Below are 57,671 nucleotides of genomic sequence, written 5' to 3' on the forward strand. Positions count from 1 at the left end.
GCCGAGCGTCTCGTCGCCGCCGGTCTCGCCGTACCCGAGACCGCCAGGTCGCACGTCGCATCGGCCGTGCGCGGCGTACAGGGAGCCACCGTGCTCATCCTGGTGCTGGCGACCGCCGCCGTGCTGACGCTCCCCCAGGAGCAGGGAGCGGGCAGCGGGCTGGTCCTCGCCTGGTTCGCGCTTCCTCTCATGCTGACCGGCGGCTCTCTCGTCGTCGCGCGGATCGAGGTCCATCCGTCCGCCCGCTGGGCCTCGCCCGACGGTCAGCGCCTGCTCAGTTCGTTCTCCCCCGACGACTCGCTCACCGCCGTCGCCCTGAGCGGGGTCTGGGCCATCGACGACCCGGACCTGCGAGCGGCGCTGAGCCACAGCCGTACCCACAGCCGTACCGCGCATCGGAGTGATTGAGCCCGACACGGCCCGTCGGTGCTTTACACCGCCCGACGATCTGTTGACCCTGTCCCGGATGAGAGCAGCTGCGAGATACCGGGCCGTGGCAGGCGTCAGTTCCTTGGTCTCCCTGGCCCTGTCCGCGCTCGTCGTCGCCCCGGCCGACGGCGCGACGACCACCACCGTCGAGTCCTACGGCACAGCCATCGCCGCCGAGCGCGCCGCCGCCACGGGCATCGCCTTCGGCAGCTGCCCCGAGTCCGAGAGACTGCCCGCGCCGGTCCAGTGCGGCACGGTCACCGTCCCGCTCGACTACGCCAGGCCCTCGGGCCCGCTGATCGAACTCACCGTCAGCCGGATCAAGGCGAGCGGCGCACCGGCCGAGCACCAGGGCGCGTTCGTCTACAACCCCGGCGGCCCCGGCAGCTCCAGCATGATCTTCCCGCTGGCCGCCCAGCTCCCCGAGTGGCAGCGGATCTCCCGGGCGTACGACATCGTCGGCTACTCCCCGCGCGGCGTCGGCCGCTCCGCCCCGCTCTCCTGCCAGGAACCGGCCGACTTCGGCAAGGCCCCGACCCTCGCCCCGGTCCACCCCTCCGAGTCGTACAAGCAGGAGCGGATCGCCGAGGCGAAGGCGTACGCGGACGGCTGTGCGCGCAGGGCGGGGCCCGCGCTGCGCCACTACACCTCGCTCAACAACGCCCGCGACCTGGATGTGCTGCGGGCGGCGCTCCGCCAGGAGAAGCTGACCTTCATGGGCGCCTCGTACGGCACGTACCTCGGAGCGCTGTACGCGACCCTCTTCCCCTCGCATGTGCGCCGTATGGTCTTCGACTCGGCGGTCGATCCGGACCGGCACAAGATCTGGTACCGCAGCAACCTTGAGCAGTCGTTCGCCTTCGAGAGCCGCTGGGCGGACTTCCGTGCCTGGGTCGCCAGGCACGACAAGACGTTCCAGCTGGGCGCGACACCCGAGGCGGTGGCACACAGCTACGAGAAGATCCGCACGCGCCTCGCGCGCGAGCCCGCGGGCGGCAAGGTCGGCCCCGGCCAGCTGCACGCGGCGTTCCTGGGCGCGGCCTACTACGACGACTTCTGGCAGCCGCGCGCCACCGCCCTGTCCGAGTATCTGAAGGGCAACGCGCAGCCGCTGATCGACCAGGCCGCACCGGACCCGGCGGGGGCGCGGGAGGCGGAGAACGGCAAGGCCGTGTACACCGCCGTCGAGTGCAACGACGCCCCGTGGCCGACGGACTGGGAGGAGTGGGACCGCGACAACAGCCGCCTCGCGCGCAGCGCCCCGTTCGAGACCTGGGACAACGCCTGGATGAACCTGCCGTGCGCCTTCTGGTCCGCGCACCGGCAGGAGCCGCTGAGGGTCCGTACGAAGCGCGGCGAACTGCCCCCGACGCTGATCCTGGCCGCCGAGCGGGACGCGGCGACGCCGTACGAGGGGGCTCGCGAGCTGGCGCGGCGGCTGAAGGGCGCGGTGCTGATCACCGAGCGGGACTCCGGTTCGCACGGCATCGGCGGCGGCAAGAACGCCTGCGTCAACGGATACCTGGCGGACTATCTGCTGACCGGACAGACGCCGGTGCGGCGCGCTGAATGCGCGCCGCACCAGGAGCCGGACCCGGTGTCGCTGGACCGGCGCGCCACTGCCAAGAGGCTGCCGCGCGCGGCCTGATCTTCCGGGTCGGGATAGCCGGGGCCGCCACGAGGCGGCCCGGCTACCGGGTTTCAGGGGATCCGCTACGCGAGCCCCGCCACCAGTTCGGCGACGGACTTGCGGCGGCCCGTGTAGAACGGGACCTCTTCGCGTACGTGCATCCGGGCCTCGGACGCGCGCAGGTGACGCATCAGATCGACGATCCGGTACAGCTCGTCGGCCTCGAAGGCCAGCAGCCACTCGTAGTCGCCGAGCGAGAACGACGCGACCGTGTTGGCGCGCACATCGGGGAAGCCGCGCGCCATCTTGCCGTGGTCGGCGAGCATCCGGCGGCGGTCCTCGTCCGGCAGCAGGTACCAGTCGTAGGAGCGTACGAAGGGGTAGACGCTGACATAGTTGCGCGGCGTCTCGTCGGCCAGGAAGGCCGGGACGTGCGACTTGTTGAACTCGGCGGGCCGGTGCAGCGCCATGTTCGACCAGACCGGCACGAGGGCGCGGCCCAGCTTCGTACGCCGGAAGAGGTTGTACGCCTCCTGGAGCTCGTCCGCGGTCTCCGCGTGCCACCAGATCAGCACGTCCGCGTCGGCGCGCAGCCCGGAGACGTCGTACGTGCCGCGGACGGTGATGTCCTTGGCGGCGAGCTGGTCGAACAGCTCCTGGACCTCGTCGGCGTAGCCGGTGCGGTCGGTGGCGTCGGGCAGCACATCGCGCAGCTTGAAGACGGACCACAGGGTGTAGCGGATGACCTCGTTGAGGTCCTTCGCCTTCTTCCCCGCGTTGGGAGCCTTTTCCGGTGCAGTCATGAGGCTATTCTCCCGCGTCGTCCCCAGTGACCCGCACCAGGGTCGACGTGGCGATGATCTCGTCGGCCGCGCGGCGCGCGCTCGCGATGCAGGCGGGGATGCCGACGCCGTCGTACGCCGCGCCGCAGACCCGCAGGCCGGGCAGTTTGGCGACCTCGTCGCGGATGCGGGCGACGCGCGTGAGGTGCCCGACGGGGTACTGGGGCAGTCCGCCGATCCAGCGGGTCACTTCGGTGGCCACAGGCTTGGCCGCGGGTCCGGCGCCGGCCCCGGACCCGGACCCGAATCCGGCGCCGAGCCCGACCGCCTCGCCGAGATCCCGCAGGGATACGTCGACCAGCTCGCCGTCCTCGCGGTCCAGCTGCTCCTCCTCGCCGTACCGGCCGATCGAGGTCCGCAGCAGGAAGAGCTCGGAGGAACCCTCGTCCACCCATCCCCACTTCCGGGTCGAGAAGGTGGACGCCTTGATGGTGCGGCCGTCCACCGGCGGCACCAGAAAGCCGCTGCCTTCCGGCATCCGGCCCAGGTCGGCGCGGCGGAAAGCCATGGTCACCAGGGCCATGGAGGCGTACTCGATCCTGCCGAGCTCGGCGGCCGCTGCCGGTGACTCGTCGGCGAGCAGCGCGGAGGCGGACCAGGCGGGCGTGGCGAGCACCACGCCGTCGGCGGCGATGACGCGCCGGCCGGCGCGGATCTGCCAGCCCCGGTCGGTACGGGTGAGCTCGTGGACCGGCGTCTCGGTGAGGATCTCGCCGCCCCCCGCGCGTACGGCCTCGGCCACCGCGCCCGGCAGGGTTCCGATGCCGCCCGCGATGCCCATGAAGACGGGTTGGTCCTGCTGCACGGCAGCAGCGGCGGTCCGCGCCTGGAGGTCCCGTACGGCCGCGAGCAGCGAACCCTGGGTCTTCACGGCCTCGAACAGCTGCGGCACGGCGGCACGCATCGAGATCTTGTACGCGTCGCCCGCGTACACCCCGCCCAGCAGCGGCTCCACCAGCCGGTCCACGACCTCGCGGCCGAGGCGCTCGGCGACGTACGCGCCGACCGCGACATCGTCGCCGAGCTCGGCGGGCGGCAGATCCCGCTCCCGCTCGATGCGGGCGATGCCTTCCGGGGAGAGCAGCCCGGAGAGCGCCGCCGGGTCGCCCGGCACGCCCATCACATGGCCCTTGGGCATCGGGCGCAGCGCGTCGCGGGTCCAGACCGTCGCGGAGGCGGTGGCGGGCGGCTGGAGCCGGTCGGCGAGGCCGACGGCGCGGGCCAGTTCGACCGCTTCGGGACGGCGGGCGAGCATCGACTCGGCGCCCAGGTCGACGGAGACGCCCGCGATCTCGCCCGCGCGCAGCTTGCCGCCGAGGCGGTCGGAGGCCTCGATGAGGGTGACGCGGGCCCCGGAGCCGAGCAGCCGGTGCGCGGCGGCGAGACCGGCGATGCCTCCTCCGATGACGACGATATGACTCGTACGTGCGTTCACATCTTCTGGGCTGGACAGCATGGGGCCACTCTCTCAGACCCGTAACGAGTCCCGACCGTGACCGCTTCGGAACCGGGAAAGGGCAACCCGGGCCCCTGCCTCCCACGTCGAACCGGCGACACTCAACTACCTGTCCCTGGGGGGGCCGATATGCGTGCTCGGCGTACATGCGCGGCACTGTTGCTCACCGTCTCACTCGGCGTCGCCGGGTGCAGCGGAGCCAACGACAGTGGGTCCACCGCAGACGAGAAGGCAGCGCAGAGCGGAGCGCAACCCGCGGCGGAGGACGCGGCACGGGCCGAAGGGAGCGGGTCGCTCGCGGACGCCGGAGCCCCTTCCGCTCCTTCCGGCCGACAGCAGGCGGAGCCGAAGAACCCGGTCGCGCTGCCGACGACCCACATCATCCGCACCGCCACGATCAGCGTGGAGGTCGAGGACGCCCCGAAGGCCCTGGCGAAGGCGCGCACGGCGGCCGAGGACGCCGGCGGGCATGTCTCCAACGAGTCCACCGAGCGGCTCGACGACACGCATGTGACCTCGCACGTCGTGCTGCGCGTCCCGCAGGAGAAGTACGACGCGGTGCTGACCGAGCTGGCAGGCGCCGGGAAACTGCTCTCCCGCAAGGCGGACGCCAAGGACGTCACCGGGCAGGTGGTCGATGTGGACAGCCGCATCGCCACGCAACGGGCGAGCGTCGCCCGCGTACGGGCACTGATGGACCGGGCCACGCAGCTCAGCGATGTGGTCACCCTGGAGGGGCAGCTGAGCAGCCGTCAGGCCGAGCTGGAGTCGCTGCTGGCTCAGCAGGCCTCGCTCAAGGACCGTACGACGCTGGCGACGATCACGGTGGACCTCACCGAGAAGGAGGGCCCGGAGCCGAAGAAGGACGAAGACGAGGACCCGGGCTTCCTGGACGCGCTCAACGGCGGCTGGGACGCGCTGGTGACGGCGGTGAAGTGGATTGGGATCGTGATCGCGGCGATCGCTCCGTGGGTCGCGGCGTTCGGGCTGCTGTTCGCGCTGTGGTGGTGGGTGATCCGGCCGCGGCTGGCGAGGCGCACGGCGGCGGCTCCTGCCCAGTGGCCTGTTCCCGCTCCGGCTCCGGCTCCGGCTCCCGGCAGCGGTACCGACCCCGGCCAGGACTGAACGGCCGCTTCGCCGTAGCGTGTTCCCCATGGCAACGGAGCGGCTGGTAGTCATCGGGGGCGATGCGGCGGGCATGTCCGCCGCATCGCAGGCACGTCGGCTGAAGGGCCCGGACGAGCTGGAGATCGTGGCCTTCGAGCGCGGTCACTTCAGCTCGTACTCGGCCTGCGGGATCCCGTACTGGATCAGCGGTGACGTGGCCGAGCGCGACGCGCTGATCGCCCGTACGCCGGCCGCGCACCGCGAGCGCGGGATCGATCTGCGGATGCGTACGGAGGTGACGGAGATCGACGTCGCCGGCCAGCGCGTCCGCGCCCGCGACCTCGAAGCGGGCACCGAGTCCTGGACCGGCTTCGACAAACTGGTCGTCGCGACGGGGGCGCGGCCGACGCGCCCGCCGCTGCCGGGCATCGACGCCCCCGGCGTCCACGGCGTACAGACGCTGGACGACGGCCAGGCGCTGCTGGACGGCCTCACCACCCCCGGCGGGCGCGCGGTCGTCGTGGGCGCGGGCTATATCGGCGTCGAGATGGCGGAGGCGATGCTCAAGCGCGGCTACGAGGTGACCGTCCTCAACCGAGGCGAGCAGCCCATGGCCACCCTCGACCCGGACATGGGCCGCCTGGTCCGCGAAGCGATGGAGGGCATGGGCATCACCACGGTGGCCGGCGCCGAGGTCGCCAAGATCCTCACGGGCGAGGACGGCCGGGTGTCGGCGGTCGCCACCGAGTCCGCGTCGTACCCGGCGGATGTCGTGGTCCTCGGCATGGGCGTCGAGCCGGAGACGACGCTCGCGCGCGCCGCGGGTCTGCCGCTGGGCGCGTACGGCGGTCTGCTCACCGATCCGGCGATGCGGGTCCGCGGCCACGAGAACATCTGGGCGGGCGGCGACTGTGTGGAGGTCCTCCACCTGGTCTCGGGCCGCGACCGCCATATCGCGCTGGGCACGCACGCCAACAAGCACGGCCAGGTCATCGGAACGAACGCGGGCGGCGGCTACGCCACGTTCCCGGGGGTCGTCGGCACGGCGGTCAGCAAGGTGTGCGACCTGGAGATCGCCCGTACCGGGCTGCGCGAGAAGGACGCCCGCGAGGTGGGGCTCCAGTACGTCACGGCCACCATCGAGTCGACGAACAGCGCGGGCTACTACCCCGGCGCCACGCTGATGACGGTGAAGATGCTCGCGGAGCGCCGTACGGGCCGCCTGCTCGGCGTCCAGATCGTGGGCCGCGAGGGCGCGGCCAAGCGGGTGGACATCGCCGCGGTCGCTCTGACGTCGGGAATGACGGTGGAACAGCTGACGGCCCTGGACCTGGGCTACGCCCCGCCGTTCTCGCCGGTCTGGGACCCGGTCCTGGTGGCGGCTCGGAAAGCGGTCCGGGCGGTACGGGCGGCGGGCTGAACCGTGCGTGGACGCGGGGGAAGCAGTGCGCCCGGCAGGGTGACCGGTCCGATCCGGAGGCAATCGGGCGATTCCGAGCGGACGTCATCCGGGTCAACTTCAACGGGGGCCTCGTCGACGGCGGCCCCAACTGGGACTCCTGCCAGCTCAACGCCGGCAACCCGCCGATCAACTGCGAGTCCTCCTTCTGACCGGCGCGGGTGCTCACCACGGGCCCCGACCCACCGGCGGGCACCCGCACAGGTCAACGGCTCAATGGGTCAACGGGTCAACGCGCGGTCTGCGTGTGGACGTACTCCACCAGCCGCGTCAGCGCGTCCGGGTCCGTCGTCGGCAGCACCCCGTGGCCCAGGTTGAACACATGGCCCTCAAGACCGGCCGCCGCCTCCAGCACCTCGCGGGTCTTCGTCTCGACCGCTTCCGTCGGGGCGAAGAGCACGGCCGGGTCCAGGTTCCCCTGCAGCGCCTTGCCCGGACCGACCCGACGCGCGGCCTCGTCCATCGGGACCCGCCAGTCGACGCCGACGACATCCGCGCCGGCCTCGCCCATCAGACCCAGCAGTTCGCCGGTGCCGACACCGAAGTGGATGCGCGGGACGCCGTACGAGGCCACCGCCTCGAAGACCTTGGCCGAGGCGGGCATCACCGAGCGCCGGTAGTCCGCGGGGGCCAGCGCGCCCACCCAGGAGTCGAAGAGCTGCACGGCCGACGCCCCGGCCTCGATCTGGACCTTGAGGAAGGCGGAGGTGATCTCCGCGAGCCGGTCCAGCAGATCCGCCCACAGCTCCGGGTCGCCGTACATCAGCGCCTTGGTGTGCTCGTGGTTGCGCGAGGGGCCGCCCTCGACCAGATAGCTCGCGAGGGTGAAGGGCGCGCCGGCGAAACCGATGAGCGGCGTGGACCCCAGCTCGGCGGTGAGCAGGCCCATCGCCTCGGTGACGTACCAGACGTCCTCGGGTGTGAGGTCGCGCAGCCGCGCCAGGTCCGCGCGGGTGCGGATCGGCTCGGCGACGACCGGGCCGATACCCGGCTTGATGTCGAGGTCGATGCCGATCGCCTTGAGCGGTACGACGATGTCGCTGAAGTAGATCGCCGCGTCGACCTTGTGGCGGCGCACGGGCTGGAGGGTGATCTCGGTGACCAGCTCGGGCCGCATGCACGATTCGAGCATCGGGATGCCCTCGCGCAGCTTGAGGTACTCGGGCAGCGAACGGCCCGCCTGCCGCATGAACCAGACCGGCGTGTGCGACACGGGTTCACGCCTGCACGCCTTCAGAAACGTGGAGTCGTGGGTCGCGGTCTGCTGCGTCGTGGTCTGCCGGCCCGTGACAGGGGTCTCCCCTGTTCGAGCGGAGCCGAGAACTTGGGGAAGGTCATTGGCGCTCACGCCAGAATCTTCGCACGTACACAGGAAGTGGCTGCCCCGGGCCGGGTGTCTCTCCCTGCGCGAAGCCCCCGTTCCGCCTACTCTTCCCCGCATGGCTGCGGCTCAGGGACAGTTTTCCGATCATCCGACGGATCATCCGGATCATTCAGGTCACTCCGATCAATCCAACAGCGCCGGCGAACCGGACAGCGCGGAGGGGAATGCCGTCCCGCGCGCGTTCCGGCAGGCGGTCGAGGCACTGCGGGCGGCCCGGCTGCGCCCCGAGATCGAGGCGGACCCGACGCCCCCGCCCAAACGCCTCGCGCCGTTCGCGTACGCCCTGGAGGCCGCGGTCGTCGAGGGCGACGAGGATCTGGCGGACGGCCGGCTCGTCCTGCTGCACGATCCGGCGGGCCATGACGCCTGGCAGGGCACGTTCCGGCTGGTGACGCTGGTACGCGCCGAACTGGAGCCGGAGATGGCGGCCGACCCGCTGCTGCCCGAGGTCTGCTGGTCGTGGCTGACGGGCGCGCTGGAGGCGCGCGGTCTCTCGTACGGGGAGGCGAGCGGCACCGTCACCCGTGCGGGGTCTCACTATTTCGGTGGACTCTCCGACCGCCGTCCGGTGACGCAGATCGAGATCCGGGCCTCGTGGACGCCGCGGGAGGGCGCCGGCGGGGTCCCGGACGCGGGGGCTCACTTCGCGGCCTGGTGTGATCTGCTCTGTCAGATCGCGGGGCTGCCGCCGTCACCGTCCGGTGTGGCGGAGACCGCGACGGGCGTGGTGTCGCTGCCGCAACGGCGCGGTCCACAGCAGCCGTAAGGCGTTCGGGCGTACGGGCATTCAGGCATACGGGTTGGCCTACGGCCTGGCATACAGGCGTACGGGCTCGATCGTAGGATGATCGATCGCGCGTCCGAATTGCACCAATTGTTACTCACTAAATCGTGATCATTCCCTAAAGCCGGACGGCTTTGCTGCCGAAGAGGTTCGTGACCCGTCAAGCACAGTTCACCCGGCTTCTTCCCCGAGCCGGGCCCCGTCCCGCACCTTCCCAGGAGGCCTGGTGTCCGTTCTACTCGAGCAGCCCGCAAGCCTGGTCGCCTACCGCCCGAACAAGCCGACGGCCATGGTCGTCGTGGCCGACCCGCGCGTCCGCTCCACCGTCACCCGCCACCTGTGGGCCCTCGGAGTACGTGATGTGATCGAGGCGTCGTCCATCGCGGAGGCCCGCCCCCGCGTCGGCAACCCGCGCGACATCTGCGTGGCCGACGTCCACCTGCCCGATGGCTCCGGGCTGACCCTGCTGTCCGAGACCAGAGCCGCCGGCTGGCCCAATGGCCTGGCCCTGTCCGCAGCCGACGACATCGGCGCCGTGCGCAACGCCCTCGCGGGCGGCGTCAAGGGCTACGTCGTCACCGGTACGCGTACGAACATCGGACACCCGAGCCGCCCCGGCGCGCCCCCCATCGGCGCCGCGGCGAGCCGGATGCACCGCCGCCCCCCGGGCGCCCCGAGCCACCCGGGCGGCTACCGCGAGCTCTCCGGCCGCGAAGTGGAAGTACTCCGCCTGGTCGCCGAAGGCCAGTCCAACAAGGCGATCGGCGTCTCGATGGGCTTGTCCGCATTGACCGTGAAGAGTCACCTCGCCCGTATCGCACGCAAACTCGGCACGGGCGACCGGGCCGGAATGGTGGCGGTAGCGCTGCGAACCGGAATCATCCACTGACCCCTTCCACTACCTTTTAATCCCTTTACACATCCTTTCCGTATTTCTTCGCGCCCGCCGACGGAACGTTCCGTCGGCGGGCGCTGTCCGTTCACAGATACCCTTGACAGGTGACCGACGCCCAAGAGACCGCAGCAGAGACAGCACTGCGAACCACCGGGGGCGCTCCCCCGGACGACGATGGATCGGTCGATGGGCTGCCGATTCCCTTGCTGGAGCCCCGGGAAGGCATTCCACCCGTGGTGGCCACCGACGACGCCCTCGCCGAAGTGATCGCCGCCTTCACCCGTGGCACCGGCCCGGTGGCCGTCGACGCCGAGCGCGCGTCCGGCTACCGGTACGGCCAGCGCGCCTATCTCGTACAACTGCGCCGCGAAGGCGCGGGCACCGCACTGATCGACCCGGTCGGCTGCCCGGACCTCTCCGGGCTCGGCGAAGCCCTCTCCGGTACGGAGTGGATCCTGCACGCCGCCACCCAGGACCTGCCGTGCCTGCGCGAAATAGGCATGGTCCCCACCCGGCTCTTCGACACCGAGCTGGCCGGACGGCTCGCGGGCTTCCCCCGGGTCGGGCTCGGCGCGATGGTCGAGAGCGTGCTCGGCTACGCGCTGGAGAAGGGCCACTCGGCCGTCGACTGGTCCACCCGCCCACTGCCCGAGCCGTGGCTGCGGTACGCCGCGCTCGATGTGGAACTGCTGGTGGACCTGCGCGACGCGCTGGAGAAGGAACTGGACCGCCAGGGCAAGCTGGAGTGGGCGCGCCAGGAGTTCGAGGCGATCGCCTCGGCCCCGCCGGCGCCGCCGCGCAAGGACCCCTGGCGTCGTACGTCCGGGATGCACAAGGTGCGTCGCCGGCGTCAGCTGGCGGTCGTACGGGAGCTGTGGACGGCCCGCGACAAGATCGCGCAGCGGCGTGACGTGTCACCGGGCAAGGTGCTGAGCGACGCCGCGATCGTGGAGGCGGCACTGGCGGTACCGGCGAACCTGCACGCCCTGACCGAGCTGCCCGGGTTCGGCCACCGGATGGGGCGGCGCCAGCTGGAGCAGTGGCAGGCGGCGGTGGAGCGGGCCAAGGCCCTGACCGACGTGGAGCTGCCCCAGCCCGGCCAGCAGCTGAACGGCCCGCCGCCGCCGCGCTCCTGGGTGGACAAGGACCCCGAGGCCGCGGCCCGCCTCTCCGCGGCGCGCGCGGCGGTCTCGGCGCTGGCGGAGGAGCTGGGCCTGCCCCAGGAGAACCTGATCACTCCGGACACGGTCCGCCGGGTCTGCTGGGAGCCGCCGCTGGAGCCGACGGAGGAGGCGGTGGCGGGGGCGCTGTCGTCCCACGGCGCCCGCGCCTGGCAAATCGCCCAGGTGACGCCGCTGCTGACGCACGCGCTGACGGCCACGTCCTGACGAGCGCGGGGCGCGGACCCTGGTCGGGGGCGCTGCGGGGCTGGTTTTGCCTCGGGCCCTTGTCGGGGCTCCGCCCCGAACCCCGCGCCTCAATCGCCGGCGGGGCTTGGGTTGCCGGTGGCCCGGCAATTCAAGCCCGTCCGGCGTTTGAGGAGCTGGGGGTCCCCCCATGCCCGCCAGGGCGTAGGGGGAGTAGGGGGAGGGCGGGTAGGGGACAAGCCCGCCGCAGGCGCAACCCGCGCCACCGCAACCCGTACGCGCACCGCACCGCCCCACCCCCCACCCCCCTGTGACCTTCGCCGCTCCCCCCATAGGTACTGTTCCCCCCGGTTACCCGCAAGTAGCATGACCGTGGAAGCGCGCCGCAGGCGTGCCGCACCCGCACCCTGGAGGAGAGCCAACGTGCCTCGTACCGTCAGGGATGTCGTCTTCGTCGACGGCGTCCGCACCCCGTTCGGCAAGGCGGGCCCGAAGGGCATTTACCACGAGACCCGGGCCGACGATCTCGTCGTGAAGGCCATCCGCGAGCTCCTGCGCCGCAACCCGGACCTCGACCCCGCCAAGATCGACGAGGTCGCCATCGCCGCGACCACCCAGATCGGCGACCAGGGCCTCACCATCGGCCGCACCGCGGGCATCCTCGCGGGTCTGCCGCAGTCCGTCCCGGGCTACTCCATCGACCGCATGTGCGCGGGCGCGATGACCGCCGTGACAACGACCGCCGGGTCGATCGCTTTCGGCGCGTACGACATCGTCGTCGCCGGCGGCGTCGAGCACATGGGCCGCCACCCCATGGGCGAGGGCGTGGACCCCAACCCCCGCTTCGTCTCCGAGAAGCTCGTCGACGAGTCCGCTCTCTTCATGGGCATGACGGCCGAGAACCTGCACGACCGCTTCCCGCACATCACCAAGCGACGCGCCGACGAGTACGCCGTGCGCTCCCAGGAGAAGGCCGCCAAGGCCTACGCCAACGGCAAGATCCAGCAGGACCTGGTCCCCGTCTCCGTACGCCGTACGAACGCGGAGGCGGGCGAGACCGGCTGGGGCCTGGTCACCGCCGACGAGCCGATGCGACCCGGCACGAGCCTCGAATCGCTCGCCGGGCTGAAGACCCCCTTCCGCCCGCACGGCCGCGTCACCGCGGGCAACGCCGCCGGCCTCAACGACGGCGCCACCGCCTCCCTCATCGCCTCCGAGGACTTCGCCCGCGCCAACGGCCTGCCGGTCAAGATGCGGCTCATCTCGTACGCGTACGTCGGCGTCGAGCCCGAGGTCATGGGCTACGGCCCGATCCCCTCGACCGACAAGGCGCTCGCCAAGGCCGGTCTGTCCATCAGCGACATCGGCCTGTTCGAGATCAACGAGGCCTTCGCCGTCCAGGTGATCGCCTTCCTCGACCACTACGGCATCGCCGACGACGACCCGCGCGTCAACCAGTACGGCGGCGCGATCGCGTACGGCCACCCGCTGGCCTCCTCCGGAGTCCGGCTGATGACACAGCTGGCCCGGCAGTTCGAGGAGCAGCCGCACGTCCGCTACGGCCTGACGACCATGTGCGTCGGCTTCGGCATGGGCGCGACGGTCGTCTGGGAGAACCCGCACTTCGATGGAGGCACCAAGTGAGCGAGCGCAGCGAGCGAACAAATGGAAGGTGCACCACGTGCGCATGCCCGACCGAGCGAAGCGAGGGAGTGGCATGAGCACGACCACTGAGCTCCTGAAGGGCGCGGCCGAGCTGTTCCCGGACGAGGTCGTCACGCAGGCGCACGTACGCCACCTCGACCTCCCCTCCGGGGCGGGGCGCTTCGCGCTGATCACGCTGGACAACGGCCTGGACCACACCAAGCCGACCACCTTCGGCCCTCAGTCGCTGGCGAATCTGAACACCGCCGTCGACCAGGTCGAGCGGGAGGCGGCCGAGGGCGCGATCATCGGCGTCGGCATCACCGGCAAGCCGTTCATCTTCGCGGTCGGCGCCGACCTCAAGGGCGTCGAGCTGCTGAAGCGGCACGAGGACGCTCTCGCGATCGGCAAAGGCGGTCACGACGTCTTCAAGCGGCTGTCCGGCCTCGCGGTCCCGACCTTCGCGTACTACAACGGCGCGGCCATGGGCGGCGGTGTCGAGGTCGGTCTGCACTGCACGTACCGCACGGTGTCCGCCGCGCTGCCGGCCTTCTCTCTCCCCGAGGTCTTCCTCGGTCTGGTCCCGGGCTGGGGCGGCTGCGCGCTGCTGCCGAACCTGATCGGCGCCGACCGCGCGGTCACGGTGATCATCGAGAACTCGCTCAACCAGAACAGGCAGCTCAAGGGCGCGCAGGTCTTTGAGCTCGGCATCGCCGACGCGCTCTTCGAGGGCGCGGACTTCCTGGAGCAGTCGCTGATCTGGACGGCGTCGGTCCTCAAGGGCGACCTGACCGTCGAGCGTCCCGAGCCCGACCGCGGCGAGGCCTGGGACCAGGCTGTGGCGCGCGGCCGGTCCATCGCCGACTCCAAGGTGCACGGCGCGGCCCCGGCCGCGTACCGCGCCCTGGACATCATCGAGACCGCGAAGAGCGGCGACCTCCAGGCCGGCTTCGACGCCGAGGACGTCGCCCTCGCGGACCTGATCATGGGCGACGAGCTGCGCAGCGGCATCTACGCCTTCAACCTCGTCCAGAAGCGCGCCAAGCGCCCGGCCGGCGCGCCGGACAAGCAGCTGGCCCGCCCGGTCACCAAGGTCGGCGTCGTGGGCGCGGGTCTGATGGCCTCGCAGCTGGCGCTGCTCTTCCTGCGCCGCCTGGAGGTGCCGGTCGTGCTGACCGACATCGACCAGGAGCGCGTCGACAAGGGTGTGGGCTACGTCCACGGCGAGATCGAGAAGCTGCTCGCCAAGGGCCGCATCAACCAGGACAAGGCCAACCGTTACAAGGGCCTGGTCAGCGGTGTGCTGGACAAGGCCGAGGGCTTCGCCGACGCGGACTTCATCATCGAGGCCGTGTTCGAGGAGATCGGCGTCAAGCAGCAGGTGTTCGCGGAGGTCGAGGCGGTCGCTCCGGCGCACGCGATCCTCGCCACCAACACCTCCTCGCTGTCGGTGACGGAGATGGCGTCCAAGCTCCAGCACCCGGAGCGCGTGGTCGGCTTCCACTTCTTCAACCCGGTCGCGATCCTTCCGCTGCTGGAGATCGTCCGCGGTGAGCGCACGGACGACGCCGCGCTCGCCACCGCCTTCGGCGTCGCGAAGAAGCTGAAGAAGACCGCCGTGCTGGTCAAGGACGCGCCCGCCTTCGTGGTCAACCGCATCCTGACCCGCTTCATGGGCGAGATCCAGAACGTCATCGACGAGGGCACTCCGGTCGAGGTGGCCGAGAAGGCCGTCGAGCCGCTGGGGCTGCCGATGTCGCCGCTGGTGCTTCTGGAGCTGGTGGGCCCCGCGATCGGGCTGCATGTGTCCGAGACCCTCCACAGTGCCTTCCCGGACCGCTTCACGGTCTCCGAGAACCTGGCGGCGGTCGTCAAGGCCGGCAAGCGCGGCTTCTACGTCTACGATTCCGGGCGGCCGGAGCTGGACCCGGAGGTCGCGGCGCTCCTCAAGCAGGGCGACACGGTCCTGACCGAGGAGCAGACCCGCGCCCGCGTCCTGGAGGCGGTGGCGCAGGAGATCGGCCTGATGCTGGAGGAGGGTGTCGTGGCCGAGGCCCAGGACATCGACCTCTGCCTGCTCACGGGCGCGGGCTGGCCCTTCCACCTGGGCGGCATCACGCCGTACCTGGACCGCGAGGGTGTCTCGGAGCGCGTGAACGGGAAGCCGTTCCTGGCGCGGGGTGTGGCGAGCGTCCCGGCGTAACCCGTAAGAACCCGCCTGAAAGCAGCGGCCCCGGCACCGAGGAACGGTGCCGGGGCCGCTGCTTTCTCTGCTCTACACGCTGGTCCAGGCCTCCATGGCCAGTCCGGGTTCGTTCGTCTTCTGGCGGGTGATCCGCAGGCTGCCGTCCGGCGCGAAGGCGGCCAGTACGACGCGTCCGTGGGCGTCGAGGGCCAGCGCCGGGGCGCCCACGCACACCTCTCCGGTGCCGGTCCAGACCGCGCCGACCGACTCGTTCTCCGTCGGGTAGGCGGCCAGGGCGGGCCGCCCGTCGCCGTCGCGGTGTGCCATGAGGGTGCAGTCGTGGCCGTCCACAGCGGCCCGGAGCAGGGCCACCGGACCGGTGCCGGTGGCACCGCCCAGCGGCTCCGGCGCGCTGTCCGGCCGCCAGGCGTAGACCTCGCCGGACTTGTCGTCGCGCCAGTAGAACGTGAGCCGGTCCTCACCGGTCCGTACGGCGGCGACGGAACCGTTGATGACCTGCGAGGGGATGTCCGCCTCCCGGTTGAACTTGGGCTTGTCGCCGTCGTCCTGCACCCAGCGCATGATGCTCTTGGCCGTGGGGGCGAGGATCTCGATCCGGCCGCTCTCGGCCACCCCCGCGGCCAGCAGGCCCTGGGCCGCACTGCCCTTGAGGTCGGCCCACTTGCTGAACAGGCCGGACGGGATCTGGCTGCGCACGCACACGCCGCCGCCTGCGTTGCGGATGAAGACATGGGCGTTGCCCTTGGCGTCCACGACCGCCGTAGGACGGCCTATCTGCGCGGCGTGGACCCAGTCCTGCGCATAGGGCGTACCGAGCGAGTGCCAGTCCCTGACCGGGCGGCCCGACTGGTACTGGACCGCCATGACAATTTCTGTCCGGACCTGGCCGTCGTCTCCCTCGGTGCGCCGGATGGCGAACAGATGCACATAGCCGTCGGCGCCCTGGGCGATGGCGAGATGCGGATCAAGACCGGCGCTCTCGACGATCAGCTCGGGACCGGTCCACTCGGGCCCGGCGGGCCGCGTCTCCGTCCAGCGGAGCACGCCTTCGTCCGTGGGCGCGTACGCCGTGAGCCGGCCGTCCTTGCCGCGCAGCAGCCAGCCGGTGGCAGTCGGACGGCCGTCCTCCGTTGTGCTGACCGGAGCGGTACGCCGCGGTGCCGCGGTCTCCTCGCGAGTCCGGCCCGCCTGCCGTCTCGAAGTCCGCGCAGACCCCAACGCCATGGCTTACCGGCCACCTTTCCTGATGATGAGAACCGAGAACCGCACTGAGCGGCCATATACAAGACTCCATGAAGGTGCTGCGACAATAACACCCAGCCGGGCGGCGAAATTTTGGGGATTTCTGATGCGTACGCTGGTGATCGTCGATGCGGCGAATGTGGTCGGTTCTGTGCCTGACGGGTGGTGGCGCGACCGCCGCGGAGCAGCCGAGCGACTGCGGGACCGACTGGCCGGCTCGGCCGCGAGCGGGGTGGCGGGGCATCCCGGCCCCATCGAACTCGTACTGGTCGTGGAGGGCGCGGCGCGCGGCGTGGAGCCGGTCCCGGGCGTACGGGTGGAGTCCGCGTCCGGCAGCGGCGACGACCGGATCGTGGAGCTGGCGTCGTCCGGCCGCGCGGCGGGGAGGCCGTGCGTCGTGGTGACGGCCGACCGGGAGCTGCGACGGCGGGTGGAGGCGTACGGAGCGGAGTGCGTGGGCCCGCGAACGGTTCGCGGCAACTCAAGCCCGTCTGGGGGCACCACCCATGCCGAAGGCTATGGGGAAGATTGAGGACACTCCCCCTACGCCCCAAGGGGCGTGGGGGGACCCCCACCCGAAGGGCGGTACAGGCAGTCCAGCGGGGCACGCGCGGACGGCGCTCAAACCTAGCGGGTTGACCGGGGCGCCCCGGACCGCGGCTCGGCGTGGAGTCGGCTGTGCCGGCGGCCGTACGCCGCGTACACGACGACACCCAGCGCCATCCAGATGGCGAACCGCAGCCACGTCTCCGCGGGCAGATTGAGCATCAGCCACAGCGACGCGGCCACGGACGCCACCGGCAGCCACGGCATCAGCGGCGTGCGGAACGAGCGCGGCAGGTCGGGGCGGGTGCGGCGGAGGATGACGACGCCGATCGCGACGACGACGAACGCGAAGAGCGTGCCGATGTTCACCAGCGTCGCGAGTTCGGCGATGCTGGTGAACCCCGCGATGACGGCGATGAGCACACCGAGCAGCACCGTCGCCCGGTACGGCGTGCCGAACTTCCAGTGCACCCGGGAGAAGAACCGGGGCAGCAGGCCGTCCCTGCTCATCGCGAAGAACACCCGCGTCTGGCCGAGCAGCAGAATCATGCACACCGTGGTCAGCCCGACGGCGGCGCCGAAGCTGATGAACCCCGCGTACCAGGGGTGGCCGGTGGCTTTGAAGGCGTCCGCGAGCGGCGCGTCCACCGACAGCCGGGTGTAGTGCTGCATGCCGGTGACGACGACGGACACGAGGACGTACAGCACGGTGCAGATGATGAGGGAGCCGAGGATCCCTCGCGGCATGTCCCGCTGCGGCAGCCTCGTCTCCTCGGCCGCCGTGGCCACGATGTCGAAGCCGATGAAGGCGAAGAACACCACGGACGCCGCCGTGAAGATGCCCATGACGCCGAAGTTCGTGGGCTGGTAGTCGAAGATCAGCTGGACGAGCGGGGCGTCAAGACCCGAGCCGGGGGGCTGGTTCACGGGCTCGGGGATGAAGGGCTCGTAGTTCGCGCCGTTGATGAAGAAGGCACCGGCCACGATGACGACCAGGACCACGGTCACCTTGATCAGGACAACGACCGCGGTGACCCGGGCGGAGAGCTTCATGCCGAGGACGAGAATCCCGGTGAGCAGCAGCACCAGCAGGAAGGCCAGCAGATCGAAGCCGAAGCCCTCGGTCTCGCTCGTCCCCGCCAGGCCCTGGGGCAGATGCCAGCCGACGTTGTCCATCAGCGACCTGACATAGCCGGACCAGCCGACGGCCACCACCGCCGTGCCGAGCGCGAATTCGAGGACCAGGTCCCAGCCGATGATCCAGGCGGGCAGCTCGCCCAGCGACGCGTACGAGAAGGTGTACGCCGACCCGGCCACCGGGACCGTGGAGGCGAACTCCGCGTAGCAGATCGCCGCCAGCGCGCAGACGATACCGGCGGCGACGAAGGCGAAGGCGGTGGCGGGGCCCGCCGTCTCCTTGGCGACCTTGCCCGTGAGAACGAAGATGCCGGTGCCGATGATGACGCCGACGCCGAAGACCGTCAGATCCAGCGCGGAGAGGGACTTCTTGAGCGCGTGTTCCGGCTCTTCCGTGTCGAGGATCGACTGCTCGACAGTTTTTGTACGAAAGACGCCCCATCGGCCTGTGGGGTCTGTCTCTGTGCTCACGGGGGCACCTCCACGCTTGTCGTCCTCGACATGATCGTGACGAAGCGGGGCCCACCGGCGGCTGTTCGGATGGAGTTGAGCGGAGTTCACGCGAATGGGCCGGTAGGACCACCCTTACTGGGTGACCCACCGGCCCGGGTTTATGCAGGGGTGCGTGAACGACGCACCTGACCGCCCGTCAGTCGCGTCAGTCGCGGGCGGGCTCCACCGCTTCGCTCTCGTACCGGCCGTCCATCCTGGCGACGATCCCCGTGACCTGGCGGGCGATGTCCGGGGCCGTCAGGCCGATCTCCGCCATGACCTCCTTGCGGGAGGCGTGGTCGAGGAAGCGCGGCGGGATGCCGAAGTCGCGCAGCGGGATGTCGACGCCGGCGTCGCGCAGCGCCTGGGCGATCGCCGATCCGACGCCGCCCGCCCGGCTGTTGTCCTCGACGGTGACGACCATGCGGTGCTGCTCGGCGAGCGGCGCGAGGGCCTCGTCGACCGGCTTGACCCAGCGGGGGTCCACGACAGTGGTGGTGATGCCCTGTTTGTTGAGCAGTTCGGCGATCTCCAGGCACATGGGGGCGAGCGCGCCGACGGAGACGAGGAGCACATCGGGCTGCACGCCCACGTCCGTGCCCGCGTGGCGCAGTACGTCCATCCCGCCGACCCTGCCGAGGGACTGTACGGCCGGGCCGACCGCGCCCTTGGAGAAGCGGACCACGGTGGGCGCGTCCTCGACCGCGACGGCCTCGCGCAGCTGGGCGCGGACCTGGTCGGCGTCGCGCGGCGCGGCGATCCGCAGGGTCGGCACGCACTGGAGGATCGACATGTCCCACATGCCGTTGTGCGAGGCGCCGTCCGTGCCGGTGACGCCCGCCCGGTCGAGTACGAACGTCACTCCGCACTTGTGCAGGGCCACGTCCATCAGGACCTGGTCGAAGGCGCGGTTGAGGAAGGTGGCGTACACGGCGAAGACGGGGTGCAGTCCGCCGGTCGCGAGCCCGGCGGCGGAGACCGCGGCGTGCTGCTCGGCGATGCCGACGTCGTAGACCCGGTCGGGGAAGGCCTTGGCGAATTTGTCCAGGCCGACGGGCTGGAGCATCGCGGCGGTGATCGCGACGATGTCAGGGCGCTCCTTGCCGAGCTTGACCATCTCCTCGCCGAAGACCGAGGTCCAGTCGACGCCGGAGGAGGCGATCGGCAGGCCGGTGTCGGGGTGGATCTTGCCGACGGCGTGGAAGCGGTCGGCCTCGTCCTGGAGGGCGGGCTGGTAGCCGCGGCCCTTCTCGGTGAGGCAGTGGACGATGACGGGGCCGCCGAACCGCTTGGCGCGGGCGAGGGCGGACTCCAGGGCCTCGATGTCGTGGCCGTCGATCGGGCCGACGTACTTCAGGCCGAGGTCCTCGAACATGCCCTGCGGGGCGATGAAGTCCTTGAGGCCCTTCTTGGCGCCGTGCAGGGTCTCGTAGAGGGGCTTCCCGACGACGGGTGTGCGCTCCAGGATGTCCTTGCCGCGGGCCAGGAAGCGCTCGTAGCCGTCGGTGGTGCGCAGGGTCGCCAGGTGGTTGGCGAGGCCGCCGATGGTGGGCGCGTACGAGCGCTCGTTGTCGTTGACGACGATCACCAGCGGGCGGTCCTTGGCGGCGGCGATGTTGTTCAGCGCCTCCCAGGCCATGCCGCCCGTGAGGGCTCCGTCGCCGATGACGGCGACGACGTGGTCGTCCTTCTTCAGCACCTCATTGGCCTTGGCGAGGCCGTCGGCCCAGCCCAGCACCGTCGAGGCGTGGGAGTTCTCGATGATGTCGTGCTCGGACTCGGCCCGGGCCGGGTAGCCGGAGAGGCCGCCCTTCATCTTGAGCCGGGAGAAGTCCTGGCGGCCGGTGAGCAGCTTGTGCACATAGCTCTGGTGGCCGGTGTCGAAGAGGACCTTGTCCTTCGGCGACTCGAAGACACGGTGCAGCGCGATGGTCAGCTCGACCACGCCGAGGTTGGGACCGAGGTGTCCGCCCGTCTTGGAGACGGCGTCGACGAGGAAGGTCCGGATCTCCGCGGCCAGCTCGTCCAGCTGCTCGGGGCTGAGCCGATCCAGATCGCGTGGTCCCGTGATGCGGGTCAGCAGCGCCACCCGTGCCTCCTAAGCGATTGAACTGGTCGAGCTTGCCGGTCCGCCGAGTCTAAGTGTTCCCCCCGCGGCACCAGTCACCGTCCCGTGCGATCTACAACACCCATACGGGCGGAGAGACTGATCAACAGCACAACAGATGAACGGCACACATGCCAGTGCCCGGCACCGTGAACGGGGCCGGGCACTGGCACAGTACTGCGGTCACGCGGTCACGCGGTCAGGCGCGGCCCGCGGTCTTCTGGGTCTTGCGGGTGATCGAGTCGATGACCACGGTCGCCAGCAGCACACCACCGGTGATCATGTACACGACCGGGGTACGGATGCCTTCCAGCGCGAGACCGTACTGGATGGAGACGATCACCATGACGCCGAGCAGCGCGTTCCAGGTCCGGCCACGGCCGCCGAAGAGGCTGGTGCCACCGATGACGGCCGCCGCGATGACGTTCATCAGCAGGTCGCCGGTACCGGCGCTCTGGTTGGCGGCGGCGATCTTGGACGCCCAGAACAGGCCGCCGACGGCGGCGAAGGTGCCCGCGATCGCGAAGACCGAGACACGGATCGCGGTGACGTTGATGCCCGCACGGCGGGAGGCCTCGACGCTGCCGCCGAGGGCGAAGATCTTCCGGCCGTACGTGGTGCGGCGGAGCACGAAGTCCGACGCCACCAGGACGACCACGAAGAGCAGCAGCGCCAGCGGCAGTCCCTTGTACTGGTTGAACATGACCGCGGCGGCGAAGGCCCCCACGGCCAGCACAACCGTACGCATAATGATGTCAGCGAGCGGCCGGGACGGGATCCCGGCGGCCTCACGGCGACGGCTGTCGAAGAAGGCCGAGAGGAAGAACCCGATGACCGCCACCGCCGCCAGGCCGTAGGCAGCCGCCACATCCGTGAAGTAGTACGTGGTCAGCTTGGCGACCATGCTGTCGCTGTCCAGGTTGATGGTGCCCGAGTCGCCGAGCAGCTGGAGCATGAAGCCCTGCCAGAACAGCAGGCCGGCCAGCGTGACGGCGAACGCGGGCGCGCCGATCTTGGCGAAGAAGAAGCCGTGGAGGGCGCCGATGGCCGCGCCGCTCACGAGCGCGACGACTATCGAGAGCCACTCGTTCATGCCGTGCGTGACGCTCAGTACCGCGATGATGGCGCCGGAGACACCGCTGACCGCGCCGACCGACAGGTCGATCTCGCCGAGCAGCAGCACGAAGATGATGCCGACGGCCATCATGCCGGTGGCGACCATCGTGACGGAGATGTTGCTGAGGTTCCCGGCGGTGAGGAAGTTCGAGTTCATGCTCTGGAAAATCACGCAGATGAGGATCAGGCCGATGACCACGGGGATCGAGCCCAGGTCGCCGGCGCGTATCTTGCGCTTGAACTCGGTGACGTACCCGCCGAGGCCCTGCTCGCGCACCAGCAGCCGAGGGTCGACCGCGGTGACCGCCGCCTGGGCCGCCTCCGGGTTCACCACGGGCGCGTCGGCGGGCGGGGGCGTGGAGGTCTTGTCGGTGGTCACTTCTGAACCTCCGTGGTGCGCGCCGCACGGCGGGTCACGGCGTTGTCCGTGGCACCGGTGATGGCGGAGATGATCTCTTCCTGCGAGGTGGACTTGACGTCGAACACGCCGTTGTTGCGGCCGAGCCTGAGCACCAGCACCTTGTCCGCGACGGCCTTGACGTCCGCCATGTTGTGGCTGATCAGGATCACGGCGTGGCCGCGCTCACGGAGCCGCTCGACGAGGTCGAGGACCTGGGCGGTCTGCTCGACACCGAGGGCCGCGGTGGGCTCGTCGAGGATGACGAGCTTGGGCTCGCCGAGCATCGAACGGGCGATGGCCACGGTCTGGCGCTGACCGCCGGAGAGCGAGGCGATCGGGATGCGCACACTGGGGATCCGGATCGAGAGCGTGTCGAGCAGCTCACGCGCGCGGCGCTCCATCTCCACCTCGTTCAGGACGAACCGCTTGCGGATCTCCCGGCCGAGGTAGAGATTGCCGACGACGTCGATGTTGTCGCACAGCGCGAGGTCCTGGTAGACGGTCGCGATGCCGAGGTTCTGAGCGTCGTGCGGCCTGTTGATCGATACGGCCTTTCCCTCCCATTCGATGACGCCCTCATCGATGGGATGCACGCCGGCGATCGTCTTGACCAGCGTGGACTTTCCGGCGCCGTTATCGCCTACAAGGGCGATCACCTCGCCGCCGTGGACCTCAAGCTCTACGTCGGTGAGCGCCTGGACGGCACCGAATCGCTTGGAGACCCCGCGCAACGCCAGCACGGGCGTAGCGGACACGTTAACCATCTCCTTCGCCGCCTGACCGGCGGAGTTGCCGCGCCGTGGGAACGGACGCGGCGGTTGAGCAGAAGCGAACAGATCAAAGGCAGAAGCGTTTCTGTCCGGCGCCCCGCCCCGGTAGCGGGGACTGAAGAGGGACGGGACACCGGACAGGCTTCTGGTGGTGCGGCTTGCTCAAGCGTGCCGTGCGGCCGGCTTTCCGGCTCGCTCAAGCGTGCCTGGCGGCGTGCCGTGCGGCGCGCGCTTGCGGCTTACTTCAGGCCGAGCGCGTCGCAGGCGGCCTTGTACTTCGGGGTGCAGATCTCGGCCACCGTGTAGATGCCGTCCTTGAGGACGGTGTCCTTGATGTTGTCCTTGGTCAGCGAGACGACCGGGACGAGCACCGTGGGGATGCCCTTGGCGGAACCGCTGTCCACCTTCGTCTTGGCGATGGCGTCCAGCTTCTCGCCCTTGGCCAGCGCCACAGCGAAGTCGGCGGCGATGGTGGCTTCCTGCGGGTACGGCTTGTAGACGCTCATGAACTGCTCACCCGCGATGATGTTCTGCACACCGGCGAGCTCGGCGTCCTGGCCGGTGACCGGCGGGAGCTTGGCGAAGCCGCCGGCCTTGAGGGCGGTGATGATGCCGCCCGCCATGCCGTCGTTGGCGGAGTAGACGCCGGTGATCTTGTCCTTGCCCAGCGCGGAGATCGCCGCCTCCATGTTGGCGTTGGCGTTGGTCGCCTTCCACTCCTTGGTGTCGTACTCCTTGCCGATGTTCACCTTGCCGTCGAGAACGGAGTGCGCGCCCTTCTTGAAGAGAGCGGCGTTCGGGTCGGTGGCCGCGCCGTTCATCATGACGATCTGGCCGCTCTTGGGGTTCGCGCCAAGGGCTTCGAGGAGCGCCTTGCCCTGGACACGGCCGACCTCTTCGTTGTCGAAGGAGGTGTACGCGTCGATCGGGCCCTCGGCGAGGCGGTCGAAGGCGACGATCGGGATGCCCGCGTCCTTGGCCTTCTTGACGCCGCCGGCGATGGCCTTGTAGTCCACCGCGTCCACGATCAGGACGTCGACCTTGTTCGTGATCATGGTGTCGACCTGCTGCGTCTGCAAGGTGGCGTCCTGCTTGGCGTTCGCGTAGACGACCTTGCCCTTGCCGTTCGTCAGCTCGCTGACGCGCTTCTCGATCAGCGGCTTGTCGAACTTCTCGTACCGCGCGGTCTCGTTCTCCGGAAGGAGCAGACCGACCGTGATGGCGTCACCCTTGGCGGCGGCACCGGTTTCCTTCTTCTTCTCGCCGCCGGACTCCTTGGCGCTGCCACAAGCGGCGAGAGAAACGGCCATGGTGGTAGCGGCCACGGCTACAGCGGCACGACGCATGCGCATGTTCATCCTTCGAAACCTCCCTGACGAGGCCGCGACGTTGCGGCCGAGGTGGCTGGAAGTCAACTCGGCCTCGCTGCCAGCGTCAAGGAGTAAATCCTTAACGAGATGACAACGGTGCCATTCGTTATCTAAGTGAAGGCAGGAGCCCCAGCGGGGAGTGAGCTGTCCAGCAGGGATGAATCGCCCATTTCGCTCTGAACCAGGGCCAGCGCGCCCAGCACCTCGGCGCGTCCGCCGAGCGCCCCCGGAAGGACGGACAACTGCCGCGCCGCACTGGGAATCGCGTAACGGGAGACCGAATCCCTGATGGGGCCGAGGACCAATTCTCCCGCCTCGGCGAGGTTACCGCCCAGCACCACCCTGCTCGGGTTCAAGAGGTTGCAGAGGTTGGCCACACCGCTGCCGATATGGCGCCCGACGTCCCCGATCACCCGGCGGCACCCCGGGTCGCCCTCGCGCGCCAGCTGGACCACGCGCTCCATCGTCAGATCCGCCTCATGGCTGGACTGGAGCAGCGGCAGTACGTAGCGGGCGGCGGTGAAGGTCTCCAGACAGCCGCGGTTGCCGCAGCGGCAGACCGGGCCCGACTCGTCCAGCGTGATGTGCCCGATCTCGCCCGCCGTGCCACCGGGTCCGCGGTAGATCTGGCCGTCGATCACCAGGCCCGCGCCCACGCCGCCGGCGACCTTGATGTAGGCGAGGTCCCGGACGCCCCGGCCGCTGCCCCAGACGAGCTCGCCGAGCGCTCCGAGATTGGCGTCGTTGTCGACGTACACGGGCACGCCGAGCCGCCCGGCGAGTTCCTTGCTGGGGTTGATGCCGCTCCAGCCCGGCAGGATCGAGGTGGAGCCGAGGGTGCCCGACTCCATGTCGATCGGCCCGGGCACGCCCAGACCGACGCCGACCACCTTGTCCTGGCTGATTCCGGTGGCCTTGATCAGCCGGTTGACCAGCTGTTCCGCCCGGCCGAAGCCCTGCGCGGACGAGGCGTCCACATCGAGCGGCTCGGACTCCTCGGCGAGCACCTGGTGGGCCAGATTGCCCACCGCGACCCGCAGGTGGGTGTGCCCGAAATCGACGCCGATGACGATGCCCGCGTCACCGCTGAGCGAGACGCTGCGGGCCCGCCGGCCACCCGCGGACGTGGGGGTGACATCGACTGTTCCGCCATCCTTCAGCTCACGGACGATATTGGAGACCGTGGCCGCGGAGAGACCGGTACTCCTCGCGATCTCCGCCTGGGTGAGCGAGCCCGCCATGCGTACGGCACGCACGACCCGCTCAAGGTTGGCCCGGTGCAGAGAAGTCTGCGATCCCGGAGTCTCCATGTGACTCATCCACTCCTGCCCCCGGTGGGCGGCACGACGGCCGCCCCCGGCCGGGGCCACCGCGATGGGACCCCAGCATTTCTCCAACTTGTGAACCCTAAGCTCAACGGCACGGGCTTATCCCGTCAAGACCTTGAGCGTCCACAACCTCGGATGAGCACCCTGAAGGGGACCGCTCGCACACACGTCGGCGCGGGCGGCCCTGGGGGGAGAAAGTGGAGGAAGGCCGGAGGAGGGCTGGAGAAGAGGTGGAGAAGAGGTGGAGACAGGAGCGGTGGCGGCGCTGCTTCGCCGACAGCGCTACTTCAGCGCGCCGGCGGTGAGGCCCGACTGGACCTGCCGCTGGAAAATGGCGTAAACGATCAGCACCGGAAGCATGGCGATCATCATGCCCGCCATCAGCGCGCCCCAGTCGTTCTCATAGCCCTGCTGCAACGCGAGCGTCGCCAGGCCCTGCGTCAGTACGTACTTGTCCTCCTCCTGGTTGAGCACCATCGGCAGCAGGTACTGATTCCACTGCCCCAGGAAGTTGAAGATGCCGATGCTGATCAGTCCCGGCTTCGCCATCGGCAGCATCACCTGGAAGAACGTCCGGGTGTGCGAGGCCCCGTCGATCATCGCCGCCTCGGCGACCGACGCCGGCAGTGTGCGGAAGAACGACGTCATGAAGAAGACGGTGAACGGCAGCGAGTAGGCGATGTAGACCAGGATCAGTCCGTGGTACGTCGCGAGGAGCGAGGAGCCCGGGAAGTCCCGCAGTACGAAGAAGAGCGGGATGACCAGCATGAAGACCGGGAAGGACATACCGGCCACGAACAGGTAGTAGATGAACCGGTTCCCGGGGAAGGTGAAGCGCGCCAGCACGTACGCGGCCATGGAGCCGAGCACCATCGTGCCGATGACCGAACCGCCCACCACAATGGCGGTGTTGATGAAGTACTGGCCCATGTTCGCGTCGTTCCACGCGTTGGACCAGTTCTCCCAGTGCAGGTCGGTGGGCAGCCCCCACGGGTCGGTCAGAATGCCGTTGCTGTCCTTGAAGGCACTCCAGAGCACCCACGCCAGTGGCACGCCGACCATCAGGCCCCACACGATGAGGATGGTGTGGGAGAAGACATTGAGCACGCTGCCGTCGGACGAGCGCCCGTCCTTCTTTGATCCGGGCGTGCCGGTGGCCTCGGCAGGGGTCTCCTGCTTCGCCACCACTTTGATCTCTTCGGTCGTCATCCGCCGTACCCCTAGTACTCGATCCGCTCACGCCGCGCCAAGCGCATGGTGAGGACTGCGAACGTCATCGTGACAATGAGCATCGCGACGCCCATGGCGGAGGCATATCCGAACTGACTGTCCCTGAAGGCCGTCAGATAGAGCCTGAGCGGCATGACATCGGTGGCGCCGTCCGGTCCTCCCATGCTCACCGACATGATCTGGACCAGGGCGAAGGCGTCCAGGGCGATGATGCCCATGTACACCCAGCCGGTCTGGACCGTGTCCCACAGCAGCGGGAGGGTGATCCTGAAGAACGTGTGGAAGCGGTTGGCGCCGTCGAGCAGCGCCGCCTCGTAGACGTCACGCGGGATGGAGGCCATCGCCGCGGAGAAGAGCACCACGAAGAAGCCGACGTGGCCCCAGACCATGACCGCGCTGATGCACCAGAGCGCGAGGCTCTTCTCGCCCAGCCAGGAGTTCTGCAGGCTGTCCAGACCCACCGCGCCGAGCAGGGAGTTGAGCATGCCGTCGTCCGGGTCGGGGTTGTAGATGTTGAACCAGATGACCGCGACGATCGTGATCGAGATGACCTGCGGGAAGAAGAAGATGAATTTGTACACCTTCGAGCCGCCGACGCCGGCGATGACTTCGTTCTTTCTGCTGCGGCCACCCACATTGAGCATGAAGGCGAAGAAGAGTCCGAGGCCGAGCGTGACGATCGGGACGAGCGCCAGCATGTAGACGTTGTGGCGCAGCGCGTTCCAGAACTCCTCGCTGTCCCAGAGCTTCCGGAAATTGTCCAGACCCACGAATTCGGAGGTTCCGACCAATCCGGACCAGTCCGTCATCGAGATCTGGAACGCCTGGACAAAGGGTGAGATCACAAACAGGCCATAAATGGCCAGAGGCAGGGCCAGGAAGCCCACAATGAATCCGTATTTGCCGTGTTGCATGGTGCTCCCCGGCCCTTCCCTTCGTCTGCCGGACTACTGGCCTGCTGGACTACCAGGTCAGGCGGTGCGCTTGAACTTCGTTACGGCGTCGTCCTTGGCCACCTTGTCGGCCTCCGCCTGGGCCTTCTTGATCCAGTCGGCCGCCTTCAGCTCACCGGTGAGCAGCTGGCCGGTCAGGCCGCCCAGCTTCTCGTCGGTGAGCGCGGGGTACCACTCCTGAAGCTGAAGACTGATCAGGTTGTCGCCCGCCTCCTTGAACACCTTGGAGGCGGATGCCAGACCCGGCGAGAGCGTCATGCCCGCGGTCGCGTCCAGCACACATGTCAGCGACTTGACCTTGGTGGCGAAGTTCTGCGCGTGCTTCTTGGAGAGCATGATGCGCAGCAGCTCCATGCCGCCCGCCGGGTTCTTGCCCTTGGCGGAGACGATGTACGGCTCGCTGGGCTCGGCGCGCAGGGTGCCCTGCGGCAGCTTGTCGCCGGTGCCGGCCATGAGCGCGCCGACCGCCATGCCGAAGTCGGCCGGCGTGGTGGGCGCGGCCTCGTTCTCCACCCAGGAACCGTTCGGGATGAAGACCGCCTTGCCCTTGGTCCAGGAGGTCTGCGACTGAATATGCGTCAGGCCCTGGCTGCCCTCCAGGAAGTACCCCTTCGCCGCGAGCTCCTCGTAGTGCTCCACGACCTCCCTGACCGCGTCGTTGCTGGTCCAGGCGTTGGGCTCCAGGTTGTCGATCTCGATCCACTTCTCCATGCCGCCGATCTTGGCGATCTGGGCGAAGAGATTGAAGTGCACGTAGTACGGATATTTGCCCGGGTACGTCCAGGGCGCGATTCCGGCCTTCTTGATGGTGCCGCAGAGGGTGACCATCTCGTCCAGGGTCTTGGGGTACGCCCAGCCCTTGGACTCCATCAGCTTCTGCGAGTACCAGGTGCCGTAAATGGTGAAGGCGTAGTAGAGCACGTCGAACTTGTCGCCGTGCATGCCCTTCTCGACGGTGCTCGGGTGGATGGTGTCGCGGATCTTCTTGGCCGCGTCGTCCATGGAGGGCGCGTCGAGCAGCGCGTTCAGGTCCTGGAGCTGCCCCTGGGTGGAGAGCTTGTTCATGTCCAAGTGGTCGGCGCCGGAGTTGTCGATGACGTCCGGCGGGTTGCCGCCCGCGAACCGCGGGGTCAGCTTGGGGCCGACCTGCTGCGTGCCGGTGTGCTTGACCGTCACACCGTAGGTCGCGTTGTAGTCGGCCTCGGCGTCCTTGGCGTACTGATCCCCCAGCCCGCCCTTGAAGATGAACGCCTCCATGGGGGCGCCCTTCTTCACTCCGAGGGGGTTCTTCGCGGACTTTTCGCCGGCCGGGGCCTTTGTCTCTTTCTCGTCGTCGCCTCCGCCTCCGGTGGCGCACGCGGAAAGGAAGCTCATCGTCGGGACGGTGATCAAGCCGAGTGCGGCAGAACGCTTGATCAGGTTTCGACGGCCAAGGCCCTCATTGTTGTGGGCGGAGGTGGATCCCATGCTCAAGTCCTCGCCTTCTCCAGGACTCAGGCGGTGTACCGGTCACCCGTTCAGATTCGCCTAAGCGAAGGGCCCCGCCACCGCGGTCAGTTGCGCTTGGGTCGTGCAGGATTGGCAGTGGAGACGGGCAAAAACCGGCAGACACAGCGCTGAAACATCCGTGCCATCCCCCGTCCCCCACGTCCGCCGCCGAGCGACTGCGCCAAGGCTATGCAGACGCCGACAGGTATAGTCCACTTCCCGCCAGCTGGGCAAGATCGAATGCAGGTTTGAGCGGCAGTCTTTCCCGAGTTGAGACCTCCCGGAAATCCAGGGCTTTCAACACCTTGACACCACCACACACTTGGCTCCCTACTGGATCCTGCGAATCGTGCCTGACAACGTTGTCCTCACCTTTTCCACGGGAGGAAGAGACCGGATGCAGCTCAGACCAGGACCTCGGCACAGACCAGTTCATGCGGCGGCCCTGGTGGCTGCCGCATCACTTCTTGTGGTGACAGCGCCCTCGGCGGCCCTCGCCCTGCCCGAGCGGACCAGCGACTCACGCGGGCCCGAGCGGCGGTTCTCCTCCTCCTTCGAGGCGGACGAGACCCAGCCGGACTGGCGTAATACGGTCGACGTCGCAGCGGACGGGACGGAGCGGGCGTCCGGCGTCGACGGCGGCTTCTCCAGCGGAATACCTGGAAATGTCACCGACAAGGTGATCGAGCTGCGCGCCAGCGGCGAGAACTCCGGCGGCGGTGAGACCAAGGAGAACCTGGTCGATGTCCAGTCGGCCACCAAATGGCTGGCCTTCCAGCCCACCGCCTGGGTCGAGTTCGACACGGACGCCCCGGTCAAGGTCGTCACCTACGCGCTGACCTCGGCGAACGACCATGCCGAGCGCGACCCCAAGGACTGGACCCTGCGGGGCTCCGCCGACGGCAAGGAATGGAAGGTTCTGGACACCCGCGAGGGCCAGACCTTCGACAAGCGGTTCGAGACAAAGACCTACGCCATCGAGAGCGGGGCCGACCCGGCGGGCGCCACGGCGTACGCGCACTACCGCCTGGACATCACCCGGAACAACGGCGCGTCCGACGCCACCCAGCTCGCCGACGTTCAGTTCTCCAACGGCGACATCACCACGCCCGTGCCCGACGACATGCGCACGCAGGTCGACCGCGGCCCCCTGGGCTCCCCCACCGCCAAGGCCAACGCCGGGTTCACCGGCAAGCGCGCCCTGAAGTACGCGGGCACGCACAAGCCGGACGGCCGGGCCTACTCGTACAACAAGGTCTTCGACGTCCATACGGCCGTACGCCGCGACACCGAGCTCGCCTACCGGATCTACCCGTCCCTCCCGGAGACGGACCTCAACTACCCCGCCACGAACGTGTCCGTGGACCTCGCCTTCACCGACGGCACCTATCTCAGTGAGCTGCGCGCCCTCGACTCCCACGGCGGGGAACTGACCCCGCAGGGCCAGGGCGCCGCCAAGCGGCTCTACGTCAACCAGTGGAACCAGGTCACGTCCGCCATCGGCACCGTCGCCTCCGGCAAGACGGTCGACCGGATCCTGGTGGCGTACGACTCCCCCCAGGGCCCGGCGAAGTTCCAGGGCTGGATCGACGACATCTCGCTGACGCCCAAGGTCCCCGAGAAGCGCCTCGCCCACCTTTCGGACTACGCCTCCACCACCCGCGGCACCAACTCCAGCAGCTCCTTCTCCCGCGGCAACACCTTCCCCGCCACCGCCGTCCCGCATGGCTTCAACTTCTGGACGCCGGCCACCAACTCCGCGTCCAAGAGCTGGCTGTACGAGTACGCGCGCGGCAACAACGCGGACAATCTGCCGGCCGTGCAGGCCTTCAGCGCCAGCCATGAGCCGAGCCCCTGGATGGGCGACCGGCAGACCTTCCAGCTGATGCCGTCCGCGGCGGCGGGCGTCCCGGACACCGACCGCACCAAGCGCGCCCTCCCCTTCCGCCACGAGAAGGAGACCGCGCGCCCGCACTACTACGGCGTCACATTCGAGAACGGCCTCAAGGCCGAGATCACACCGACCGACCACGCGGCGATGATGCGGTTCACCTATCCCGGTGACGAGGCGAGCGTCATCTTCGACAACGTCACCAAGGAGGGCGGGCTGACCCTCGATCCCGCCACCAGCTCCTTCACCGGCTTCTCGGACGTCAAGAGCGGACTGTCCACCGGCGCCACCCGGCTCTTCGTGTACGGCGTCTTCGACGCGCCTGTGACCGCCTCCGCCTCGGAGAGCGTCACCGGCCATCTGCGCTTCGACGCGGGCGCGGACCGCACCGTCAATCTGCGCCTGGCGACCTCGCTCATCAGCGTCGACCAGGCGAAGAAGAACCTCGCCGACGAGATCCCGGCCCAGACCCGTTTCGAGCGGGTGAAGGACCGGGCGCAGGACGCCTGGGACGACCTGCTGGGCAAGGTGGAGGTCGAGGGCGCGAGCCGCGACCAGCTCACCACGCTCTACTCCAGCCTGTACCGGCTGTACCTGTATCCCAACTCCGGGTTCGAGAACACCGGCACCAAGGCCAAGCCCAAGCAGCAGTACGCGAGCCCGTTCTCGCCGATGACCGGGCCCGACACCCCCACCCGTACCGGCGCGAAGATCGTCGACGGCGAGGTGTACGTCAACAACGGCTTCTGGGACACCTACCGGACGACGTGGCCCGCGTACTCCTTCCTCACCCCGAAGAAGGCGGGCAAGCTGGTGGACGGCTTCGTCCAGCAGTACAAGGACGGCGGCTGGATCTCGCGCTGGTCCTCGCCGGGCTACGCCGACCTGATGACCGGCACCAGCTCGGACGTGGCCTTCGCCGACGCGTACGTCAAGGGCGTGGACTTCGACGCCGAGGCGGCGTACGAGGCGGCGCTGAAGAACGCGACGGTGGTGCCGCCCAGCGCGGGCGTGGGCCGCAAGGGCATGGAAACCTCACCCTTCCTCGGCTACGCCTCCACCGCGACCCATGAGGGCCTGTCCTGGTCGCTGGAGGGCTACCTCAACGACTACGGGCTCGCGGAGATGGGCGAGACCCTCTTCAAGAAGACGAAGAAGGCCCGCTACCAGGAGGAGGCGGAGTACTTCCGCAACCGGGCCCGCAATTACGTCACCCTCTTCGACTCCGAAGCGGGCTTCTTCCAGGGCAGGAACCTCAAGGGCGACTGGCGGGTTCCCTCCGCACAGTACGACCCGCGGATCTGGGGTCACGACTACACCGAGACGAACGGCTACGGATACGCCTTCACCGCCCCGCAGGACTCGCGCGGCCTGGCCAACCTGTACGGGGGCCGCTCCGGTCTCGGCGACAAGCTCGACACCTACTTCGCCACCCCCGAGACAGCCTCGGCCGAGTTCAAGGGCTCGTACAGCAGCGTCATCCATGAGATGACGGAGGCGCGCGACGTACGGATGGGCATGTACGGCCACTCCAACCAGGTCGCCCACCACGTCACGTACATGTACAACGCCGCATCACAGCCCTGGAAGACGCAGGAGAAGGTGCGCGAGGTGCTGGGCCGTCTCTACACCGGCAGCGAGATCGGGCAGGGCTACCACGGCGACGAGGACAACGGCGAGCAGTCGGCCTGGTACCTCTTCTCCGCGCTCGGCTTCTATCCGCTGGTGATGGGCAGCGGCGAGTACACGATCGGTTCGCCGCTCTTCACCAAGGCGACCGTTCACCTGGAGAACGGGCGCGATCTGGTGGTCAAGGCCCCGAAGAACAGCGCGAAGAACATCTATGTCCAGGGCCTGAAGGTGAACGGCAAGTCCTGGAACTCCACCGCTCTGCCGCATGACCTGATCGCGCGGGGCGGCACGCTGGAGTTCGCGATGGGCCCGAAGCCGTCCGCCTGGGGTTCCGGCAAGAACGCCGCGCCGGTCTCGCTCACCAAGGACGACAGGACGCCGTCGCCGCGCCGCGACGCGATCACGGCGGCCGGCCCGCTCTTCGACAACTCCTCCGCGACGGCGGCTTCGTTCGAGTCGGCCGAGCTGCCGGTGACGCCGGGGACCCGCGCGGTGCAGTACACGCTCACCTCGTCCGCGAAGGGCACGGCGCCGGCCGGGTGGGTGCTTCAGGGCTCCGATGACGGCGAGCGGTGGACGGAGCTTGACCGGCGGTCGGGCGAGTCGTTCGCGTGGGACAAGCAGACCCGGGCCTTCACCATCGGCACGCCCGGCGGGTACGCCAAGTACCGGCTGGTGGTGGCGAGGTCAGCGGGGTCGGCCGGGGCGGGGACGCTCGCGGAGGTCGAGCTGCTCTCCTGATTGTCACAAGCCCGTCACACCCCTACGCAGGCCCGCATCCGGTTCTTCCGGGTGCGGGCCTGTTTGTCCCATAGGGAAGTACGGTCGGACCCGCTGATTCCCCTTCAAACTGATTGACTCGTAAAAATCTTGTGCAACGATCCTGTGGATCCTCAAGATTCGCACCCTCAACATGGAGGAAATACGTGGCCAAATCTTTCGGCCGTAAGCGCGGGCGCGTCCTGTCGCGTCTCGCCGTCGCCGCCATAGCCGCTGCCCTGGTGGGTACCTCGGCCGGTGCCGCTGTGGCCGACAACCCGGTTCCCCGGTCGGCGAAGAGCGCCCTCCCGGACACTGGCGCGGGCATTGCCGCCGACGCCGCCGCGGAGTCTGCTGACGCCCCGGTCAACGCTCTGTACGGCGTCGACAAGAACGGCGACTTCTGGGGCTACGCCCCGAACGGCACGGGTGCGTTCGACGCTCGCGAAGAGCTCGGCTTCGGCTTTAATTACGTCAAGCACGCCGTCCAGGTCGACCACAACGCCGACGGCAGCTCCGACGGCACCTGGGAGATCAACACCGACGGTGGTTTTGACTACTACCCGTGGGGTGAGGAGGCGGTCTCCGCCGGCACCGGCTGGAACATCTACAACAAGATTGTTTCTCCGGGCAATCTCGCCAGCACCGTGGCCGACGACCTGCTGGCCCGTGACACCGCCGGTGTCCTGTGGCTCTACCAGGGCAACGGCAACGGTACGGTGAAGAGCCGGGTGAGGGTCGGCTCCGGCTGGAACGCCTACACCCAGATCGCCGGCCAGGGTGACCTGAGCGGCGACGGCAGGGCCGACATCGTCGCCCGTGACACCGCGGGTGCGCTCTATCTCTACAAGGGCACCGGCAGCGCCACCGCCCCGTTCGGTGCGCGCATCAAGGTCGGCGCCAGCGGCTGGAACACCTACAACACGCTCGTCTCTGTCGGTGACATCGACCTCGACGGCATGACGGACCTGATCGCCCGTGACACCGCGGGTGCGCTCTGGCTGTACAAGGGCACCGGCAGCGCCACCGCCCCGTACAAGGCGCGCGTCAAGATCGGCGCCAGCGGCTGGAACATCTACCGCCTGCTGCTCTGATTGCGCAACTGATCACCTAGCTCATACGGAAGGGCCGCATTCCCGTCACCGGGGATGCGGCCCTTCCGCCGTACTGCCGTGCCTGCGTGCCTACTTGCGGACTCCGACGGAAACCCGACCGCTGATTTGCCGCCAGGCATTGAGCAAATGACGAGCGGTGAAAAGTGGTACGACGGGACCGGAAATTCCTACGACGATCCGCTGTGGGCTGAAGCGTAAAAGCGCCTATCCGGTGAGCCGGGGTTCCCGACAGGCAAGGGAAAGTACCGTGCGTCCTTCCAAGTGGAAACCAAGTACGCAGTATGGATGGACCAGAGCGGCGTGACGGACGCTACCATTGTTATTAATAACAACGAAGGCGTGTGCAGCGCGCCACAGAACTGCAAGTTGACAGTCGCCCTCATCTTCCCTGTTGGCTCGAAGCTCACCGTCTACTATCTTGTAGAAAAGAAGGTTTTGCACGGAATGAGGACGTCTTAATGCCCCTGAAGGTACTCGGAGATAAGCCTCTGTACTTGGAGACCGGAAGCGAGGTGCATCGGTATCTTGATGCACTCTTTACTCAAGGTCTCCCTCTCAAGTCCTTTGCGAATATTGACTTTCAAGTCGTAGAGGACGTATCGGCCGACAGGATAGCTCACAAAGACATGTCGGTGCCAGACAACGTACTTTCGATTGGAGTTGACTACTCCTCGGGGTACGGAGGACTTCTCTGGTACTGCGATGGCCGGCTTGTCGATCGGGTAGCCGCAGCCGTCGGTGCTGATGTCGCGAGCTACGTTTGGGTGTCCTTGAACCCGACCCCTCCGGAGTCGGATCCCAAGGTTCTATCCGATCCCTCGTGTCCCAGTTTTTTCGACCGAATCAGCGCGCTGCCGGTTCCTGCCGTTCGCTCGACAGTGGAAGAATTTTTTCACGAGGGAACTGGGTTCAGGCCGACGCAGATCCAATGGGCGAAGGGAAATTTCACCGGCGAGCTTTGCGTAGAAGAGGACGAAGCGTAGCGACACCGGCGGACTCTCGGAAATAGAATTCTTTCGGGCATGGCGCCTGCGTACCCGGAGGCCCCCGCCTGATCGTTACATGAAGCCCGGGTGCTCAGTTGGGTGGCGATGTCTACAGGAACACCAAAAACCAGCCCCCGTCGTCGCCAGGGCGGATATGGTATGAGGCGGATGTCGGACTGGATTCGATGATGACGAGACCGAAGCAGCCGGGCACGAGATTGCTCTACTCGAACGATGGCTCGCGTACATGACCAGTAATCACTACAAGAGCTTCTACAAGATACCTAACTGGAAGTTAACTCTATGAGGGTGGAGATCGACGGCGTAAACGTTCACACCGAGGAAGATCTGCACAGGATCTTGTCTGAGGCGCTCGATTTTGGCCCCTTCTATGGAGCCAACTTGAATGCCCTGTGGGATCGCCTTTCTACGGATGTAGAGAGGCCAGTGGAGATCGTCTGGAGGAATTCTGAGCGCAGCAAGGAATACTTCGGGGAGAGTGAGTTCCAGGAGATCCGCAGCCTGCTGGTCAGCGTCCTGTCGGCCCCGCGGCCGAGCACGTCGGCGTTGCCGTCACCGTTGATGTCACCGCTGTGAATCGACGCCATATTGCTCCACGAGGTGTCCTTCCACATGGAACGGGCCGCGTCGAACGAACCGTTGACGTTGCCGTGGTACACGTGCAACGCGCCGTTGGCGGCGACAGCGACGAGGTCGTCACGGCCGTCCTCGTTGAAGTCGCCAGCTGTGATGTGCTCCTTGGTCCACGACGGGTCGTTGACCATCGCGCGTCGGTTGCCCAGCGACCCGTCGGCGTTGCTCGGGTACATATACAGCAGGCGGTCGGCGGTCTGCACGATCAGGCTGTCGCGGTTCGAGCCGTTCGCGCGGTAGCGGGCGATCGGCAGGGACGCGTCCCAGCTATTGTCGTTCCACATGGGCTTAGCGGTGCCCAGGTTGCCGGTGTGACCGGTGCCAGGGTAAAGATGGAGACCGCCCGCGTTGTTGAAGGCGGCGATGTCGGCGAAACCGTCGCCGTTGAAGTCCCCGCCGATGATCTTCTTCTTTTCCCAGGTCCTGTCGTGCCACAGCTCGCGGCCGTACTGGAGGCCGCCGTCGGGCCTGCCATAGAAGACCCGCAGGGACTCGTCGGCGAGGATCGCAGCGACGTCCGAACGTCCGTCGCCGTTGAAGTCGGCGGTGGTCATCTGGTCTGCGACAGACGAGGTCTTGTTCTTCATCCGGGTCTGCTGAACCCAGTCAAAGGCGTCGTCGACCCGGGTCGCGAGCGCTCCCGTACGGGTCTCGTCCTCGCCGAAGCAGCCGCCCTGCCAAGACCGGGTGGCCACGGCGACCAGCTCGGTCCGGCCGTCCTTCTCGCGAAGCAGCGGCCCACCGGTGTCGCCCTTGCAGATCGACGCGGCGGCCGGTGAACTGCCGGAGATGCCAATGGTGGCACCCTCTCGGCGGTGTCGACGCCGAAGACACCCGTGTGCGCCTTGTCCGGCACCCACTCCGTCTTGGTTCGTCCGAAGCCGACGAAGCGCAGCTGGTCACCTGGCGCGGGAGCTGTGGCGGCGACCCCGGACTGTGCCGCGTCGGGGAAGGCCGGAGCCAGATATTCCCAGGTTTTCCAACCCATACGGGCCATGACCAAATCGCGGTCCGGATGCGGTACGAGTTCCACCACGTCCACCTTGTCCCATACGGGCGGCCGGGCGGCGGTGGTACTGACAACGGTCTCCAGCACGGGCGGACCCGCGGGAATCGTAAAGTCCTTCGACGGGTCGGCGGCGAAGCAGCTTGCCGCCGTCAGCACCCACCGCGCGTCGACCAGCGTGCCGCTGCAGGTGCGCAAGCCGTCCCCGATGTGGAGCTTCACGGTGTACTTGTGAGCACCATCCGCGACGGGCTCACCGACGGCTGCCTGAACGGGAGCGGCCGCGGTCAGACCGGCGGCCAAGCAACGGCAAGAAGACCGGGAATCCACGCGGAGCGTGGACGTATGCCAGACATATCTTTCCTCAATTCCCCAACATGAGAACAAATGACGCTAATACGACCGGCGCTGCGCCGATCGTGCGGTCGACCCGATTCGACCGGGGACCGCCGACGACGCCTTCATCCCACAGGCTCGAGTCCGTACCTCCGGAACCCCGCCCCCCGGCAGGAGAAACCCTCGATCGTGGTCGGCGAGATCGCGTCGTCCGCCCCTTGGCGGCGGCAGCCAGGGCATCTGTGAGAGGCCAACAGCGACAGCTAGTGGAATCGGAGCCCATCCTTGGGCTCCTACACGGTGGTGGTCGTGCCATTGGCGGTCAGGTCGACGCTGATTGAGCTTTCCACGGTATCCAGGGCGAATGCCCGGGAAAGTTCCAGCGCCAGATAACCGGTCATAGTGATGGCCTGGAAACGGTAGACGTCGCCCCGGCCCGCCGAAGCACTCTTGACGGTTAATTCCTTTATCTGATCTGCCGTCTGGCCGCACTCGGCCAGCAGAAGGTTGCCATCGCCCTTCTTCAAAAGAATTCCCTTGTCCGCAAGGATCCGCGCGCCGTTCGCGTAGGCGGAGTCTTCGATCGCAAGCGGCTGACGGCGCCCGGCGACGCGGAAGCCCAGCATAGGCGAGGGTAGACAGCCCGGCCAGGAAGGCGAGGTTGCCAATGAGGCCGACAAATAAGCGCTGGCCAACGCGAAATGTCACCGAAGGGTCCTTCCGGGCAGTACGCGGTGACGCCAAAGCCCGAAATCCTTGCCCTTCGGAACCATGCCCTCCCCGCACAGCTGATTGTAGTCAAGCCTGCGCCAGTGAAGGGTAACTCAGGCGATCACCCTCCAAGTGTGTCGCGCGTCACACGGTGGAATCCCCTCGTCTGCGACCTACAGAGGGCACGCAGAGTTGACCCTGATGTCGCCGAACTCCCGTCCGCTCATACGCTGGTATCCACCAATTATTCGGCAACGTAACGCTCCGGTCAGCCAAGTTCTTTGAGCCACCAAACTGCAACAAGCGCACCGCCATACCCAGAATTCCCCAGGGTCCCCGGATCCTACGAATGGCAGCTCAGGCCCACGTTGACAGGTAGGCCCAAGCGCGGCGCATGATACCCAGTCAGACCCGGTCGTACGCATTGGACGGTGCGTTCGTCGGACGTGGTCTGCGGAGGGGCGGATTCCGCTGCATCGCAGCCGCGTTTGTGGCCCCGCTCACCTTGGCATGGCTCGCACAAAGAGATAACTTCCCTTCACAATCTTCTTATCTATATTCACAGGCGGAGCCCGTTGGCTGGGCTCCGCCTCGTCATGTGAAGGGACTCCCCTGTGATATCTCGCTCTCACGGACTGCTGCGCGTCGCACTCACCGGCACAGCCACCGTCGCTCTGGCGGCCGGCGCGTTCGCCGTCGCCGGCGCCGCGACCCCCGGAAGCAACCCGGCGCAGGCTCAAGTCCGTGTGCAGGCGGCCGCCGACGAGGCGCCGCCGGCTGCGATCGAGGACTTCAACTACCCTGGCGCGGCAAAGATCCTCCAGGAGCGTGGGCTGAAGGTCTTCCGCGGCGACGGCCGCATCCTGGTCGCCCACTGCGACGGGACGGCCAACCAGATCCAGATCTGGTCCCGCGTGGGCGACGAGGGCTCCCAGTTCTGCTTCCAGGCCACCGGCACCAGCGGCTATCTCACCGTGGAAATACCCGAGGTGTTCGCCCTGCAGACCACCGACCGCCCCATCAGCGCGGAACTCACCGCCGGAGGCAAGACCCAGACGGTGAGCGTGGCCAAGGACACACTCAAGGACGTCGGCGAGGGCAGCGTCGGCGCGCCCACCATGCTGGTCGAACTCCGCGTCACCGGCTGACGCCGCCAGACCGTAAGGCCCAAGGCGGCACCACCCTCCAGGAGTCCAAAACCCATCCGAGGCACCAACTGAACCACAGAGCCGCCAAACGGCGGTCGTCCTGTGCTGGAGCCCGGGTGGTCTTGCTGCCATGGCCTGGACGAGCAGCCTGTTGGCCGCTGACCGCTTGCGTGCCCGGTCGCTTCCGCCCCGAGCGCGAGCCGCATGGAGGCGGCCAGTCGAATGAGCTACGCCACCGTGAACATGATCGCATCAACCAAATGCGGGCCGTGCCCGAAAGGTTGGCTGACTGTTGGCAGCCGAGACGGCAATGAGATGAGAGAGGTCATGCCTTGAGACCGAATTACCGAAGAAATGGAGCATGGCGGGCCGTCGCGCGCTCCATACGCGCCCTGGCACTCCCCCTGCTGCCCCTGACCATGGTCGTGGGGCTCCTGGGTTCGACTCCGGCCTTTGCGGACGAACCGGTGAGCGACGACAACGTCGCAAGTGCGATTCCGGCCACGGACCGAGGCCGCGTCGTCGAACTGTGGAAGACCGCCGGTCCCGGAGTCAAGGCGGCCGCCGAGGTCGCCCTCATGGGCACCGACCAGGACATCAGCGACTTCCTGACCAAGCGTTTACAAAGCGTCAGTCTGCATGACGATCGCGTGAACACGGTCCAGATGTTCGGAATGGGCGGCCGAGCCGTACGTGCAGCCGCGCAGCAGGCGCTTGCCACCAACAGCGCCGAGGCGCTCGAAGCGTTTTTGAGGGACGGCTGGCGCGCTCCTCTCGAGCAGGATCAGCGCGTCCGGGTGGTACAGCTGTTCAGCGCCGGCGGCCCCGGTGTCCAGAAGGCCGGCAAGGCCGCGCTCAACGGCTCTGCCGAGGACGTACGCGAATTCCTTGACGAGGGACAGTTCGCCGCCAGGGACGCCGACGACCGGGTCCAGCTCGTGCAGATCATGAGCACGGGCGGGGCGGCGACCCGAGCGGCCGCCAAGGTCGCCCTGAACGGGACTATCGAAGACGTACGCGAATTCCTCGAAGTGGGCCAGTACACCGCGCGGGGACGGGACCAAGAGCAGGCCACCGTCGCCCAGCTCGCCAAACAGGCGCAGGAGGCCGGCCGCTTGGCAGCCGCCGAGACTGAGGCGGCCACGGAGGCCTCCGAGCGTGCCGTCGCCGCGTCGGCGCTCGCCAAGAAGGCAGCCGAGACGGCCAGGGACGAGACTGAAGCCGCCAAGGACGACGCCCTGAACGCGGCCGCCGCTGCCAAGCGGGCGGCCGATGCGGCCACCGGCGCGGCACACGCCGCGCAGCAGGCCATCGATGCCTCACGCGCCGCGAACTCCTCTGCACGCATCGCGGCGAACGCAGCCGCGCAGGCCGCCGCCGCTGCCGCAGGCGCCGCCGAGGCCGCATCCGTCGCCCGAGGTGCCGCCGCAAATGCCGCCACCAACGCGGCCAACGCCGGTGCCGCGCGCCAGGCCGCTGAGACCGCACGCAACGCAGCCAAGGGTGCCCGTCTGGCCGCCCAGGCCGCCGACATGGCGGGATTCGCCGCCAAGGCGGCCGGTGTCGCGGCCCAGTCCGCCTCCGCCGCCGGCAGCGACGCCGTCCTCGCCGCCATCGCCGCCGAGGCGGCGAGCGGGTACGCCGACCAGGCCGGTGCGAGCTCCGCCGAGGCCAGGGCCGCCGCCGCCCGGGCGCGCAGCCAGGCCGCCGAGGCCACCCGCGCCGCCAACACGGCGCAGGTTCTGGCGGGCCGGGCCGCGACGGCCGCCTACCAGGCCCGCGACTATGCCAATTCCGCGGCTCAGCACGCCGAGAACGCGGCCACGGCCGCCGATGCGGCGGCCCAACACGCCGGTGACGCCGCCACGGCAGCCAAGGAATCCGCCGCACACGCCGCAGCGGCCAAGGCTGCCGCGGATGTCGCGACCAACGCGGTGGACAAGGCGCGCACCACCTTCACCCTGGCTCGTGAGATCGAAGCCGCCGAACTGGCGGCACGCACCGCCACGGCCATCGCCCAGGCCCAGGACCTCAAGGCACAGAGCGGCGAGGAGAAGGCGGCCGCCGCCCGCGCGGCCCAGGAGGTCAAGGATCTCGACGCCGAGGCCGTACGCCTGGCCGCCGAAGCGGCCTCCCCGGACGCCGACGTCAAGGTCGTCGCCGACAAGGGCCGCCGCCTGGCGGTGCTGGCGATGAAGACCCGCGGTCCGTGGAGCCGTACGGCCGCAGAAGTGGCCCTGGCCGGCTCGGACCAGGACATCGTCCCGTACGTGCGTACAGGCTGGAAGGAAGCCTCCCAGCAGGACGACCACGCCCGCGTCGAGGCCCTCGCCTACGACGCCACGTCCACCGCCGTCCACTCCGCCGCGGAGCAGGCCCTCAAGGGCGACGCCACCACGATCACCGCATTCTTGGAGAAGGGCCGGCACGAAGCAGCTCTCACCGACTACCGCGTCAACATCGTCCAGGTCATGAGCACCGGCGGACGCGGCGTCAAAGAAGCCGGTCAAGCCGCGCTGGACGCCAACTCCGCCGATAAAATCCTGGACTTCCTGGCCACAGGGCAGCACAGGGCGCGGGAGGCCGACGAACGCGTCCGCGCAGTGCAGCTCCTGAGCAACGGAACACCCGAAGTGCGGGCCGCCGCCCGGATCGCCCTCGAAGGTCCGCCCGAGCTGCTGCACTCCTTCATCGAGACCGGACAGTTCACCTCACACCGCAAGGACGGCCTCTCCGCCACCCATATCGCCCAAGTCCAGCAGCTCATCGCCGAGGCCGCCGGAGTCGCTGCCACAGCGCAGGAGAAGGCCTACGAAGCCGCGAAGGTCGCGGCGATCGCCCGCCAGGCAGCCGAGGAGGCAGACGCCGCCGCCATCCAGGCCGCGAACTCTGCCAAGGATGCCGAGGGCTACGCCGATCAGGCACGCCAGTCCGCAACCGAGGCGGAGGCCTCCGCCGCCAGGGCCGCCGAATCGGCCCGAGCCGCACGCGCGGCCGAGGCGGACGCACAGAACGCCGCCCGCCGCGCCACCGACTCCGCGGCCGACGCCGAGTCCTCGGCCCTATGGGCGCGCAGCTCCGCCGACGACGCCTGGGCCGCGGCGACTGAGGCCCGGGCCTCGGCACTCGCTGCGGGCAAGGACGCCGTAGAGGCCGGCAAGGCCGCGAACGATGCCCTGAAAATCACCATCAACAAGCAGCGGGCAGAGGCCGCCGAAGCCCTCGCCCGATACCACGCGGAGGCACAGAAGCGGCGCGAGTCTCTCTCCGACGCTGTCCTAAAGGGGCTCCTGGGAGCAGTTTCCCAAGTCACGCTGGACGACATCTTCTCCAAAGAAGGCGGTCACTTCCTCCTCGACGTCGTGGGTCTGGTCCCGGGATTCGGTGAGGTCGCAGACGGCGCGAACTGCGCCTGGTACGCCTGGGACGGGGAATGGGGCAACGCGGGCCTGTCCTGCGCCTCAATGGTTCCCTTCCTCGGGTACGGCGCCAGCGCGGTCAAGTTCGCCAAGTGGGGCAACAAGCTCACCGGGTGGTTCGAGGACATCGCGGCCCGCATCCCGTGGGGCAAGGTTTGCCCGCTGGCGCGGACGGCTTCCTCGGACTCCATGCAGCGCACCGCGATGGTGGCATCGGTTACCGCGGCGTCCTGCGGGACCGGGGTCTTCAACTCGGCCCGGTCGGCACTGAACCACTACCTCAAGCATTCCTTCGGCGTCATATTGAACGGCAGGGGGAACTACACCGGACAGCACCCCTGGCATCGTCCTGACATGCCGGAGTTCAACGGACGCGGCGGCTTCGCCGCATACAAGAAGGCCGCTGCCGATTTCATGTCCGGTGGCGCACGGTCCGGGGACATCGTCACCGCCAGCAGGATCTTCCGGGTCGACTACGAGACCGGATACTTCGGTATCTTGCGGGACGGAAAGATTATCGAGACCTTCTTCCGGCCGCGGGATGAGGGGCCCTTGGAGGATTACTTCATGGATCAGTTGAAGCACGCGGGGGCCCGACTGCTTGACTGACACTTCCGGGCGCGCCTTTGTCCCACAGGGGCGCGCCCGCCCGTCCCCGAACATCCGGCCCGGAGAGAACCATGAGCAAGGAATTCATCGAAACGTACGAGGAGATCCAGCGCCGCAACCGCCGCGGAGTGGTGTCACCGGCCCGTGCCCTCGCGTTGTGGCGCGGGTTCGTCCGTTCCTGCGAGACGGGATACGACCAGCCCTTCGCCGACTACTTCTCCGACGTACGGATCCGGGGCTCCATCGAATTGGCGTTGCGCGACCCCGTACTGGCGTCGCTCGACGGATACGCCCGATTCCGCGACGCCGTGCACGAGATGGACGACAGATTCCGCCGCGTCGCCACGGTGCGCCTCCCGTTCAGGAACGGCCCGCACCGCCCGCCAGAAGACGAGTGGTGGAGCCTGGTCGTACCGGCACGAGCAGAGGAGGAGCTCGCGCGATTCCTCCAGGAGGAGTACGGCGTCGCCATCGAGATCGTGCCCTGAGAACAGCGACCGCCGGTACGACGTAGGGAGCGGTCGCGCAAGGCCATCGGTAAGCGGAAGGGCCGCACTCCTCGTTGAGGAGTGCGGCCCTTCCGTGTTACTGCCGTGCCCGCGTGCCTACTTGCGGATCAGGCTGCGCAGCACGTACTGCATGATGCCGCCGTTGCGGTAGTAGTCCGCTTCACCGGGGGTGTCGATACGCACGACCGCGTCGAACTCCACACCGGTGTCGGTGGTGACCTTGACCGTACGCGGCGTGGTGCCGTTGTTCAGCTCGGTCACGCCGGTGAAGGAGAAGGTCTCCTCGCCGGTCAGACCGAGGGACGCGGCGGTGGCGCCCTCCGGGTACTGCAGCGGCAGGACGCCCATGCCGATGAGGTTCGAGCGGTGGATGCGCTCGTACGACTCGGCGATGGCGGCCCGGACGCCCAGCAGCGCGGTGCCCTTGGCCGCCCAGTCGCGGGACGAGCCGGACCCGTACTCCTTGCCCGCCAGGACGACCAGCGGGATGCCCGCGGCCTGGTAGTTCTGCGAGGCGTCGTAGATGAACGACACCGGGCCGCCCTCGACGGTGAAGTCGCGGGTGTAGCCGCCCTCGGTGCCCGGCGCGATCTGGTTGCGCAGCCGGATGTTGGCGAAGGTGCCGCGGATCATCACCTCGTGGTTGCCGCGGCGCGAGCCGTAGGAGTTGAAGTCGCGCCGCTCGACGCCGTGCTCGGTGAGGTACTGACCGGCCGGGGTGTCGGCCTTGATCGCACCGGCCGGGGAGATGTGGTCGGTGGTGACCGAGTCGCCCAGCTTGGCCAGCACGCGGGCGCCGGTGATGTCCGAGACCGGGGTGGTCTCCATCGTCATGCCGTCGAAGTACGGGGGCTTGCGCACGTACGTGGACTGCGGGTCCCACTCGAAGGTCTTGCCGGTCGGGATCGACAGCGCCTGCCACTGCGCGTCGCCCGCGAAGACGTCCTGGTAGGACTTGTTGAACATGTCCTCGCCGATGGCGTTGGCCACGACGTCGTTGACCTCGGCCTCGGTCGGCCAGATGTCCTGGAGGTAGACCGGCTTGCCCTCCTGGTCGATGCCCAGGGCTTCCTTGGTGATGTCCACCCGCATCGAACCGGCGATGGCGTACGCGACGACCAGCGGCGGGGACGCCAGGTAGTTCATCTTGACGTCGGGGTTGATGCGCCCCTCGAAGTTGCGGTTGCCGGAGAGGACGGCGGTCACCGCGAGGTCGTGCTCGTTGACGGCCTTGGAGACCTCCTCCGGCAGCGGGCCGGAGTTGCCGATGCAGGTGGTGCAGCCGTAGCCGACGAGGTTGAAACCGATCTTGTCGAGGTAGGGGGTGAGACCCGCCTTGTCGAAGTAGTCGGTGACGACCTTGGAGCCCGGGGCGAGGGAGGTCTTGACCCACGGCTTGCGGGTCAGGCCCTTCTCGACCGCCTTCTTGGCCACCAGCGCGGCGGCGACCATGACGTACGGGTTTGAGGTGTTGGTGCAGGAGGTGATCGCGGCGACGGTGACGGCGCCGTGGTCGATCTCGTACGTCGAACCGTCGGGGGCCGTGACCAAGGTAGGCCGGCTCGGCACGCCGTTGGTCGTGGCCGGGGCGTCGGAGGCCGGGAAGGACTCCTTGCCCGCCTCGTCGGCGTCGTCGACGTAATTGCGTACGTCCAGCTTGAACTGCTCGGCGGCGTTGGCGAGGACGATGCGGTCCTGCGGGCGCTTCGGGCCGGCGATCGAGGGGACGACCGTGGCGAGGTCGAGCTCCAGCTTCTCGGAGAAGTCGGGCTCGGCGGCCGGGTCGAGCCAGAGGCCCTGCTCCTTGGCGTACGCCTCGACCAGCGCGAGCTGCTGCGCGGGACGGCCGGTCAGCTTCAGGTACTTAATGGTCTCCGCATCGATCGGGAAGATCGCGGCGGTCGAGCCGAACTCCGGCGACATGTTGCCGATGGTGGCGCGGTTCGCGAGGGAGGTGGCGGAGACGCCCTCTCCGTAGAACTCCACGAACTTGCCGACGACGCCGTGCTTGCGCAGCATCTCGGTGATGGTGAGGACGAGGTCCGTGGCGGTGGTGCCGGGGGGAAGCTCACCGGTCAGCTTGAAGCCGACGACGCGCGGGATGAGCATGGAGACCGGCTGCCCGAGCATCGCGGCCTCGGCCTCGATGCCGCCGACGCCCCAGCCCAGCACGCCCAGGCCATTGACCATGGTGGTGTGCGAGTCGGTGCCGACGAGCGTGTCGGGGTACGCCTGGCCGTTGCGCACCATGACGGTGCGGGCGAGGTGCTCGATGTTGACCTGGTGGACGATGCCGGTGCCGGGCGGGACGACCTTGAACTCGTCGAAGGCGGTCTGGCCCCAGCGCAGGAACTGGTAGCGCTCCTTGTTGCGGCCGTACTCCAGCTCGACGTTCTGGGCGAAGGCCTCGTTGGTGCCGAACTTGTCGGCGATCACGGAGTGGTCGATGACCAGCTCGGCGGGGGCCAGCGGGTTGATCTTCGCGGGGTCGCCGCCGAGCTCCTTCACGGCCTCACGCATGGTGGCGAGGTCCACGACACAGGGCACACCGGTGAAGTCCTGCATGATCACACGGGCCGGGGTGAACTGGATCTCCTGGCTCGGCTGAGCCTGGGAGTCCCAGTTGCCGATGGACCGGATGTGGTCGGCGGTGATGTTCGCGCCGTCCTCGGTGCGGAGCAGATTCTCCAGCAGCACCTTCAGGCTGTAAGGGAGGCGCGCGGAGCCCTCGACCTTGTCCAGCTTGAAGATCTCGTACGACTCGTCGCCCACGCGCAGCGTGGCGCGGGAGTCGAAGCTGTTCGCCGACACGACAGTCTCCTTCATGAATGGGTGCGCGTTCTACGCAGCCTGCCGCCACGGCTCCGCGGCCATCCGCTAAGGTAAGGCTTAGTTAGGCAGCCCTTACCGGTGGCGGCTGTGGTGCGCCCTTCGGCAGATATCTCGATGTCGAGATAACTCTAGTACATCGCCGCTGCGCGGTCATGTCCGGGCGGCCTTTGACCGCTGTCGTCCAAGCGAGGCGTTTGACAGCGAACCCAGCCGTTCCCGCTTCCTTGCCGGCGAACCCAGTCGTGCGGGGTGAGCGCGCTCCCCGCGCTGGGGCCCGTACTGCCCACCGACGCGTCCCTCCGCCGGGACAGCGTGCGAGGCAACCAACAGCACTGTGCCCACTGGTCAGCGACCGCGCCTCAGCCGCCGATTGAGCCAGCGGCCAAGCCCCCGTCGTGACCGGCGAGGACGCGGCTGAAGACGGTCCTCTGCCCCCGCAGGACCGGCCTCGCCAGGGCTTCGCCCCCAGTGATCGTCAGGCGACAGGATCGGCGCCTTGCGTTCCGCTTGAGCTCGGATCTCAACGTGAGATTCGTAAGCCGTGATACGGAACGCCTCCTCGTATGAGGCCAAGGCCGCACTCATGGCCCCGCCTGCGAGGCCCCGGCGACGAATACGTGATGCCAGCCACGCGAAGAAGCCCAGGACAGCGGCAAGGACCGCAACCATGATCAAGAACGGCAAGAACGCGCCCATAGGCAGGAGCCTACTTCGCCTGATCCTTGACACCCTGGGCCTCGCTGTGCCGGGCGGCCTCATCGCCGGGTCCTGAGTCAGCGCGGCCCCAGGGTGAACACCGCGACCATGAGCAGGACCAGCAACGCCCAGCCGAGCACCCCGATCTTCCGGCGCTGCGGGTCGCGTCCCTGGTGCCATTCGCTGACCTTGTGCGGAGCGTCTCCCATAGCCGACGAGCATACGACCTGACATGACATCTCGTACCGGCCCCCGAAGGTGCACTGGATCGTTCCGATCCTGTACGGCGGTCAGCGCCTCGGCCGCATGTCCGCTCCGTACGTCGTGCGGTAATCCGGGACGACGATCCGGCTCGCCGGAGACTCCCGCTGGACCTGGGCGATGAACGCACCCAGGTCCATCGCCGGGTCGGGGCGCCGGGGGCTCGCTCAGCGGCTCCTCGAAGTTGTCCCAGTGGACCGGCACGACGACGCCGGGTCCGCCCAGTGCCCGCAGCAGCCGGGGCACATAGTCGTGCGTGGCGGCGCTGGACGGCACCGCGACCATCGCGAGATCGGGGTGGAGTCCCTTCGCGGACTGCTCGGAGAAGTCGCCGGCGCCCATCAGGAACGCCGACGGGCCACCGTTCCCCGCCCTCATCTGGAAGGCGAGCGTGTCGCCCTCCGGCAGGTCGGAGATGGTCATCGGGACCGCCGCGGGCGGCGCGTTCGGCGTGCCCGGGGCGAAATAGGAGTGCCGCTTGTTGCGGCTGTGCAGGCTCGCCACGACCTCGACGGTGAGTCCGCCGAAGTCCAGCACCTCGCCACCCTTCACCACCGAGATCTGGGCCGGGTCGACACCGAACGCGACCAGCAGGTGGAAGGTGGTCCCGGTACCGATGATCCGGGCGCCGGTGGACTTGGCGATGTACGGCACATCGGCGATGTGGTCCCAGTGGGAGTGACTGACCAGGACGATTTCGGGGAGGCCGATGTGTTCCCGTATCAACGTGGGGGCGGTGCTCAGCTTCGTACGGGCGTTGAAGGCGCCGGCGAACAGGCCGGTCTTGAACCGGGTGAGGTAGGGGTCGAAGAGCACGGTCCGGCCGTCGACGTCGATACGCCACCCGGAGGTGCCCAGCCAGCGGAAGGACGCCGAACCGGCCGCTCCCCACTTCGCCGAGCTCGCCGCCGACGTACTCGCTCGCGGCGGTACGACTGCCCTGCGCCGCGACGGCAGCCCGCGCGCGCCGGACGGGCCGCCCCGACGCCCGTGGTCGGTTGTCTACGACTAGGAGGTCATCCGCGCCCCCTCGCCCCCTGAGTATTCGTACTCATGTGTGGCTCTATTCCGGGAGCCAGGCTTGCGGGTATGGACCTTCCCTCCGCGCCCGTGGCCTTCGACGCCTCAGAAACGCCTCGCGCCGGTCGGGGCGCCGACGTGGGGGCTGCCCTGGGGCTGCTGTTCCTGGAAGTCCTTGCCGTGCTGCTGATTTTCGGCATCTGGATGTTGTCGGCGTTCAGCCTCGACCCGGGCACAACGGTGGAAGCCGACCGGTTGTGGAGCTATCTGGTCGCCGCCGGTGTGATCGGGGCCCTGGCGTTGGTGGCGGCTGTGATCGCGTCCCGGTCCCGTGCCGTGGTGACAGCGTGGACCCAGTGCTTCATGGCCGTCTTCGTGGTGGTGGCTGTTTTCGGCGGGGTGGCGGTTCAGCAACATGAGGACAGGCTCCGTCACCCCGATCCCGCTCCCGCGTTCACCGGCGAAGTGGGCTGCCGCAGTGGCGGCGACAACAGCGAATGCGCGAACACAGGAGGCTGAACCCGGCCCATGCGCAGGCCGGGGGCCTATGCCTATGCCTATGCCGTGGCGAGTTCGCACCAGATGTATTTGCCGGTGTCGCCGGTGGTGGTGAGGGGGTACGGCGCAGGTCCGGATGAGGGTGAGGCCGCGGCCCTGTTCGGCGTCTGTGGGGGTGTGGAGTGGGGGTGCGGGTGGGGTCGGCGTCCCATACGCCGATGCGGAGCATACGTCCCGCCCAGCGCAGACGGAGTGCGGCGGGGCCTTTGGTGTGGCGTAGGGCGTTGCTGATCAGCTCGGTGGCCAGGAGTTCGGCGGCGTCGATGAGGTGGGTCAGGCCGTGGGCGGTGAGGATGAGGCGCAGGGTGCGGCGGCCGATGGGGACGGCGCGGGGGTCGTGGGGGACGTAGAGGGTGTACTCCCACGGCTCGTTGTCGTTTTCGAGCATGCGGAACTCCCGTGAGGGGGTGGGGATCGGGGTGCGCGGCGGTCTGCGGGCGGTGGCAGTGGCGCGGCCGTCATGGCATGACGGGGCGGTGCGCTTCCGGGGTCCCGGGTATCGCTGCGTGCGCGACGCGTCACTGACCGTACGGTAAAAATTTTGCCCTGCGCAAGTCGTTCGCGTAATCTGGCACCCGAACGGGGTCTGCCAACCCGGCCCCCACTCACGGTCGTTGAGGGGACACGAACGGCATGACAGCCAGAAACCTGCCCACTGCCCGCCAGGTGCGCTTGGGCGCTGAGCTGCGCAAATTGCGGGAGGCCGCAGGAATCGCCGCCCGAGAAGTGGCGGAAGTTTTGGGTACGAGTTCAGCCCAGATGAGTCAGATAGAGGCTGGCAATTCGGCTGTCGGCGAGGAGCGCGTACGCAGGCTCGCCGCGCACTGCGCTTGCGCTGACGCAGAGTTGATCGAAGCGCTCGTGGCGATGGCGACCGACCGTACGCAGGGATGGTGGGAGGAGTACCGAGGGGTACTGCCGCCGGGGTTCTTGGACTTGGCGGAGCTGGAGCACCATGCACGGTTCCTGAGGGATATCAGTACTGCGCACGTGCCGGGTCTGCTGCAAACCAAGGACTACGCCCGCGCGGTGTTCGCATACTGGGTTCCGGAGCTGCCCATAAGCGAGCTGGAGCCTCGGGTCGAGCATCGAATGCGACGCAGGACTGTCATCACCCGAGACGGTGCGGTCGACTACGAAGCCGTGATTCATGAATCCGTACTGCGGACGCGCGTTGCTGACCGGGGTGCGGCATTGGCGCAACTGAATGAACTGCTCCGGCAGTCGGAGCGTCGGAACATCACCATTCGCGTGATTCCCTTCGACACCGATGGCTTCGCCGGTGCCAGCGCCGCGCTGTTGTACGCGGGTGGCGCGGTGCCCGCGCTGGACACGGTCCAGCGAGACACCCCGTATGGCACAGCCTTCATTGATGCGGCGGCTCAACTCATGGCCATGCGAACGGTTCTTCGTAAAGTGGAGTCGGCGGCGCTCGACCCCGCGCTGTCGAGGGACTTCATGTACCACATGGCGAAGGAACTGTGAGGCACCCATGGCTCAGTCCATCCACTGGCAGAAGTCCTCTTACTCCGGAGGCGCCGACGGCAACTCCTGCGTCGAACTGGCTGTCATGAATGGCGAGGTCCTGATGCGCGAGAGCGATGAACCGTCCGCGTTGCTGTCGGTCACCCAAGCCGCCCTTGCGGCGCTCATACGCCACGTACGGGAGGAGCTGACATGATCACCGTGCCCTGTTGGCAGAGGTCCTCCTTCTCCGGACCAGGCGACGGCAACGAGTGCGTCGAGGTCGCCGCCTTGGACGGTGAGCTGCTAATCCGCGAGAGCGCGGAACCGTCGCGAGTGCTGTCGACCACCAGGGCCGGGCTCACGGCGCCCATACGTCACGTAAGGAAGGAGCCGACGTGACCAGCGTGCACTGCTGGCAGAAGTCCTCCTACTCCGGAGGCGCCGACGGCAACTCCTGCGTCGAGGTCGCCGCCGTCGGCGGCTCGGTCCTGCTCCGGGAGAGCGAGGCCCCCGGTACCGAACTGCTCACCACACCCACACAGCTCGCCGCAGTCGTCAGGCGCGCTCGCCGCGTCAAGCCCGCCACCGCAAGGTAGATGGGAATCTCCCGGATTCATCCAACCCGACCCTTCTGGCCCAGTTTGCAGGCGCACGGCTCACCCATCCGGCCTAACCCTGCCCACCCCAGCAGGATTGCATCTCATATCAGAGATAGCCTGCGGTGCATGGCAGACGACTACCTCGCACGCATCGGCAAGCTCATCCGTGACGCCCGTCAGCATCGTGGCTGGACACAGAGCCAATTGGCCGAGGCGCTCGGCACCAGCCAGAGCGCCGTCAACCGCATTGAACGCGGCAACCAGAACATCAGCCTTGAGATGATCGCGCGCATCGGCGAGGCGCTCGACAGTGAGATCGTGTCGCTCGGCTACGCCGGGCCCATGCACCTGCGGGTGGTCGGCGGGCGCAGGCTGTCCGGCGCGATCGACGTCAAGACGAGCAAGAACGCCTGTGTGGCGTTGCTTTGCGGCTCGCTGCTCAACAACGGCCGGACGGTGCTGCGCCGGGTCGCCCGTATCGAGGAAGTCTTCCGTCTGCTGGAGGTGCTCAACTCCATCGGGGTACGTACCCGTTGGATCAACGAGGGCGTGGACCTGGAAATCGTGCCGCCCGCGCGCTTCGACCTGAACGCCATCGACGCGGACGCCGCACGCCGGACCCGGTCGATCATCATGTTCCTCGGTCCGCTGCTGCACCGGATGGACACCTTCAAGCTGCCGTACGCGGGCGGCTGCGACCTCGGTACGCGCACGATCGAGCCGCACATGATCGCGCTGCGCCGCTTCGGCCTGGACATCACCGCGACCGAGGGCCTCTACCACGCGGAGGTGCAGCGCACGACGACGCCCACCCGCCCGATCGTGCTGACCGAGCGCGGCGACACGGTGACCGAGAACGCGCTGCTGGCCGCCGCCCGGCACGACGGTGTGACCGTCATCCGCAACGCGTCCTCCAACTACATGGTCCAGGACCTGTGTTTCTTCCTGGAGGCGCTGGGTGTAAGGGTCGAGGGCATTGGCACGACGACCCTTACCGTGCACGGTCTGCAGAACATCGACGTGGACGTCGACTACTCGCCCTCGGAGGACCCGGTCGAGGCGATGAGCCTGCTCGCGGCGGCGGTCGTCACCGAGTCGCAGCTCACGATCCGCCGCGTCCCGATCGAGTTCATGGAGATCGAACTCGCGGTGCTGGAGGAGATGGGCCTGGACCACGACCGCTCCCCCGAGTACGCGGCGGACAACGGCCGCACCCGCCTGGTGGACCTGACGGTCCGGCCCTCCAAGCTGGAGGCGCCGATCGACAAGATCCACCCGATGCCGTTCCCCGGCCTGAACATCGACAACGTCCCGTTCTTCGCGGCGATCGCGGCGGTCGCGCAGGGCAAGACCCTGATCCACGACTGGGTGTACGACAACCGCGCGATCTACCTCACCGACCTCAACCGCCTGGGTGGCCGCCTCCAGCTCCTCGACCCGCACCGCGTCCTGGTCGAGGGCCCGACCCGGTGGCGCGCGGCCGAGATGATGTGCCCGCCCGCGCTGCGGCCCGCGGTGGTCGTGCTGCTGGCGATGATGGCGGCCGAGGGCACGTCCGTACTGCGCAATGTGTATGTGATCAACCGGGGTTACGAGGATCTGGCGGAGCGGCTCAACTCAGTGGGCGCGCAGATCGAGATCTTCCGCGACATTTAATCGACAAAGGCCGCCACCCCCTCCCTGACCAGGCGAAACGCCGGTTCGGAAGGGGGCGGCGGCAGCTGTGGGACTTCTCTGGGACTTTGCGCCCCAGCCGGGTCTGCTGCGAGCTACGGCCCGGCCTCGGCACTGTCCGGACCGAGGCTACGTGAAGATCGCGTCGATGGCGGCGGTGCCTCGCGCGCCCGCACGGGGCAGGAAGTTTGAGTACTTCCGCAGGGTGAATCCAGGGTCGGAGTGGCCCAGCCGGCGTGCCAGTGAGACAACCGATTCGCCGACCTCCAGCTCTTCGGAGGCGTAGAAGTGGCGCAGGGCGTGGAAGCCGTGAGTACAGCAGTCGGCTGGGCGCAGGTATCGCGCAGCAACCGAACATCTCCGACGAGCCCGACAGCACCGAACTCCTCCTCGAACCCGCCGGTCGTCCGGCGGCCAGAACCTACCGCGACACGCTCGCCGAGGACGGCATACCATTCGCCCAGTTCGCCGTCGGCGGCGTGACGCCGGAGTACCGGCGCCTGCGCGGCCTCGGCGTCCGCGGATCGATCCACTACGCGGTGGACGCCGACGGGTGCCGGGGCGCCGTCGGACGGTACGCCACAGACTCGCCGGAGCAGGAGCGTGGCTGCCAGGGCCAGGAACCCGAAGGGCACGGCGAACTGCGCCAGGCGAATGCATCGACACGGCTCCAGCCATGGCTACTTCAGCCTCACAGCTCCCATTCGGCCCTGTCGCCCCGACAGTTACAGATTCATCCCCCAAAGCATCCCCGGACGATTAGGCCGTGACGGGACGCTCTTTCAGGACACCAACTGTGGCGCCGCCTGGACGGGTATCGCCTCCAGGACGGAAACCCGGGACGCGGATGACATCGTTCTGGCCGGCGTCAGTCCGGCCCGCTCGAAGAGGTTCTCGAACTCGTCGAGGCTGCGTTCCCGTCCGGTCGACAGTGCCATCATGTTGAGGTCCATCAGCGGCTCCAGACCGGGTGTGCCCACCTTGTCGACGAGGAGTTCCATCACCAGCACGCGCCCACCGGGCCTGAGCGCTTCCCGGCAGTTGCGCAGAATGCGTACGCAGGCGTCATCGTCCCAGTCGTGCAGGACGAACTTGAGCAGGTGCACGTCTGCGGACGGCACCTCGTCGAAGAAGTCACCGCCGACGAAGGTGAACCGGTCTGTGACGCCCAGAGCGGCCGCGGAAGCGTCGGCCTCGGAGCCCACGTGCGAAAGGTCGAGGGCCACCCCGGTCAGTCCGGGATGCCGCCGCATGAGCGTCTGGACGAGGTTGCCGCCGGCGCCGCCGACATCCACGACGACTTCGGCGCCCTCGAGGTCGATCACGTCCGCCAGTTGATGGGCCAGGCCCCGCGTCATGGCCGTCATGGCATTGGTGAAGACCTCGGCTTCTCCCGGGACCGTGGCCAGCCAGTCGAAGAAGGGGGCTCCGAGGGCGGCTTCAGCCTGGGTGGTTCCGGTGCGAATCGCATCCGACAACCGCCCCCACGGCAGCCAGTGCGACTCCGCCCCGCCCCACAGCGCCAGATCCCGCAGGGAACCCGGGACATCGGTGCGCAGGGTGTCGAGCAGGGGCGTACTGACGAACCGTTCTCCGTCCGTCGATGCCGCCAGACCGAGGGAGGCACACGCCCGCAGGAACCGGAAGGCCGAATCCGGGTCCAGTGACTCCGCCACAGCAACTTCCGCAGGCGTGGCACCGCCGACGTGCAGGTGATCGGCGATGCGCAACTCGGCTGCGGTCCGCACCACTTGGGTGACCCAATACCCTGTCATCATCTGGAGCATCCGCCCCGTGTCACCCACCGGCTGCTCGGTGGAACCCGCCGCGACGAAATCATGTTCAAACAAAGTCATGTGATGCGGCTTTCAATTCAGAGGATGGGGTGAGACCTGTTCGGAGCGGCTATGCGCCCCGAAGGGTGCCGTCGGTGACGGTGATCAGAGGCCGGGACACCGCCCGGCCGACTGTGGGCGGCGGGTCTCCCGGGCGAGGGAGGGGTCCGTCACGAGCAAGTGGTGTCGTTCTTCGGGACTGTCCCGTCGAGCAGGTACTTGTCGACCAATCCGGTCAGGCAGTCGTTGACGCCGTAGGTGCCGTGTCCCTCACCGTCGACAGTGAGGTGGACACCGACTCCCTCGCCCAGTTCGTCTGCCATCTTCTTGGCTCCCTCAACGGGGGTGGCGGGGTCGCCGGTGTTGCCGATGACGAGGATGGGGCCTGCGCCGTCGGCCGCCACCTCGACGGTGGGGGCGTGGCCGTCGACGGGCCAGCCGGTGCACTGGAGCACTCCCCAGGCCATCCAGTCGCCGAACACGGGAGATGCCTTGCGAAACTCGGGCAGATGCCGTCGCACGTCGTCGGTGGTGTAACGGTCCTTGTAGTCCGCGCAGTTCACCGCTGTGTTGGCGTCGTTGATGTTGCCGTACCCGCCCTCGTCGGTACGCTGCCTGAGGCTGTCGGAGAACACCAGCAGCATGGTGCCATCCCCTTCGGCGGCGGAGGCCAGAGCGCCCCTGAGCCACATCCAGGCCTCCTTGTCGTAGAGGGCGGCGGCGATGCCGTCGAGGGCGAGGCTCTGCGTGAGGGGGCGTTTGAACTCCGTGGCCAGAGGGTGCTCGTCCAAGCGCTCGATCAGCGTGATGACGTCCTTCTCGCCCCGGGCGGGGTCCTTGCCCCTGAAGAAGCACGAGTCGTGCTTCACGCAGTCCTCGAGAAAGTTCCGCAGTGCCTTCTGGAATCCCTTTGCCTGACCGAGTCCACTGGCCAGGATGTTCTCGGTGGGATCGACCACGGCGTCGAAGACGACTCGTCCGACCTTCTCCGGGAAGAGGTGCGCGTAGACGCCGCCCAGCTGCGTTCCGTAGGAGATGCCGAAGTAGTTCAGTTTCCTGTCGCCGAGTACGTGGCGCATCAGGTCGAGATCACGTGCGGCCTCCTGGGTGCCGACGTGCTCCAGGACCGCGCCCGAGTTGCTTTCACAGGCCTGGGCATACGAACGTGCCCTGAGGGTACGGGCCTTCTCCTCCGCGGCGTCGTCCGGGGACACGTCCGCGGCCAGCCAGGCGTCCATGACCTTCGGGTCCAGGCACTGCACGCCGGCGCTGTCCCCGACCCCACGCGGGTCGAAGCCGACCAGGTCGTAACGCTCGTGCAGTTCCATGTAGTCGTCGCCGGCGAAGAGGGGAAGCATCGACACCCCAGAGCCACCGGGGCCACCGAAGTTGAAGATCAGGGAGCCGAGGTGCTCCTCGCCGGAGCCCGGCGCGGCCTTTGCCCGGATCAGGGCGAGGTCGATGGTCCTGCCGTCGGGGTCCGCGTAGTCCAGCGGTGCCTTCATGGTGCTGCACTGCCACTTCGTACCGTCCGGCAGCTTCTCGGGCTTGTCGCCGCCGCCCTGGGCCGTCGACGGGGCAGGGCACGCCGTCCAGTTCAGCTTCTGTTCCACGAGAGTGGCGGGCACCGAGGGTGTGGCGGTGGTTCCACCGGCGTCGGTGCCGGGGTCGCAGGCCGTAACCGTGGCGGCGGCCAGTACGGCGAGCGACGCCAGGGCGACGGCGGTCCGGGGCATGCAGTGGTGCGCGGGCAGGCTCCTGTCGGCCCGAGCTCGTCGCGGGTTGAGGGGACGGACGCTCATGCGTCGACCTCCTGGTGGTAGGAGTGCCGATCGGCGCGTGTGCCCCGGAAGGACTTGATTCCCCGGTAGGCCGACGAGACGAGCGCGGCGAACAGGACGTTCACGCCGAACATGAAGGTCCACTCGGCCAGGGGGCCGGCAGCGCCCGCGGCCGATTCCAGCGCCGAGAACAGTTTCCTGCCCGCGGGGTAGAAGACGACGCACAGGAGGACGAAGAGCCAGAACGGCAGATTCTGCAGCGGCTTGGACCACGCAACGACGGCAAGGGCCAGAGCGGCGACCAGGGCGATGAGGAAATCGATTCGATCCATGTGACGATCCTTTCGCTCCGAAAACGATGCGGCGTCGGCCACCGGGAGGAACGCCACCTAGGCCGCAGGACATAGAGCGTCGGTACGACGCCCGGAACCGGCCCGGGACGCTCCCCCGGGCCGAGGCAGATGCCCCGCGGGGGGAGCCAGAGGCGTGGGACGGTCGCCACCGTGCCGCACCGTGCAGTCGGCCGTCACTGGGTCGGCTGCGCAAGGGACTTCCGTCAGGCGGCCGCCCACACACTCACCAAGGGACCGAAGCCGGGACCCGTGGCGAACGGAATCTCGTCGGCACACAACCCTGTGCCCGGCTCTGCACGTGCGTCAACGGGAAGGACACGAGGCCGACTTCGTGGGTGTCGAGGACGCAGCCCGGGGTCGGGCTCCTGCTCCGCCTCCGCAGATTCTGCTTGAGAACCGACCGGCGGACATCGGCTGATCGACCTATGTCGCTGGTTT

Annotated in this window: 42 protein-coding genes and 5 pseudogenes (1 of these 47 running past the window's edge); 25 read left to right on the forward strand and 22 right to left on the reverse strand. The window is 68.3% G+C overall.

The window, feature by feature from the left end; translation table 11 throughout:
- Positions 1-408, forward strand: partial view of a TIGR04222 domain-containing membrane protein gene (locus tag ACIHCQ_RS29025; protein WP_399668721.1) — the 3' portion only. 321 nt of this gene lie to the left of the window's left edge; only the last 408 of its 729 coding nucleotides appear in the window; the start codon falls outside the window, past its left edge; the stop codon is at positions 406-408.
- Between the two features lie 58 nt (positions 409-466).
- Positions 467-2,077, forward strand: a complete 1,611-nt coding sequence (locus ACIHCQ_RS29030) for an alpha/beta hydrolase (protein WP_399668562.1) — start codon at positions 467-469, stop codon at positions 2,075-2,077.
- 65 nt (positions 2,078-2,142) lie between these two features.
- On the opposite strand, the gene hemQ is transcribed toward ACIHCQ_RS29030, so the two are convergent.
- A complete protein-coding gene (hemQ, locus tag ACIHCQ_RS29035) occupies positions 2,143-2,862 on the reverse strand; it encodes a hydrogen peroxide-dependent heme synthase (RefSeq protein ID WP_399668565.1) in 720 nt (239 codons plus the stop codon).
- Positions 2,863-2,866: 4 nt separating this feature from the next.
- The gene (gene hemG / locus ACIHCQ_RS29040) at positions 2,867-4,357 is read right to left on the reverse strand and encodes a protoporphyrinogen oxidase (protein ID WP_399668568.1); all 1,491 of its coding nucleotides are present in this window, start codon (positions 4,355-4,357) and stop codon (positions 2,867-2,869) included.
- A 129-nt stretch (positions 4,358-4,486) separates the two neighbouring features.
- Between hemG and ACIHCQ_RS29045 the strand changes: the two genes are divergently transcribed.
- A complete protein-coding gene (locus ACIHCQ_RS29045) occupies positions 4,487-5,482 on the forward strand; it encodes a DUF4349 domain-containing protein (protein WP_399668570.1) in 996 nt (331 codons plus the stop codon).
- A gap of 28 nt (positions 5,483-5,510) precedes the next feature.
- A complete protein-coding gene (locus ACIHCQ_RS29050) occupies positions 5,511-6,884 on the forward strand; it encodes an FAD-dependent oxidoreductase (protein WP_399668573.1) in 1,374 nt (457 codons plus the stop codon).
- A 268-nt stretch (positions 6,885-7,152) separates the two neighbouring features.
- On the opposite strand, the gene hemE is transcribed toward ACIHCQ_RS29050, so the two are convergent.
- Positions 7,153-8,271, reverse strand: a complete 1,119-nt coding sequence (gene hemE / locus ACIHCQ_RS29055; protein WP_399668575.1) for a uroporphyrinogen decarboxylase — start codon at positions 8,269-8,271, stop codon at positions 7,153-7,155.
- Positions 8,272-8,362: 91 nt separating this feature from the next.
- Here hemE and ACIHCQ_RS29060 point away from each other — a divergent pair, with 91 nt between their 5' ends.
- From ACIHCQ_RS29060 to ACIHCQ_RS29080, 5 genes are all read left to right on the forward strand, one after another.
- A complete protein-coding gene (locus ACIHCQ_RS29060) occupies positions 8,363-9,073 on the forward strand; it encodes a DUF3000 domain-containing protein (RefSeq protein WP_399668578.1) in 711 nt (236 codons plus the stop codon).
- A 244-nt stretch (positions 9,074-9,317) separates the two neighbouring features.
- Positions 9,318-9,980 carry a LuxR C-terminal-related transcriptional regulator gene (locus ACIHCQ_RS29065; protein ID WP_399668581.1) on the forward strand — a complete coding sequence of 221 codons (663 nt, stop codon included), beginning with the start codon at positions 9,318-9,320 and terminating at the stop codon, positions 9,978-9,980.
- Between the two features lie 110 nt (positions 9,981-10,090).
- Positions 10,091-11,374, forward strand: coding sequence for an HRDC domain-containing protein (locus ACIHCQ_RS29070; protein WP_399668584.1), 1,284 nt, complete (start codon positions 10,091-10,093; stop codon positions 11,372-11,374).
- Positions 11,375-11,776: 402 nt separating this feature from the next.
- A complete protein-coding gene (locus ACIHCQ_RS29075) occupies positions 11,777-12,997 on the forward strand; it encodes a thiolase family protein (protein WP_399668587.1) in 1,221 nt (406 codons plus the stop codon).
- A 73-nt stretch (positions 12,998-13,070) separates the two neighbouring features.
- A complete protein-coding gene (locus ACIHCQ_RS29080; RefSeq protein WP_399668590.1) occupies positions 13,071-15,200 on the forward strand; it encodes a 3-hydroxyacyl-CoA dehydrogenase NAD-binding domain-containing protein in 2,130 nt (709 codons plus the stop codon).
- A 72-nt stretch (positions 15,201-15,272) separates the two neighbouring features.
- Here ACIHCQ_RS29080 and ACIHCQ_RS29085 read toward each other — a convergent pair whose 3' ends face one another.
- Positions 15,273-16,427, reverse strand: coding sequence for a hypothetical protein (locus ACIHCQ_RS29085; RefSeq protein WP_399668593.1), 1,155 nt, complete (start codon positions 16,425-16,427; stop codon positions 15,273-15,275).
- A gap of 124 nt (positions 16,428-16,551) precedes the next feature.
- On the opposite strand from ACIHCQ_RS29085, the gene ACIHCQ_RS29090 reads away from it, so the two are divergent.
- Positions 16,552-16,977: an NTP pyrophosphohydrolase gene (locus ACIHCQ_RS29090; RefSeq protein WP_399668596.1), complete on the forward strand. Its 426-nt coding sequence runs from the start codon at positions 16,552-16,554 to the stop codon at positions 16,975-16,977.
- Positions 16,978-17,072: 95 nt separating this feature from the next.
- On the opposite strand, the gene ACIHCQ_RS29095 is transcribed toward ACIHCQ_RS29090, so the two are convergent.
- The 9 genes from ACIHCQ_RS29095 to ngcE form a co-directional block, all read right to left on the reverse strand.
- Positions 17,073-18,599: an amino acid permease gene (locus ACIHCQ_RS29095; RefSeq protein WP_399668599.1), complete on the reverse strand. Its 1,527-nt coding sequence runs from the start codon at positions 18,597-18,599 to the stop codon at positions 17,073-17,075.
- A 187-nt stretch (positions 18,600-18,786) separates the two neighbouring features.
- Entirely contained in the window at positions 18,787-20,709 is a 1,923-nt protein-coding gene (dxs, locus tag ACIHCQ_RS29100; protein ID WP_399668602.1) for a 1-deoxy-D-xylulose-5-phosphate synthase, read from the reverse strand.
- Between the two features lie 217 nt (positions 20,710-20,926).
- Complete coding sequence (locus ACIHCQ_RS29105) at positions 20,927-22,222, reverse strand: sugar ABC transporter permease (RefSeq protein ID WP_399668605.1); 1,296 nt, start codon at positions 22,220-22,222, stop codon at positions 20,927-20,929.
- The gene (locus ACIHCQ_RS29110) at positions 22,219-23,007 is read right to left on the reverse strand and encodes an ATP-binding cassette domain-containing protein (protein ID WP_399668608.1); all 789 of its coding nucleotides are present in this window, start codon (positions 23,005-23,007) and stop codon (positions 22,219-22,221) included. The genes ACIHCQ_RS29105 and ACIHCQ_RS29110 overlap by 4 nt, the downstream gene beginning before the upstream one ends.
- 245 nt (positions 23,008-23,252) lie before the next feature.
- Positions 23,253-24,371: a sugar ABC transporter substrate-binding protein gene (locus tag ACIHCQ_RS29115; RefSeq protein ID WP_399668610.1), complete on the reverse strand. Its 1,119-nt coding sequence runs from the start codon at positions 24,369-24,371 to the stop codon at positions 23,253-23,255.
- Positions 24,372-24,493: 122 nt separating this feature from the next.
- The gene (locus tag ACIHCQ_RS29120) at positions 24,494-25,693 is read right to left on the reverse strand and encodes an ROK family protein (RefSeq protein ID WP_399668613.1); all 1,200 of its coding nucleotides are present in this window, start codon (positions 25,691-25,693) and stop codon (positions 24,494-24,496) included.
- Between the two features lie 300 nt (positions 25,694-25,993).
- The gene (locus ACIHCQ_RS29125; RefSeq protein ID WP_399668616.1) at positions 25,994-26,920 is read right to left on the reverse strand and encodes a carbohydrate ABC transporter permease; all 927 of its coding nucleotides are present in this window, start codon (positions 26,918-26,920) and stop codon (positions 25,994-25,996) included.
- A gap of 11 nt (positions 26,921-26,931) precedes the next feature.
- The gene (locus tag ACIHCQ_RS29130) at positions 26,932-27,855 is read right to left on the reverse strand and encodes a carbohydrate ABC transporter permease (protein WP_399668620.1); all 924 of its coding nucleotides are present in this window, start codon (positions 27,853-27,855) and stop codon (positions 26,932-26,934) included.
- 57 nt (positions 27,856-27,912) lie between these two features.
- Complete coding sequence (ngcE, locus tag ACIHCQ_RS29135) at positions 27,913-29,361, reverse strand: N-acetylglucosamine/diacetylchitobiose ABC transporter substrate-binding protein (protein WP_399668624.1); 1,449 nt, start codon at positions 29,359-29,361, stop codon at positions 27,913-27,915.
- Between the two features lie 418 nt (positions 29,362-29,779).
- Between ngcE and ACIHCQ_RS29140 the strand changes: the two genes are divergently transcribed.
- From ACIHCQ_RS29140 to ACIHCQ_RS29160, 5 genes and pseudogenes are all read left to right on the forward strand, one after another.
- Positions 29,780-33,646, forward strand: a complete 3,867-nt coding sequence (locus tag ACIHCQ_RS29140; RefSeq protein WP_399668628.1) for a GH92 family glycosyl hydrolase — start codon at positions 29,780-29,782, stop codon at positions 33,644-33,646.
- Positions 33,647-33,831: 185 nt separating this feature from the next.
- Entirely contained in the window at positions 33,832-34,758 is a 927-nt protein-coding gene (locus ACIHCQ_RS29145; protein ID WP_399668631.1) for an FG-GAP repeat domain-containing protein, read from the forward strand.
- A gap of 261 nt (positions 34,759-35,019) precedes the next feature.
- A pseudogene (locus ACIHCQ_RS29150) lies at positions 35,020-35,238 on the forward strand (DddA-like double-stranded DNA deaminase toxin); the annotation flags it as partial.
- A complete protein-coding gene (locus ACIHCQ_RS29155) occupies positions 35,238-35,762 on the forward strand; it encodes an Imm1 family immunity protein (protein ID WP_399668634.1) in 525 nt (174 codons plus the stop codon). The pseudogene ACIHCQ_RS29150 and the gene ACIHCQ_RS29155, both read left to right, overlap by 1 nt.
- Before the next feature lie 306 nt (positions 35,763-36,068).
- Complete coding sequence (locus ACIHCQ_RS29160) at positions 36,069-36,362, forward strand: barstar family protein (protein WP_399668637.1); 294 nt, start codon at positions 36,069-36,071, stop codon at positions 36,360-36,362.
- Here the strand turns inward: ACIHCQ_RS29160 and ACIHCQ_RS29165 are convergent.
- The 3 genes and pseudogenes from ACIHCQ_RS29165 to ACIHCQ_RS29175 all read right to left on the reverse strand — a co-directional run.
- Positions 36,332-37,279: pseudogene (locus ACIHCQ_RS29165) on the reverse strand (FG-GAP-like repeat-containing protein); the annotation flags it as partial. The gene ACIHCQ_RS29160 and the pseudogene ACIHCQ_RS29165 overlap by 31 nt on opposite strands.
- Positions 37,280-37,314: 35 nt before the next feature.
- Positions 37,315-37,755: pseudogene (locus tag ACIHCQ_RS29170) on the reverse strand (trypsin-like serine protease); the annotation flags it as partial.
- Between the two features lie 299 nt (positions 37,756-38,054).
- Entirely contained in the window at positions 38,055-38,387 is a 333-nt protein-coding gene (locus ACIHCQ_RS29175) for a hypothetical protein (protein ID WP_399668640.1), read from the reverse strand.
- A gap of 699 nt (positions 38,388-39,086) precedes the next feature.
- On the opposite strand from ACIHCQ_RS29175, the gene ACIHCQ_RS29180 reads away from it, so the two are divergent.
- From ACIHCQ_RS29180 to ACIHCQ_RS29190, 3 genes are all read left to right on the forward strand, one after another.
- Entirely contained in the window at positions 39,087-39,620 is a 534-nt protein-coding gene (locus tag ACIHCQ_RS29180; RefSeq protein ID WP_399668643.1) for a hypothetical protein, read from the forward strand.
- A 467-nt stretch (positions 39,621-40,087) separates the two neighbouring features.
- On the forward strand, positions 40,088-43,648 hold the full coding sequence (locus ACIHCQ_RS29185; protein ID WP_399668647.1) for an ALF repeat-containing protein: 3,561 nt from the start codon (positions 40,088-40,090) through the stop codon (positions 43,646-43,648).
- A gap of 71 nt (positions 43,649-43,719) precedes the next feature.
- Positions 43,720-44,136 carry a hypothetical protein gene (locus ACIHCQ_RS29190; RefSeq protein ID WP_399668650.1) on the forward strand — a complete coding sequence of 139 codons (417 nt, stop codon included), beginning with the start codon at positions 43,720-43,722 and terminating at the stop codon, positions 44,134-44,136.
- 117 nt (positions 44,137-44,253) lie between these two features.
- Here ACIHCQ_RS29190 and acnA read toward each other — a convergent pair whose 3' ends face one another.
- From acnA to ACIHCQ_RS29205, 3 genes and pseudogenes are all read right to left on the reverse strand, one after another.
- Complete coding sequence (gene acnA, locus ACIHCQ_RS29195) at positions 44,254-46,968, reverse strand: aconitate hydratase AcnA (protein ID WP_399668653.1); 2,715 nt, start codon at positions 46,966-46,968, stop codon at positions 44,254-44,256.
- A gap of 794 nt (positions 46,969-47,762) precedes the next feature.
- Positions 47,763-47,894 carry a hypothetical protein gene (locus tag ACIHCQ_RS29200; protein WP_399668656.1) on the reverse strand — a complete coding sequence of 44 codons (132 nt, stop codon included), beginning with the start codon at positions 47,892-47,894 and terminating at the stop codon, positions 47,763-47,765.
- 81 nt (positions 47,895-47,975) lie between these two features.
- Positions 47,976-48,903, reverse strand: a pseudogene (locus ACIHCQ_RS29205) (MBL fold metallo-hydrolase).
- Between the two features lie 153 nt (positions 48,904-49,056).
- Between ACIHCQ_RS29205 and ACIHCQ_RS29210 the strand changes: the two are divergent.
- From ACIHCQ_RS29210 to ACIHCQ_RS29240, 7 genes and pseudogenes are all read left to right on the forward strand, one after another.
- A complete protein-coding gene (locus ACIHCQ_RS29210) occupies positions 49,057-49,485 on the forward strand; it encodes a DUF6234 family protein (RefSeq protein ID WP_399668659.1) in 429 nt (142 codons plus the stop codon).
- Between the two features lie 672 nt (positions 49,486-50,157).
- On the forward strand, positions 50,158-51,009 hold the full coding sequence (locus tag ACIHCQ_RS29215) for a helix-turn-helix domain-containing protein (RefSeq protein WP_399668662.1): 852 nt from the start codon (positions 50,158-50,160) through the stop codon (positions 51,007-51,009).
- A gap of 7 nt (positions 51,010-51,016) precedes the next feature.
- On the forward strand, positions 51,017-51,205 hold the full coding sequence (locus tag ACIHCQ_RS29220; protein WP_399668665.1) for a DUF397 domain-containing protein: 189 nt from the start codon (positions 51,017-51,019) through the stop codon (positions 51,203-51,205).
- A complete protein-coding gene (locus ACIHCQ_RS29225; protein WP_399668668.1) occupies positions 51,202-51,390 on the forward strand; it encodes a DUF397 domain-containing protein in 189 nt (62 codons plus the stop codon). The genes ACIHCQ_RS29220 and ACIHCQ_RS29225 overlap by 4 nt, the downstream gene beginning before the upstream one ends.
- Complete coding sequence (locus tag ACIHCQ_RS29230) at positions 51,387-51,587, forward strand: DUF397 domain-containing protein (RefSeq protein WP_399668671.1); 201 nt, start codon at positions 51,387-51,389, stop codon at positions 51,585-51,587. The genes ACIHCQ_RS29225 and ACIHCQ_RS29230 overlap by 4 nt, the downstream gene beginning before the upstream one ends.
- Positions 51,588-51,716: 129 nt before the next feature.
- The gene (locus ACIHCQ_RS29235) at positions 51,717-53,246 is read left to right on the forward strand and encodes a helix-turn-helix domain-containing protein (RefSeq protein ID WP_399668674.1); all 1,530 of its coding nucleotides are present in this window, start codon (positions 51,717-51,719) and stop codon (positions 53,244-53,246) included.
- A 380-nt stretch (positions 53,247-53,626) separates the two neighbouring features.
- Positions 53,627-53,785, forward strand: a pseudogene (locus ACIHCQ_RS29240) (VOC family protein); the annotation flags it as partial.
- Between the two features lie 261 nt (positions 53,786-54,046).
- Here the strand turns inward: ACIHCQ_RS29240 and ACIHCQ_RS29245 are convergent.
- The 3 genes from ACIHCQ_RS29245 to ACIHCQ_RS29255 all read right to left on the reverse strand — a co-directional run bounded on the left by ACIHCQ_RS29245 (position 54,047) and on the right by ACIHCQ_RS29255 (position 57,212).
- Positions 54,047-55,120, reverse strand: coding sequence for a methyltransferase (locus ACIHCQ_RS29245; RefSeq protein WP_399668677.1), 1,074 nt, complete (start codon positions 55,118-55,120; stop codon positions 54,047-54,049).
- Between the two features lie 149 nt (positions 55,121-55,269).
- Positions 55,270-56,835: an alpha/beta hydrolase gene (locus ACIHCQ_RS29250; protein WP_399668723.1), complete on the reverse strand. Its 1,566-nt coding sequence runs from the start codon at positions 56,833-56,835 to the stop codon at positions 55,270-55,272.
- A 62-nt stretch (positions 56,836-56,897) separates the two neighbouring features.
- Positions 56,898-57,212 carry a hypothetical protein gene (locus tag ACIHCQ_RS29255; RefSeq protein WP_399668680.1) on the reverse strand — a complete coding sequence of 105 codons (315 nt, stop codon included), beginning with the start codon at positions 57,210-57,212 and terminating at the stop codon, positions 56,898-56,900.
- Positions 57,213-57,671: the final 459 nt, after the last annotated feature.

It is taken from the genome of Streptomyces sp. NPDC052236 (assembly GCF_044548015.1).
In the GTDB taxonomy this organism is placed as follows: Bacteria; Actinomycetota; Actinomycetes; order Streptomycetales; family Streptomycetaceae; genus Streptomyces.

Excerpts from the sequence above, each read along its gene's own strand:
- ACIHCQ_RS29060 (WP_399668578.1), top strand. The coding sequence starts at position 8,363 with ATGGCTGCGGCTCAGGGACAGTTTTCCGATCATCCGACGGATCATCCG.
- ACIHCQ_RS29175 (WP_399668640.1), bottom strand. The coding sequence starts at position 38,387 with ATGCTGGGCTTCCGCGTCGCCGGGCGCCGTCAGCCGCTTGCGATCGAA.
- hemQ (WP_399668565.1), bottom strand. The coding sequence starts at position 2,862 with ATGACTGCACCGGAAAAGGCTCCCAACGCGGGGAAGAAGGCGAAGGAC.
- ACIHCQ_RS29130 (WP_399668620.1), bottom strand. The coding sequence starts at position 27,855 with ATGCAACACGGCAAATACGGATTCATTGTGGGCTTCCTGGCCCTGCCT.
- ACIHCQ_RS29120 (WP_399668613.1), bottom strand. The coding sequence starts at position 25,693 with ATGGAGACTCCGGGATCGCAGACTTCTCTGCACCGGGCCAACCTTGAG.
- ACIHCQ_RS29140 (WP_399668628.1), top strand. The coding sequence starts at position 29,780 with ATGCAGCTCAGACCAGGACCTCGGCACAGACCAGTTCATGCGGCGGCC.
- ACIHCQ_RS29235 (WP_399668674.1), top strand. The coding sequence starts at position 51,717 with ATGGCAGACGACTACCTCGCACGCATCGGCAAGCTCATCCGTGACGCC.
- ACIHCQ_RS29245 (WP_399668677.1), bottom strand. The coding sequence starts at position 55,120 with ATGACTTTGTTTGAACATGATTTCGTCGCGGCGGGTTCCACCGAGCAG.
- hemG (WP_399668568.1), bottom strand. The coding sequence starts at position 4,357 with ATGCTGTCCAGCCCAGAAGATGTGAACGCACGTACGAGTCATATCGTC.
- ACIHCQ_RS29110 (WP_399668608.1), bottom strand. The coding sequence starts at position 23,007 with ATGGTTAACGTGTCCGCTACGCCCGTGCTGGCGTTGCGCGGGGTCTCC.
- ACIHCQ_RS29160 (WP_399668637.1), top strand. The coding sequence starts at position 36,069 with ATGAGGGTGGAGATCGACGGCGTAAACGTTCACACCGAGGAAGATCTG.
- ACIHCQ_RS29050 (WP_399668573.1), top strand. The coding sequence starts at position 5,511 with ATGGCAACGGAGCGGCTGGTAGTCATCGGGGGCGATGCGGCGGGCATG.
- ACIHCQ_RS29155 (WP_399668634.1), top strand. The coding sequence starts at position 35,238 with ATGCCCCTGAAGGTACTCGGAGATAAGCCTCTGTACTTGGAGACCGGA.
- ACIHCQ_RS29190 (WP_399668650.1), top strand. The coding sequence starts at position 43,720 with ATGAGCAAGGAATTCATCGAAACGTACGAGGAGATCCAGCGCCGCAAC.
- ACIHCQ_RS29030 (WP_399668562.1), top strand. The coding sequence starts at position 467 with ATGAGAGCAGCTGCGAGATACCGGGCCGTGGCAGGCGTCAGTTCCTTG.
- ACIHCQ_RS29255 (WP_399668680.1), bottom strand. The coding sequence starts at position 57,212 with ATGGATCGAATCGATTTCCTCATCGCCCTGGTCGCCGCTCTGGCCCTT.
- ACIHCQ_RS29045 (WP_399668570.1), top strand. The coding sequence starts at position 4,487 with ATGCGTGCTCGGCGTACATGCGCGGCACTGTTGCTCACCGTCTCACTC.
- ACIHCQ_RS29085 (WP_399668593.1), bottom strand. The coding sequence starts at position 16,427 with ATGGCGTTGGGGTCTGCGCGGACTTCGAGACGGCAGGCGGGCCGGACT.
- ACIHCQ_RS29200 (WP_399668656.1), bottom strand. The coding sequence starts at position 47,894 with ATGGGAGACGCTCCGCACAAGGTCAGCGAATGGCACCAGGGACGCGAC.
- ACIHCQ_RS29125 (WP_399668616.1), bottom strand. The coding sequence starts at position 26,920 with ATGACGACCGAAGAGATCAAAGTGGTGGCGAAGCAGGAGACCCCTGCC.
- ACIHCQ_RS29250 (WP_399668723.1), bottom strand. The coding sequence starts at position 56,835 with ATGCCCCGGACCGCCGTCGCCCTGGCGTCGCTCGCCGTACTGGCCGCC.
- ACIHCQ_RS29080 (WP_399668590.1), top strand. The coding sequence starts at position 13,071 with ATGAGCACGACCACTGAGCTCCTGAAGGGCGCGGCCGAGCTGTTCCCG.
- ngcE (WP_399668624.1), bottom strand. The coding sequence starts at position 29,361 with ATGGGATCCACCTCCGCCCACAACAATGAGGGCCTTGGCCGTCGAAAC.
- ACIHCQ_RS29225 (WP_399668668.1), top strand. The coding sequence starts at position 51,202 with ATGATCACCGTGCCCTGTTGGCAGAGGTCCTCCTTCTCCGGACCAGGC.
- ACIHCQ_RS29115 (WP_399668610.1), bottom strand. The coding sequence starts at position 24,371 with ATGAACATGCGCATGCGTCGTGCCGCTGTAGCCGTGGCCGCTACCACC.
- ACIHCQ_RS29215 (WP_399668662.1), top strand. The coding sequence starts at position 50,158 with ATGACAGCCAGAAACCTGCCCACTGCCCGCCAGGTGCGCTTGGGCGCT.
- ACIHCQ_RS29220 (WP_399668665.1), top strand. The coding sequence starts at position 51,017 with ATGGCTCAGTCCATCCACTGGCAGAAGTCCTCTTACTCCGGAGGCGCC.
- ACIHCQ_RS29090 (WP_399668596.1), top strand. The coding sequence starts at position 16,552 with ATGCGTACGCTGGTGATCGTCGATGCGGCGAATGTGGTCGGTTCTGTG.